Raw genomic sequence first — 54658 nt, 5'->3', positions numbered from 1 at the left:
TGCGCCGTCGCGCCGACCACCCACACCCGGATCTCGCTCGAGGCGTTGCCGCCGAGGACCGGGCGGTTGGTGACGAGGGCGACGCTCGAGCCGAGGCGGGCGGCGGCGACGGCCGCGCTGACACCGGCGAGACCGCCGCCGACGACCACGACGTCGTGGTGCTGTTCACGGGATTGCATGCTCGGAACGGTATCACTCGGTGGCGTGTCTTTCCCACTGTGTGGCAATGTGTGCCCGACGAGTGCTATCGTCAACGAATTCTCGACAACGAAGTGTGAGGCCCACCCATGAGCGACGGAACCCGGACGCAACCCAGCGTCGATGCCGCCACCGCCCCCGACGTCCAGGTGGCCCTGGGCGACGACGCACGCCGCCAGGGCATGCGGAAGGTGATCGTCGCCGCGGGCGTCGGTCACTTCGTCGAGTGGTTCGACTTCGGTCTCTACGGCACGTTGGCGACCGTCATCTCGCTGTACTTCTTCAAGCAGGGCGACCCGCAGGTCGCCCTGCTGTCGGCCTTCGCCGTGTTCGGTGCCGGCTTCGTGATGCGTCCGCTCGGCGGGCTGTTCTGGGGGTCGCTCGGTGACCGGGTCGGCCGGAAGACCACGCTGGCCACGGTCATCCTGATCACGAGCGGCGCGACCGCCGTGATGGGGATCCTGCCGACGTACCAGAGCGTCGGGATGCTCGCGCCGATCCTGCTCGTCGTGGTGCGGCTGGTGCAGGGCTTCGCCGCCGGTGGCGAGGGCGCCGGGGCGACGACGCTCCTGGCCGAGTACGCCCCGTCGAACCGGCGCGGCTTCGTGACGAGCTTCATCGACGTCTTCGGCTTCGCGGCGTTCATCGTCGGTGGTGGCCTGGTCTTCCTGTTCACGGCGATCGCCGGCGACGGGGCCCTCGAGTCGTGGGGGTGGCGTGTCCTGTTCCTCGTCGCGGTGCCGCTCGGTCTGGTCGGGTTGTACTTGCGCACGAAGCTCGAGGACACCCCGGAGTTCCGCGCGCTCAAGGCCAAGGGGGAACTCGCGAAGAACCCGCTCCGCCGCTCGCTCCGGACCGGGTGGAAGGCCCTGCTCTTCTGCGTCGGGTTCGTGGTCCTCAAGGCCGTCGGCCACTGGATCCTGCAGACCTTCATGCCCTCGTACCTGCAGGCGGACCTCGGGTACTCGCCGCTCGTCTCGTACGGGGTCGTCGTCATCGGCTTCCTGGTGATCGCCGGCCTCGTCCCGTTCTTCGGGCTGCTGTCGGACAAGATCGGTCGGAGGCCCGTGATGCTCGCCGGGTGCGCGGGGTTCCTGGTGCTGACCTACCCGACGCTCATGCTCATGGACGCCGGTAACTTCTGGGCCGCCGCAGCCGCGATGGTGCTGCTCGGGCTGTTCATGGCGGCGTTCGACGGGGCGGTGAGCGCCGCGATGGCCGAACTGTTCCCGACCGCCATCCGCTACGGGTCGATGGGCATCGCCTACAACATCAGCGTGGCGCTCTTCGGGGGCATCACCCCGTACTTCGCCACGTGGCTGATCAGCGCGACGGGCAACACGTTCGCGCCGGCCTTCTACGTGATGGCCGCCGCCGCGATCACCGGCGTGACGGTGCTCCGGGCGCGCGAGACGAACAAGCAGGGACTCGTCGCCGAGTGAGCCGAGCGCGGGCCGGTCGCAGGGGCTGTGGAGTGACCTTCCAGGCGGATTCCATGTCCCCTGCGCGCGCTCCGGTTATGGTTTCCCGGTGAGCAACGAACCCGAGCAGACGACGGAGCCCGCGCGCCGCGGTGCCGTGACGCCGCGCCACGGGCGCCAGAAGCGACGAGCGGGTGTGGTGTTCCCGGCGATCGCGGGTGTGCTCACCATGGCCGTCCTGCTGAGCGGTGGCTACGCGGCGTACGCGTACAACCAGCTGTCCGGCGGGGTCACGATCGTCAACGCGATCACCGGCAAGAAGGACACGAAGGACGACGTCGACGGCAAGGCGCAGAACATCCTGCTCGTCGGCGACGACCACCGGCCGGACAACGCCACCCCCGAGCAGATGGCGGAACTCAGCACGACGTCGGACGGCGGTGCGACGAACACCGACACGATGATCGTCCTGCACATCAACGCCGACGGCACGCAGGCGACGATGATCTCGTTCCCCCGTGACTCGTACGTCGACATCCCGGACGTGGGCAAGGGCAAGCTCAACAGCGCCTTCTACTACGGCACGCTCAACGGTGGCGGCGACACCGGTGGTGCGAAGATGCTCATCAAGACCATCGAGAACCTGAGTGGCCTGCAGATCGACCACTACGTGCGCGTCTCGCTGCTCGGCTTCTACCAGGTGGTCAAGGAACTCGGCCCGGTCGAGGTCTGCCTGAACCAGGCGACCAACGACCCGTACTCCGGCGTCGACCTGCCGGCCGGCAAGTCCTCGCTGAACGCGAAGGAGGCGCTGTCCTTCGTGCGGCAGCGCCACGGCCTGCCGAACGGCGACCTGGACCGCAACGTCCGCCAGCAGTACTTCCTGTCGCAGGAGGCCCGGAAGGTCACGTCCGCCGGCACGCTGCTGAACCCGGTCAAGATGGGCAACATCCTCAAGGCCGTCGGTGGATCGATCCAGACCGACACCAACCTGATCGACCTCGCCTCGCAGATGCGGAACCTGCGCCCCGCGAACATCCAGTCGGCCACGATCCCGACCCTCGGCACGCCGACCATCTACGTGAACGGTTCGGCGCTGTCCATCGTCGAGGTCGACACCGTCGGGCTGCCCGCCTTCGTGCAGGGCCTGGTCGGCGAACCGGAGGCCTACGCCAAGGCCGGTCGCGCCCAGCCGGCGAACACCTCGGTCACCGTGCTGAACGGCAGCGGCGTCGAGGGTGCCGCGACCGCAGCAGGGCAGGTCCTGACGAGCCGCGGGTTCCAGGTCGCACCGGCCGGTTCCTCGGACACCACCAAGGCCACGCAGGTGCAGTACCCCGCCGGCCAGGAGTCCCAGGCGAAGGCGATCGCGGCAGCCGTGCCCGGTGCCGTCCCCGTGCGCACCAGCGCGGTCACCGGCGTCACGCTCGTGCTCGGCACCGACGGCAAGACCGCGAAGGCCGCCAGCGAGCCGAGCGCGACCGCGTCGAAGCCCGCGAGCACCGGTTCCGGGTCGAAGCCGAGCAAGCAGGCGTCCAAGGAACCCGCGCCGAAGTCGACCGACGTGCACAACTACGGCACCGAGGGCACCTGCATCAACTGAGGCCGTGGCCGGACCGGGTCGCTAGGTTCGAGGGGTGAGCAGCGCAACGCGTCCGATCGTCCTGATGACCTACAACATCAAGAACCCGGATCCGGAGCACGACTGGCCGGCCCGGCTCCCCGTGCTCCTCGACGTCATCCGCCGGCACGACCCCGACCTGGTGTGCGTGCAGGAGGCCTTCGCGCACCAGCTCGACGACCTGCGCGCCGGGCTGCCGGACCACGCCGACGTCGGACAGGGGCGTGAGGGCGGCACCGCGGGGGAGCACCCGGCGGTGTTCTACCGACGCGACCGGTTCCGACCGACCGACGAGGGGTCGTTCTGGCTGTCGGACACCCCGGACGAACCGGTCTCGAACACGTGGGGCAGCCTGTTCCCGCGCATCGCGAACCACGCCGTGTTCCTGGACACCGACGGGCCGGCGGTCACGGTGCTCACCACGCACCTGGACCACGAACTCGGCGAGCACGGCGAAGAGGTGCGCGGGAAGAGCGCGGCGCTCATCGTCGAACGGCTGGCGCGGGAGACCGGTCCGGTCATCGTCGCCGGGGACTGCAACGAGCCGGCCGGCGCCGGAACCGCGTCACGGGTCTTCGCCGACGCCGGGTTCGACGACACCTGGCTGCTCGCGGGCGACCCGGGGGACCGGACGGCGACGTTCAACGACTGGCAGCCGCCGGTGGACACCGGGGAGCGCATCGACTGGGTGCTGACCCGCGGGGTCGCCGGCGTCGACCGGGTCGTCATCGACCACGACGGGCCGGAGACGTGGTTCGCGAGCGATCACTTCCCGGTGGTCGCGACGATCCGCGTGTGAGTCAGCAGCTCCGCTGGGCGTGCACGGGCATCGGGGAGCCGAGCACCGTGACCGTGGTGTCGTCCGTCAGGGCGGAGACGCCGTTCGTGCCGGCGGAGTCCTGGTCGTCGGAGGAGCCCCAGCCTGCGCGCAGCAGCAACTGCCACGCGCGGAAGTCGTCCGAGCCGAAGGACACCCGTTCGGAGCGCGGGGCGTCCGCGATCTCGTCGGCGATGTCGTCGCCGACCTGGACGCCGCCGGGGCCGGTCAGCTCGATCCGTGCACCGAGCCTGCTGCGGACCTGGTCGCGCAGCACACGGACCTCGACGGCGTTGCCCGCCTGCGCATCGGTGGTCAGGGCCGCGACCCGGATGGCGCCGCCCCACGTGTAGGTGGTGCCGGCCGGGAAGCACGCGCCGCCGTCGCCCTCGGCGGTCTGCGTGCGCGACGGGGTGCCGAGCAGGCGGTCGAGCAGGCTCACGGTCAACCGGGAGTCGCGCATCGACGACTCGACGACGGTCTTCCCGCCGTTGCGGAGCACCAGGGACTCGGCGTCGAGCTCGATGGAGTCGACCCGCCGGAGCTTCGCGTTGGACACGTGCACGGGAGCTGCGTCGTGCGACGTCTCCGCCGCCACGGCGGTGTCCGCACCGAGCCCGGTGGTGCCGTCGAGCGCCAGCGCACCGGCCGAGAAGGCGAGCACGGCAGCGCCGAGCGCCAGCAGGGTCCGAGGGATCACCGTTCGACGGTACGACCCCGATCCGTCCAGAACGACAGGTGTTACCGAATCGGGTCCTGGCCGTCACCGGACCGTGACAAACGAGGAAGACGCAGTTGCGGCCCTGGACCGGTGCGGCCGGCGGACGCTGGCCGCACCGCGCGACGGGGGACAGCCTCCTGGACGGCCCGTGGTGCGCCCCTGCGTACCGTCGGCGGCATGACGGACCAGCAGAACGACCAGGCAGGACTCGACCAGGCAGCGCTCGACCAGGCAGGGCTCGACCAATACGCCATGCAGGACCCGACGAAGATGTACGCCGACAAGAAGCCGGACGAGCAGTACCTCGAGGGCGCCGGCACCGACGCCGAGATGGCGGAGAACGTCCCCGCCGACCACGGCGAGGACACCTACCGCGGCTCCGGACGGCTGACGGGCCGCAAGGCCCTCGTCACCGGTGGCGACTCCGGCATCGGCGCAGCGGTCGCCATCGCCTACGCACGCGAGGGCGCCGACGTCGCGATCTCGTACCTGCCCGAGGAGCAGGAGGACGCCGACCGCATCATCGCGCTCATCGAGGCAGCCGGCCGCAAGGCCGTCGCGCTGCCCGGCGACATCACCTCGCTCGCGGTCTGCGAGCAGATCGTCGCCGACACCGTCGCGCAGCTCGGCGGGATCGACATCCTGGTGAACAACGCGGGCAAGCAGCAGAACGTCTCCTCGATCGAGGACATCTCGGACGAGGAGTTCGACGAGACGTTCAAGACGAACGCCTACGCGACCTTCCGGATCACGAAGGCCGCCGTGCCGCACCTGCAGCCGGGCTCCACGATCATCAACACGACGTCGATCCAGGCCTACGCGCCGTCGCCGCACCTGGTGCACTACGCGGCCACGAAGGCCACCGTGAACAACCTGGCGAAGGGCCTGGCTGCGCAGCTCGCGCCGAAGGGCATCCGCGTCAACGCCGTCGCACCGGGGCCGATCTGGACGCCGCTGCAGCCGGCCGGCGGGCAGCCGCCCGAGGCGCTGCCGTCCGCGGGCGAGCAGACCTACCTGGGCCGCTGGGGCCAGCCGGCCGAGCTCGCGCCGGCCTACGTGTTCCTGGCGAGCGGTGAGTCGTCCTACGTCGTCGGCGAGACGCTGCACGTCGACGGTGGGATGCCGACGCCGTAGGGCGCCGCCGACGGGCTGACGGGAGGCGCGGTGCCGGTGGGTACCGCGCCTCCCGTCGTCCGGGTGGTCCCGTCTGCGGGCCGTGGCGACGTCAGCAGGTGACCGCGCGCGCCATCCGCTCGAGGAGCTCCCGCGCCGACAGTGCTGCCGCGAGCTCGACCTCGACCGGGTTGATGCCGATCGCGTGCTCGAACGCGCGGCGGCGGGCCTGGTCGGCGATCGGCACCTCGGGGCGCTGGGGCAGCACGGCGATCGCCTGGGCCGCCGCCCCGAACGCGCCCGCGGGCCGCCCGAGCTGTTCCCACATCGCGCGGACGTCGTGCGCGACCTGCTCCGGGTCGCCGCCGAACTCGAAGCCGGCCGATGCCATCGTCGCGAGTCCCTGTGCGGTGGGGTCGTTCGGGGTCATGCCCGGCATCGTCACACGGATCCGTGCGAACGCGCTGGGCGTGGTGTCGGTGTCCGTGTCCCCCCATGTGCTGACACCCGTACCGGGGATTCTGTTGTCCCCCGTTCTGCGTTTGGATGGACGTGCCCCGGACTCGGGGAGACCTCGGACAGGACGTCCGTGGAACGACGGAGGGCACGATGCTCGAGAACACCAGCGCCGACACGCAGGCCGCAGCGGCCGCGGCGGCCACCCTGCACCTCCGGATCACGATCGTGGGGGCCACCGTCGACCTGCTCCGTGACGTCCCCTTCCACGAAGCACGCGCCGTGCACGTGGCCGAGCGGATGGGCATCTCCGTCGAGGAGCTCGAACAGCACTTCCCGTCCTGGGACGGCCTGGTGCTCGCAGCCGTCGACCGCTGGAACGGCGGTCGGATGGACGAGGTCACCCGCGAGGTCGGCGACGGCTCGACCGTCGAGCTCTTGCGCGCGATCGTCGCGTCGAACGCCGAGGACCCCGCGCTCATGCGCCTGCTCGTCGCCCTGCTGTCCGTCGCGGGCAACGCCGAGCACCCGATGGCGACCTACCTGCGGTCGCGCTACCAGCTCTTCTACGCCCAGGTGAAGCGCGGCCTCGAGCACGACATCGCCGTCGGTCGCGCCCCGCACACCATGGAACCCCGTCGCGGCGCCGAACAGCTCATCGCGCTGTACGAGGGGCTGCAGCTCCAGGCCCTGCTCCGCTCGGACCTCGACCTGGTGCCGGCGTTCGACCGTGCGGTGGCCCGACTCGAGCGCGGCTGGATGGAGCGCTACGAGCCGCAGGCCGCCCGCCGGCACGCGACGTGGAGCGACGGCGACGACGGCAGCTGGGACATCTGAGCCCGGACCGTCAGCGGCCGTCCGGAGTGCCGGGCCGTCAGCGCCCGTCCGGAGCGCCGCACCGTCAGCGTCCGTCCGGCGCCGACCGTGACCCGCGTGGCACCGAGCCGTCGCCGGGGTCGTACCCGGTGTCGCGGATGACCCGGAGCGCCGTCGTGTCGTTGTGGACCGAGTGCACGACGACCCGACGGGTCCGCCGGAGCGCCCGGCGCGCACCAGGTGTTGCGAACAGGCCGCCGAGCACGAGCCCGGCGCCGATCCCGAGCGCCACGGAGACCGCGGCCACGAAGTCGAGGGCCGCACTCGACGAGCCCGACATGAAGTTCAGCAGTGCGTTCGACACGGCGACCCCGGGCAGCAGCGCTCCGCAGAACGCCGGCACCGCGATCGCCGCGACCGCGGTCCGCATCCGCGCCGCTGCGTAGGTGGAGAGCACGCCGAGCAGGACCGCGGCCAGGAACGTCGCGCCGAGCAGCGGCAGGCCGAGCTGCCGCAGCCCCCACAGCGAGGCCCCCGCCGCCACCGAGAACACCACGGCGACGGGGATCACCCGCGCACTGGCCTGCTGCACGAAGCAGTTCGCCCCGGCCGACACCACCGTGAGCGAGAGTGACGCCCACAACGGCAACGCCTGCGTGACGATGCCCGACGGGTCGACCTCGAGGTGCAGCCACTTCGTCATCGCGATCCCCGCGGGCACCCCCACGACGATGGCGGCGATGACCAAGCCGATGTAGAACGCCCGGGCGACCGCCATCGCGCGGAAGCCGGAGATCGCGTCCTGGGCCCAGGTCACGAGTGAGACGTGCGGCAGGAGCAGCACCACCAGGGCCGCCACCATCGTGGCGGCACCCGCCGGGTGCAGGACGCCCACTCCGATGGCCAGGGTGCCGATCACCGACGCGACCGCTCCCTGCGCGCCGGACACGAAGAACTGCGGGTAGCCACGACCGGTCAGCCAGCGCCCGGACAGGATGATCCCGAACATCAGCACGAAGGCGCCGATGCCCGCTCGCCACCCACCACCGGCCTGCATCGCGATCGAGGTCCCCAGGATCGAGAGCCCGACGTCGGCGAGCCACGTGGGCCAGCGCGGCGGCATCCGCAGCACCGCCACGAGGGCGCTCACGCCCGAGGTCATGTCCCGTTGGTCGTGGATCAGGTCGTCCACGATCTGGTTCGCGCGCGCGAGTCGGTCGAGGTCGGAGCCGTCGGAACTCACTGTCCGGACCTTCACGAGCGGCGGGATGTCGGCCGGCGCGTACTGGATCGTCACCGAGCTGCCGGAGAAGTCGAGGTCGAGCGGGGCCAGGTTCCACTTCGTCGACACCGCGACGACGGCGGTCTCGACGCTGCGGGTGTCGGCGCCGGAGGCGAGCATCACCTCGGCCAGGTCGAGGCAGAAGTCGACGATCTGGGCGGCGGTGTACTGGTCGCGCCCCTTGGCGTCGGGTTCGACGTGCTCGTAGATCGTGCCGCGCAGTCGGGCACGTGCGTCGCGCAGGTCGTGCTGCGCCAGGCTGCGGCGTCGGGGGCGGGGTGGCCGGTGTGGGCGCCCCGGCTTGGGCTCGCCGGGGAAGTGCTGCTCGGCCATCCGACCATGGTGCCAGTCGCGATCTGGACGCGACCAGAGCGGACGGGAGGCCCGGTGCCAGCTGGCACCGGGCCTCCCGTCAGGTGGTCGGTCGCGTCTCGGACGCGACCCGACTACTGCTCGAACGTCGCGTCGAGCGTGATCTCGACGCCGGTGAGCGCCTTGCTGACCGGGCAGGTCGCCTTGGCGTCCTCGGCGGCCTTCAGGAAGGTCGCCTCGTCGATGCCGGTGACCTCACCGTGCACGGTCAGGGCGATGCCGGTGAGCTTGAAGCCGCCAGCCGAGTCCGGGCCGAGCGAGACGTCGGCCTTGACGTCGAGGGCCTCGACCGTGCCGCCGGCCTCGCCGAGGACGGCGGAGAACTGCATGGCGTAGCAGGCCGAGTGTGCGGCGGCGATGAGCTCCTCGGGGCTGGTGCTGCCACCGGCCTCGTCAGCGGCGCGCTTCGGGAACGAGACGTCGTAGGTGCCGACCTTCGAGCTGGAGAGTTCGACCTGGCCGGAACCGTCGTTGAGGCCGCCGTTCCAGGCGGTGCGTGCGGTGCGCGTGGGCATGGCCGCTCCTTTCGTGTGGGGGATCGGACCCGAGCGGGACCGTCGCAGCCGAGTCAAGCGGAGAACGCACGTTCTCGCAACCGGCTCACGGCGAAGACGCAGGCTTCGCCGTTCTGAGCGACAGGTGTTGCCCACAACAACAGGTGTAGCGTGATGGTGTTCAAAGGAGACCCATCATGCGCGCCGTCGTGTTCGAGCAGTACCAGACCTTCCCGTCCCTGACGGAAGTCCCGAAGCCCACCCCGGGTCCGGGGGAGGTGCTCCTCAAGGTCGCAGGTGCCGGCGCGTGCCACTCGGACGTCGCGGTGTACCGCGAGTTCGCCGCCGGTGCTCCGGGGTCGCAGCGACCCCCGTTCGTCCTCGGGCACGAGAACTCCGGCTGGGTCGAGTCCGTCGGCGACGGCGTGACCGGGTTCACCGAGGGCGACGCCTACCTGGTCTACGGGCCGGTCGGCTGCGGGCACTGCTCGTACTGCTCGAAGGGGCAGGACACCTACTGCGAGAACGCCGCGACGAACCCCTACATGGGTATCGGTCTCGGGCGCGACGGCGGCATGGCGGAGTACGTCAGCGTCCCTGCTCGCAACCTCGTGCCGCTCGGCGACGCCGACCCGATCGCTGCCGCACCGCTCAGTGACGCCGCACTCACGCCGTACCACGCGATCAAGAACGCGCTGCCGAACCTGGCGGGTGGCGGTCGCTTCGCACTCGTCGTCGGGCTCGGCGGCCTCGGGCAGATCGCCGTGCAGATCCTCACCGCGCTCACCGGCGCCACGGTCATCGCCACGGACATGAAGCAGGACGCCATGGACCGCGCTGCCGCCCGTGGCGCGATCACGGTGCCCGGCGGGCCGGACCAGGCCGCTGCGATCCGCGAGATCACCGGCGGCCGCGGGGTCGATGCCGCGTTCGACTTCGTCGGAGCGACGCCCACCATCAAGGTCGCTCAGGCGTCGATGGCGGTCGGTGGCCGGTTCACCGTCGTCGGGATCGCCGGCGGTACCACCGAGTGGAACTTCTTCGCGACGCCGTACGAGTCGACGATCACGAACACCTACTGGGGCACGATCGAGGACCTGCACGAGGTCGTCGCGATGTACCGCGCCGGGCAGATCGTCCCCGACGTGGAGCGGTACGCGCTGTCGGACGCGCTCGAGGCCTACCGGAAGCTCGAGGCCGGCGAGCTGTCGGGCCGCGCGGTCGTCGTCCCGACGCTCTGACGCGGGGCGCCTCGCGGCGTAGCTGGCGGAATCGGGCGTACCTGGTCGGAAGTTCTGACCAGGTACGCCCGATTCCGCTTTCCAGCGCAGGTGTTCTGGGAAGGAATCAGCGCAGGTCAGCGGCCGGCGGCGTAGCCCTGGGCGCCGCGGGGGTTCGCGGCGGCACCGAGGACACCGGTGGCCGGGTCCCGCGTCACGCACGTCAGCCGTCCGAGCGACCAGTCGCCGGCGCGGTGGACGACGTGACCACGTGCCTCGAGTTCCGCGATGACGTCGTCGCCGAGGCGGTCCTCGACCACGAGCCCCGCCGGCTCCCACGTGCGCGGCCAGAACGACCCCGGGAACGACGTCGTGTGCAGCGCCGGGGCGTCGATCGCCTGCTGCGGGGTGTACCCGCCGACGATCCACCGCAGCAGGAACAGCAGCTGCCACTGGTCCTGCTGGTCGCCGCCGGGTGAGCCGACCGCGGCCACGGGGACGCCGTCACGGAGCACCAGGGTCGGCGTCAGGGTCGTTCGCGGGCGCTCGCCGGGGCGGAGCGTCGACGCCGTGCCCGGTTCGAGCCAGGTCATCTGCAGCCGGGTGCCCAGGCAGAACCCGAGGTCCGGGATCGTCGGCGACGACTGCAGCCACCCGCCGGACGGCGTCGCGCTGACGATGTTGCCCCAGCGGTCCACGACGTCGATGTGGCAGGTGTCGCCCCGGGTCTCGCCGTCCGGGGTCACGAACGGCTCGCCGCGGTCCTCGACCGGAGCGACCGGAGCGACCTGCACCGTGGGTTCGCCGAGACCAGCGCCGTCGCCGGCGGAGTACGACGTCCGGGCCGGCGGCATCGCCCGCTCGACGCCCGCGATCGCGCCCGGTCGCAGCTCGGCCGAGGCCCGCTCCCCGATCAGCGCGCGCCGCTCGTCGGTGTACGCATCGGACAGCAGCACGTCGAGGGGGACGTCGCCGTCGCCGTAGAACGCCTCGCGGTCGGCCATGGCGAGCTTCTGCGCCTCGACGATGGTGTGTGCGCCGACCGACGTCGACGGGTCGAGCAGTGCGTCGTCGAGCGGTTCGAGCAGCCGCAGGGTCTGCAGGAGCGCCGGACCCTGGCCCCACGGCCCGGTCTTCGCGATCGTGCAGCCGCGGAACTCCGCCGTCGCCGCGGGCTCGTACGACGCTCGGAACGCCGCCAGGTCCGACGCCCGGACGACCCCGGCGTGGTCGGTCCCCGACGCGTGTCGGTGGGGCTCCCGCACGAAGCGGTCGATCGCCTCGGCGACGAAGCCCTCGGCCCACTCGCTCCGTGCGGCGTCGATGCGGGCGGTCCGACTGCCGGAGCCGTCACCGGCGTCGAGGAGCCGGTCGAGCACTGCGGCCAGCGCCTCGTTGCGCACCAGGTCCCCGGGGACCGGCACCGTGCCTCCTGGCAGCCACTGCGTGGCGGACGTGGGCCAGTGGTCACGGAACAGGCCCTGCACGGCGGTGATCGTCCGGACCACTCCGGCTGCGACCGGGTGGCCGTCACGGGCGTAGCCGATCGCCGGCGCGAGGACGTCCACGAGCTCCCACGTGCCGTGGTCGCGGAGCAGCAGCAGCCACGCGTCGACGGCACCCGGGACGGTGGCGGCGAGCGCGCCGGAACCGGGGACGAGGTCGAGGCCCTCGGCGCGGTAGTGCTCGGGCGTCGCACCGGCCGGTGCCGGACCCTGGCCGACGAGCACGACCGGGGTCGGGTCCGACGCCGTCGCGAACACCGCTGTCAGGTCGCCGCCCGGGCCGTTCAGGTGCGGCTCGACCACGTGCAGGACGAACGCGCCCGCGACGGCTGCGTCGAAGGCGTTGCCGCCGCGTTCGAGCACCGACTGCGCGGTGGCGGTCGCGATCCAGTGCGTCGCGGCCGCCATGCCGAACGTGCCCTGCAGGTCCGGACGCGAGGTCTGCGTGGCGGGCGGGACGAAGGCGGGGTTCGGAGTCGGCATGCTCCCATCCTCTCCCCAGGGCTCGCCGCTCAGCCCAGGGCCACGACGATCCCCGCGGCGACGAGCAGTGCGACGTACCCCCAGGCGTGCACGACCTCGGGCGGGTGCGGAGGGCGACGTCGGAGCAGCACGATGACCGGCATCGCGCCGACCAGCAGGGCTGCGGCTGCCCGGACGTCGACGGCGCCGACGAGTCCGGCGGTGTGCGGGACGACCGCCGGCAGCAGCATGGTCACCGCGGCTGCGGGCAGCGTGATCGCCAGCGTGAGGGGGTTCGCCAGCGTTGTCGCCGCGGTCATGGTGGCACCGGACCGGCGCAGCATCGGGACCGTCACCACGCTGCCGCCGACGCCGAGGAACGCCGCGACCGCACCGATCGGGAGGCCCGTGGCAGTCGGCACGCCGGTGCGGGTCGGTCCCTGGTCGCGTCCACCGCCGCGGGTCGCGACTGCGCGATCCGTCGCCGAGCTGCGCAGGAAGCCCGGGCGCAGGAGCAGGTCGGCGACCGTGACCCCGAGGTAGACGACGAAGCCCCAGCGCAGGAGCGCGTCCGGTGCCTCTCGTGCGGCGAGCACCCCGACCGTGCCGCCGACCCCGAGCAGGACGAACAGCGACGAACGGCCCCGGAGTGGTGCGAGGGCGCCGCGCCGGGCCGAGACGGTGGCCACGGCGGCGTTCACGAGCATCACGAGGGCCGAGGTCGCCGTGGCCACCCGGACGGCGTCGCCACCGAGGGCTGCGTCGGCGACGGTGATGATCGGCACGGTGACGAACCCACCGCCGAACCCGAACAGGACGGTGGTGACCCCGACCAGGACCCCGATGACCACGAGCACGATGAACGACATGCCTCCATCCCAGCCGGGATCACCACGGCGGACGATCGGGTGTGCGGCATGTTCCTTCGAGACCTAGCCTCGACGTGTGCGCAACGTCCCGGTCTCCGAGTTCGACCACCAGCCGTTCGACGTCCTGCCGATCGGCACCGACTACCCGCCGGACCACCTGCTCGCCCGGCACGAGCACCGACGGGCGCAGCTGCTCTACGGTGCGAGCGGCGTGATGCTCGTCGAGACCGACGACGGCTCGTGGACGGTGCCGACCGACCGGGCCGTGCTCATCCCGCCCGGGGTGCCCCACGAGGTCCGGATGCTCGACGTCAGCACCTGGAGCCTGTACGTCGAGCCGGACGCCGTGCCCTGGTGGCCGACACGGTGCACCGTCGTCGAGGTCGGGCCCCTGCTGCGCGAGGTGCTTCGCGCCGCCAACGCGCTCGACGTGCCGTACGACGACGGCGGCCGGGCCGGCACCCTCGTCCGGCTCGCCCTGCACGAGCTGCAGCGCGTCGCACCGATCCCGCTGAGCGTCTCGCTGCCGCCACGGGGCGTCCTGCGCGACCTGTGTCGGGCGTACCTGGCCGAGCCCGACGTCCACGTGACGAACACCGACTGGGCACGTGCGGCAGCCGTCTCGGAACGCACCCTCGACCGCCACTTCCGTGCGGCCACGGGGGTGGGTCCCGCGAGCTGGCGCGTGCGTGCGCGACTGTTGGCGAGCCTCCCGGCCCTGCGACGCGGCACCGTGACGGAGGTGGCGGGCCGACTCGGCTACGCGACCCCCGCGGCGTTCACCGCCGCCTTCTCGAATGCGTTCGGGGCCCCGCCGTCCCGGTTCCGGTGAGGTCTTGCGCTCTTCCGGGAGTGGGCGCATACTGAACGCAACGGTTAATTAACCGTCTAGTTCACCGAGAGGCGACGATGGAACCCGACCACACCGACGTCGTCCTGTCGGCGCTCGCCGACCCGATCCGACGGCGCATCGTCGAACGGCTCGGCAAGGGCGAGGCAACCGTCTCCGAGCTGTCGGAGCCGTTCGACGTCAGCGCCCCGGCGATCTCGCGGCACCTCGGCGTGCTCGAACGCGCCGGCCTCATCACGCGCGAGCGGCACGGCACGTGGCGCACGTGCCGTCTCCGGCCCGAGGCCGTCGACGAGCTCGGCGCCTGGCTGGGCCGGTTGCGTCCCGACTGGGACCGCCGGTTCGACCGACTGGAGGCCCTGCTCGCCGCCCAGCGCAGGCCCGCCCCGGTGGGCAGCCCGTCCACCGCCCCACCCGCCAGTTCCACCAGTTCCGCCTTCACCGTCGATCCGCAGGAGCAGTCATGACCGAACAGTTCACCGCCCACGCCACCCACCGCTTCGCCCACCCCGTCGCCGACGTCTACCGAGCGTTCGTCGACCCGGCGCTGCTCGCGCTCTGGTTCGGGCCCCTCGGCTTCCACGTCCCCGTCGCCACCGTCGAGGTCGACGCGCGGGTCGGTGGCGCCTGGAACCTCACGATGGTCAGCAACGACAACGCCGAGTGGTCGTCGCCCGTCACCTCGACCCTCGAGCAGATCGAGGAGAACCGGATCATCGTCGGCACCTCGACGGCGCACGGCATCCCGGGGGTCGAGGACGGCACCGCGCTGTCCCTGACGCTCGAGTTCGCCGAGGACGGCGACGGCACGATCGTCACCCTGACGCAGGGACCCTTCCCCGAGTTCATGCGCGACATGAACATCGCCGGCTGGACGCAGTCGTTCCACAAGCTCGAAGCACTGCTGGCGACACCGAAGGAGTTCTTCCAGCAGCCGTAGCCGCACCCCCCTGTCAAGGGGTTGTGCGCCCCGCGCAGAAAAGCGAACATCGTTCGGTGACTCGTACAGGGCGAGCGCCGAACGACCGCGCAGGGGCGTGGTCGGTTCCGAGTCAGGGGATCCATGACCACCACTCCGTCGACCGTCGCACGTGCGCGCCGACTCCCACGCTTCGCCGGCGCGCTCACGGTGCTGGCCCTGGCCGCCGGTGCCCTCGTCGCGACCGCTGAACCCGCCGCGGCATCGGCGGTGTGGGTCGGATCGGCACCCGCCGGCACCAAGATCAACCCCGGCGACCAGGTGACGTCGCCGAACGGCCAGTTCAAGCTCATCATGCAGGGCGACGGCAACCTGGTCGAGTACGGCATCGGGAACCGCGTGCTGTGGGCCTCGAACACCGCCGGTTCCCCCGGCGCGATCGCGGTCGTCGGCAAGAACCGTGCCCTCGACATCACCAAGAACGGCAAGCGACTGGCGCGCTGGGCCTCGGCCGGCACCGTGAACTCGACGGCGCTGAAGATCCGCGCCGACGGCACCATGGCGCTGCTCGCCGGCAAGTCCGTCGTCGTGAACTGGACCACCTACCAGGACCGGGTCGCCTCGGGGAACACGCTCCTCGGCGGCACCGTGCTGCGCTCCGACGCCACGAACACACGCATCCTCAACATGCGCACCGACGGCAACCTGGTGCAGAAGGTCAGCGGTCGCGTCGTCTGGCAGTCGCGCACCGGCGGGCACCCCGGCGCCTGGGCCGAACTGCAGTCCAAGGGCAACTTCGTCATCTGGACCCGTGACGCATCGCGCAAGAAGGTCGCGCTCTGGACCTCGCGCACCGGCACGGCCGGCTCCGGCAACCTGCTCGTGCAGGTCGACGGCAACGTCGTGCTCTACGGCTCCAAGGACACCCGCGTCTGGTCGAGCCGACCCGTCACCGGACTGGCCTGGCCCGTCAACGGGACGAAGATCACCGGCAAGTACGGCGACGACCGTGGCGCCGGACACGTCCCGCGCTACCACCAGGGCACCGACGCGCCCGTGCCCGTCGGCACCCCGGTGTACGGCTCCGGCACCGGCGAGGTGACCAAGACCGTGGCGAACGACGCCTCGTACGGCAACTACATCGTCGTGACCTACGGCATGACCGCGGTGCTCACCGCCCACCTCAGCAAGATCGAGGTGAAGAAGGGCCAGATCGTGAAGCTCGGTACCGAGATCGCGAAGTCCGGCAACACCGGCCAGTCGACCGGCCCGCACGTGCACGTCGAGACGCGGCGCAACGGCACGCTCGTCGACCCGTTGAAGAACATGCACTTCCGCTGATCCGGGAGCGCTGGCGGCGTACCGCTTCGTGAGCAGAAATGGTCGGGTCGCCTTCGGGCACCCGACCATTCCTGCTCACGAAGTGCGGGCGCCCCGCACCCGGCGAACGCTCACTCCATCGAGTGGAACATCACATGACAGGCTGTCCCGATGGGTGTGGGAGAGATCGACCGCAAACGGCGGGCTGCTGTGTACATCGACGGCTTCAATCTCTACCGACGCGCCCTGGAACACCGGCCGGATTGCCGGTGGCTGGACGTCCGCAAGCTGAGTGAGACGCTCCTCCCGGATTTCGAGGTCATCGTCGTGCGGTACTTCACTGCGCGCGTGCGTTTCGTCGAAGGGGAAGATCCGGCGGCGCCGTCCAGGCAGAGCGCTTACCTGCGCGCCCTCGCGACGCTCCCCGCGGTCACCACGCACTTCGGCACGTTCCGTTCCGATCGGCGATGGATGGCGAAGAGTCCGCTCGAACTGGACGACGACGGTTCCCCGCGCACTGTGCGGGTCCGGAAGATCGAGGAGAAGGGGTCGGACGTGAGTCTGGCTGCGCACTTGGTCTGCGATGCGATGGACGGGTTGGTCGACGCGGCCTTCGTCCTGTTGAACGACTCCGACTTCGTCGACGCACTGCGAATCGTCCGCGAAAGGGGTGGCGTCGAGATCGGGCTCATGTGCCCGAGCCCTTTCCCTGCGCGGAGTCTCCTCGCACTGGAGCCCGACCATGTGCGTCACGTTCGGGCGGCCGCCATGCGCGACTCGCAGCTGCCCGACAGGATCGCGGACGTTCACGGTGTCATCACGCGACCGAAGCGTTGGCGTGCCAGAAGTACAGAAGCCCCGCCAGAGGCGGGGCTTCGCGCCCGGTAGTCGAGACATCCGGGGGTGTGCGGCCAATGTACTGCGTATCACCACGGGGTGCAACCGGACTGCGCAGGACCTGCTCCCTGCCACGAAACGAGGACTCATGACCACGATGTTCACATCGCACGCGCATCGAGAGGGGAAGTGGTGGGTCGTCCAGAACGATCAGGCGCCAGGAGCGATCTCGCAGGTCAGTCGAATCGAGCTGGCCGCCGGAGCGCAGCGGGAAGCGATCGCCTTCGTCGCCGAGACCGTCGTCGACGATGTCGCGGTGGTGATCCGGATGGAGCGACCTTCGTGAGCAGGAATGGTCGGGTCGCCTTCGGGCACCCGACCATTGCTGCTCACGAAGTGCGGGCAGGGCGGCGCGGATACCCTTGACCGGATGACATCGCGCGGCGGGACTGGGGCTGGGAACGGGGCCGACGCGGAGGCCGTGCTCGTCGCCTTCGCGCGCACCAGCGGGGACGTCGCGGCGGCGCGCCGGGTCGCACGGCGGTTCGAGGGCCTCGACGACGGCGAGCGCTCGGCGCTGCTCTGGAGCGACGACGACGGCGCGAAGCTCATCGCCGTGCTGCTGCTGGTGCAGGCGATGCGCGAGCACCCCGATCCGGAGCTGACCGACGAGTACCTGTCGGCAGCGAAGGCCGAGCGCTTCGACGACCCGGCGCTGGTCGACCTGGCAGCCGAGGAGCTCGTCGGTGCGCCGCTCGTGGGCGGCTCGACGGGGCCGCTGTTCGCGCTCGTGAAGTCCGACGTGGCGATGGTGCGCCGGATCGCGGTCGTGGCGACGCTGGCGTTCGCGAAGCAGGGCGACGCCGAGGTGCCACTCGGGATCGCCGGACGCCTGGTGCGGGAGCGGAGCGACACCGTGCAGTCGGCGCTGGGGTGGGTCCTGCGCGAGACGGGCAAGCGCGCGTCGGAGCCGGCGCTCTTTGCGTTCCTCGAGAAGAGCGGACGGTTCCTGACGCCTGCGGCGCGCCACACGGCGACCGAGCACCTACCGCCGGCAGAACGTGACCGCCTGCGGGCCTGAGCGCGAACGACGCTGGCAACCAACTGTGCAGTCGGCTCTACCGACCATGTGGTCGGTTAAGGTCTCCGAGTGACCGAAACCACCCCGAGCACCAGCACCACCCCGATCCACCGCGCCTCCGTCCGTGAATGGGCGTCGCTCGGCGTCCTCACCCTGGCCGTGGTGCTGCTCGCGATCGACGGCACCGTGCTGGCCCTCGCCGTCCCGTCGCTGACCGCCGACCTCGACCCGACCGCGACGCAGGTGCTCTGGATCGGCGACGTCTACTCGTTCGCGCTCGCGGGCCTCCTCGTCACGATGGGCAACGTCGCCGACCGGATCGGCCGGAAGCGCCTGCTGCTCATCGGCGCGGTCGCGTTCGGCCTGGCCTCGGCCGCCGCGGCGTTCGCGCAGACGCCCGAGCTCCTCATCGCCGCGCGGGCACTGCTCGGCATCGCCGGAGCGACCCTGATGCCGTCGACCCTGTCGCTGGTGCGCACGATCTTCCGCGACGCCCGGCAGCGCACCACCGCGATCGCCGTGTGGTCAGCGGGTGCGACGGGTGGTGCCGCCGCCGGACCGCTCGTCGGCGGTGCGCTGCTCGAGCACTTCTGGTGGGGCTCGGTCTTCCTCATCAACATCCCCGTCATCGTCGTGATCGTCATCGCCGGAGCCATCCTCCTGCCCGAGTCGAAGGGCGGCTCGCGCACCCCGATCGACCTGCTCTCCGCCGTCCTCTCGGTGCTGGCGATCGTGCCGCTCGTGTACGCCGTGAAGCACGTCGCCGGGCACGGGTTCGACTGGACGGTGCCCCTGACGGCACTCCTCGGCATCGGCGCCGGCTGGTGGTTCGTCCGCCGCCAGAAGCGCCTCACGACACCGCTCATCGACCTGCAGCTGTTCCGGATCCCGGCGTTCTCGGGCGCCGTCGTCGCGAACTCGTTGTCGGTCTTCGCGCTGAGCGGCCTGCTGTTCTTCTTCTCGCAGTACCTGCAGCTGGTCCGCGGGTTCACGCCGCTGCTCGCCGGAGCGGCCGAGCTGCCGGCGACCCTGGCCTCGATCGCGGTGATCGCGATCATCGGGCTGCTGTCCCGGCGGGTCGGACCCGGCCGGTCGATCGGTCTCGGCCTGGCGGTCGCCGCCGTGGGCATGGCCGGCCTCGCGTTCGCCGAGGGGCTGCCGACGTACTGGGGGATCGCGATCGCCCTCGCCGTGGTTGGCCTGGGCGTCGGGGTCTCGATGACCCTGGCCACCGACGCAGTCGTCGCCGCGGCACCGCGGGAGCGTGCCGGTGCGGCCTCGGCCATCTCCGAGACCGGGTACGAACTGGGCGTCGCGCTCGGCATCGCGGTGCTCGGCTCGCTGCAGACCGCGTTCTACCGGTCGAACCTCGACGTCACGAGCGGCGCGGTCAGCGGCGGTGTCGGCGACCGGATCCGTGAGTCCCTGGCGTCGGCGTCCCAGGTCCTGCAGGACGGCGACCCGATCCTCGAGCACGCTCGGCACGCCTTCACCGGCGGCATGCAGCTCGCCTCGATCTGCGCGGCCGTGGCGCTCGCCGTCGCCGCCGCGGTCGCACTCCGGGTGATCCCGAACCGGCAGGATGGACCGCATGAGCACTGAAGGTCGTCATGAGCACTGACGGCACCCGCGATCGTGAGCGCACTCGCCAGGCGGTCCTCGATGCCGCCGAGCGGCTGCTCGCCGAGCGCGGCACCCGGGTGAGCGTCGCCGAGATCGCGGCGGACGCCGGCGTCTCCAAGAGCGGCCTGCTCCACCACTTCCCGTCGAAGGACGAGCTGCTCCTCGCCGTCGCCGCGCACGGTCTCGCGACGTTCAAGGACGAGGTGCTGCGGCACGTCGACCTGGCCGAGAACCGCCCTGGCAAGGTCCTCCGCGCCTACGTGCGGACCCTGTGCGGCGGCAGCCAACGCGCCATGGAGGTCTTCTCGCCGACCGCGCATTGGACCGGTCTGATGGCGGTGCCGGGGGTCGAGGCGGTCGTCGCGGCGGACGCCGAGGACTGGCGCGCGGTGTTCGCGCGCGACGGCCTGCCCGAGGACCGCACGTTGGTCGTCCGGCACGCGGCCGAGGGGCTCGCAGCAGCTGTCGCCATGCCGCCGTACCTGGACGCACGCGAGCTGACGGTCACCCGTGACGCGCTGCTCGCCCTGGCAGAACCCGCCTGACGACCCGGCCAGGAGGCCCGGTGCCGGCGCGCCCCGCCGGTCACCAGGGCAGGCGGCCGGCCCGACCCCCGTGGTCCGGTCGGCGGTGTCGGCCTACCCTGGGGCCATGCACACCGAAGTGCCCCGGATCGACGCCGCACTCGTGGAACGACTCGTCGCGACGCAGTTCCCCGAGTGGAACGGCCTGCCCGTGCGCGAGGTCGACCACCAGGGCTGGGACAACCGCACGTACCGACTCGGCGACGCGCTGTCCGTCCGGCTGCCGAGTGCCGCCGGCTACGTGCCCGCGGTCGAGAAGGAGCAGGACGTCCTGCCGTACCTGGCACGCCGGTTGGACGTCGCGGTCCCCGAGCCGGTCGGTCTGGGCGAACCGGGCGAGGGGTACCCGTTCCCGTGGTCGGTCCGGCGGTGGCTCGACGGGACGGTGGCGGCGCGTGCGGTCGACCTCGACCACGAGCGCTTCGCCGCCGACGTCGGCGCGGTGCTCCGGCAGCTCCGGAGCCTCCCCGCCACCGGGGGCCCGACCGCCGGCGTGCACTCGTTCCACCGTGGCGAGCACCCCTCGGTGTACGGCGCCGAGGTCGTCGCGGCGCTCGACACCCTGGGCGCGCAGGTCGACCGTGCCGCGTGCGAACGCATCTGGGACGACGCGGTCGCCTCGACCTGGGACCGTCCGGGGGTCTGGTTCCACGGGGACGTGGCGCCGGGCAACCTGCTCGTGGACGACGCGGGACGCCTCGCCGCCCTGATCGACTTCGGCACGTGCGGGGTCGGTGACCCGGCCTGCGACCTCGTGCTCGCGTGGACGTTCCTCGAGCCGGCGGCGCGCCCGGTGTTCCACGAGGCCGTGGGGCTCGACGCCGACGCGTGGGCGCGGGCGCGCGGCTGGGCGCTGTGGAAGGCGCTCATCATGCTCGCGGGTAGTGCCGGTCCGGGCGACCGCGCGGAGCACGAGCGCGTGCTCGCCACGATGCTCGCGGATCCGGTCGTCTGACCGGGCGGCGGAGCCCCGAACCCAGGCGGGGCTGTGAACGCACCACGGGGCGGGCGCGTACCGAGGAGGGAGAAGCGAGCCGCGCCTCCCGGCCGGCCCGAAGCGACCACGAGAGGAACGCGACGTGCGCGCACTGACCTGGCAGGGCACCGAGAAGGTGTCCGTCGAGACCGTCCCCGACCCGACCATCCAGGAACCGACCGACGCGATCGTGCGGATCACGTCCACGGCGATCTGCGGCTCCGACCTGCACCTGTACCGGGTCCTCGGCCCGTACATCGACAAGGGCGACGTCCTCGGCCACGAACCCATGGGCATCGTCGAGGCGGTCGGCAGCGCCGTCACGAACCTGAAGGTCGGCGACCGGGTCGTCGTCCCCTTCAACATCTCGTGCGGTCACTGCTGGATGTGCAAGAACGGCCTGCAGTCGCAGTGCGAGACCACCCAGGTCACCGAGTACGGCTCGGGAGCGGCGCTCTTCGGCTACACGAAGATGTACGGCCAGGTCCCCGGCGGCCAGGCCGAGTACCTCCGGGTCCCGCACGCGGACTACGGCCCCATCGTGATCCCGGACGACGGCACGCCCGACGACCGCTGGCTGTTCCTCAGCGACATCCTGCCCACCGCGTGGCAGGCCGTGCAGTACGCGAACGTGCCGGAGGGTGGCACGCTCGCGGTGCTCGGACTCGGCCCCGTCGGCCAGTTCGCCGCCCGCATCGGCAAGCACCTGGGCTACCGCGTGCTCGCCGTCGACCCCGAACAGGTCCGCCGCGACCTGGGGGCGAAGCACGGCGCCGAGGTGTTCGACCTGACCAAGGACACCGTGCCGGAGCTCGTCGACCTGACCGACGGCCGCGGCCCGGACGGTGTCGTCGACGCCGTCGGTATGGAGGCGCACGGCAACCCCGTCGCCGGCTTCGCGCAGCGAGCGGCCGGGTTGCTGCCCGACGCACTGGCGCAGAAGGCGATCGAGGTCGCCGGCATCGACCGGCTCGCAGCCGTGCACGCCGCGATCGACCTGGTCCGCCGCGGTGGCACCGTCTCCCTGAGCGGCGTCTACGGCGGCATGGCCGACCCGATGCCGATGATGACGCTCTTCGACAAGCAGATCACCATCCGCGAGGGCCAGTGCAACGTGAAGCACTGGATCGACGACATCATGCCGCTCGTGCAGGACCCGTCGGACCCGCTCGGCACGCTCGACCTGACCACGCACCGGGTGTCGCTCGAGGACGCCCCGCACATGTACGAGGTGTTCCAGAAGAAGCAGGACGGCTGCGTCAAGGTCGTGCTCGACCCCGCCCTGGCCGCCGCCTGATGCGGATCGTCGTCGTCGGCGGGACCGGCAACGTCGGGACGGCGGTGCTCCGTCGGCTCGCGGAGGCGCGGGTCGCCGCGCGGGCGGACGGGGCCTCGCCCGGTGCCTCCGACAGCGACGGGCGCGGCGGCAGCGTCGAGATCGTCGGCGTCGCGCGGCGGCTGCCGGACGTGCACGCGGAGCCGTACGGTTCCGCCGTCTGGCACGCCGTCGACATCGGCGCGTCCGACGCGGTCGGCCAGCTCACCGCGGTCTTCACCGGTGCCGACGCCGTGATCCACCTGGCCTGGGCGCTGCAGCCGACGCACGACATCCCGCTGCAGTACCGGACGAACGTCACCGGCACCGCGAACGTGCTGTCGGCCGTGGCGCGAGCAGGGGTGCCACAGGTCGTCGTCGCGTCGTCGGTCGGGACCTACCGAGGCGTCGACGCCGCGGGCAAGCGGACCCCGGTCGACGAGAGCTGGCCGACCGACGGCATCCCCACCGCGACGTACTCGATCCACAAGGCCGAGAACGAAGCGGCGATGGACGCGTTCGAGGCAGACCATCCGTCCGTGGTCGTCACACGGCTGCGCCCGGGGTTGATCTTCCAGCGGGACGCCGCCGCCGAGATCCGCGGGCTGTTCCTCGGACACCTCGTGCCGATGTCGATCGTGCGGTGGATCCGGTGGCTCGTGCTGCCCCTGCCGTACCCGTTCGTGTTCCAGGCGGTGCACGCCGACGACGTCGCGGACGCGTACTGGCGGACCGTCGACCAGCGGGCCGGCGGAGCGTTCAACATCGCTGCGTCGCCCGTGCTCAACCCGCCGCGGTTGGCCCGGGCGTTCGGCATGCTCGGTGCCGTCCGGATCCCGCTCGGACTGCTGCGCGGGATCGTGACGCTGACGTGGCGGCTGCGGTTGCAGCCGACGGACGCCGGCTGGATCGACATCGCGGCCGGCGTGCCGATCATGCGGACCGACCGTGCCCGGTCGGTGCTCGGATGGGAGGCCCGGCACACCTCCGAAGACGCGTTGCGTGCGCTCGTGGCCGGGTTCGCGGACGGGGCGCACGTGGCCGCGTCGGATCCGCTGCGGGGGTAGCTGGGCTGGGCGGGGGCTGGGCGGGGCTGGTGCTGCCGGGGCGTTGCGGGTGCTTTCGGGCGTACCTGGTCGGAAGTTTCGGCCAGGTACGCCCGATTCCGCTTCCCATCGCGGGTGTTCTGGGAAGGAACGGGCGCTCGGGTCGCGCTACGCTTCGCTCGTCGTTGTGAGAAGGGGGAGCGCGATGGTGCTCAGTTGGTCGGCGTTCAGCGAACTCGAGGGACCGGGCGGCTCGGGGATGCCCGACCTGTTCGGCGGTTGGTTCGGCATCGCGTTCGGGGTCGTCGCAGCCCTGACGATCCTCACCACCCTGACGATCGTCGTCCTGACGCTCTACCGGGGCAAGCGGATGGCCGACCGCGGTCAGAACCCGCTCACCATGCAGGAGGACATCGCGTACCAGGCGATGCAGAGCCGGACGCTCGCGCCCGAGAAGCCGCTCGAACAGCGGTTGGCGGAACTCGACGACCTGCACGCTCGCGGTGTGATCTCCGACGAGGAGCACCGGGCGGCGCGAGCCGAGGCCCTGCGCGGATGATCGCCTCCGAGGAGCTGCACAACCCGCTCATCCCGCCGCTGTACGACATCGTGTGGAGCGTGGCGATGGGGCTCATCGTGGTCGCCGTCGTCGTCACCGTGTGGATCGCGGTCGTCCGGAGCCGTCGCTCGAACGGTGCGCCCCGGACGCTCCGCGAGCAGCGGTTGGCGGAACTCGACGACCTGCACGCTCGCGGTGTGATCTCCGACGAGGAGCACCGGGCGGCCCGAGCCGAGGCCCTGCGCGGATAGCCTGGGGCGGTGCTGCTGCCGACGGACCTGCTGGGGGAGTGGGTGCTCCGCCGGACCCTGGACGACCGGCGTGCCGGCGTGCAGGGCATCGTCACCGGCACCACGACGCTGACCGCGGTCGGCGCGGACGAGGTGCGCTGGGACGAAGCGGGCGTGATGACCTTCGACGGCCGGGCCACCCCGGTGTCGCGCACGCTGACCGTCCGGCGCGACGATGACCACGCGTGGACCGTGCACTTCGCCGACGGCCGGGTGTTCCACGACTGGGTGTGGGGCACGAGCGTCGCCCACGCCTGTGCTCCGGACGACTACACCGGGGCACTGGACGGCGACGAGCAGCGGTGGACCGTGCGCTGGGAAGCCCGGGGCCCGGCGAAGGACTACCGGCTCGACAGCGTGCTGGAGCGTCACGGCACGCGCCAGACTGAGTCCATGGCACGTTCCTCCGGCACCGAAGCCCCGCGCATCACCCTGACCGAGCCCGTCGACCTGCAGGACTGGGTCCCCGGACCCGGCGACGTCCTGACCGGCGACCGCATCGAGGGGAAGCGCATCGGCGTGCTCGACCTGGCCGGTGAGCGGCTGCCCGATCTCGAGATCGAGGAGTGCGTCATCGACACGCTCCGGGGCGACGGCGCCGACTTCCGTGGCCTGCGGGTGCACGACTCGATCATCGACACGCTCGACGCCCCGGTGCTGCGGGCGTCGAGCAGTTCGTGGCGCGAGGTCCGGGTGTCCGGCGGGCGCATCGGCTCGGGTGAGCTGTACGACTCCGGGCTGAACGGCGTCGAGTTCGTCGGGATGAAGTTCGGGTTCGTGAACCTGCGCGGGTCGACGCTCACCGACGTGGTGTTCCGCGACTGCGTCATCGACGAGCTCGACATCGCGGACGCGAAGCTGCTGCGGGTGTCGTTCGAGGGCAGCAGCATCCGCGACGCCGAGGGGTCCAACACCCGGATCGACCACGTGGACCTGCGGGGTGCGGACCTCGACCGGGTCGAGCGCCTCGAGGGGTTCCGCGGTGCGACGATCGGCGCCGACCAGCTGTACACGCTCGCCCCGCTGCTGGCGGCGCAGGCGGGCTACCGCGTCGACTGACGGCTGCCCCGAGTCTCGGGGTGGACGACACTCCTCGCGGCTCCGAGCGCGAGAACTGTCGCTCAGGCCGAGACTCGCCCAGAGCCCGCCGCCGCGGCCAACGCCGCCGCGAGGTCCGCCTGCACCAGGTCGCCGTGCGCCGCCGCTCCCGCCTGGACCCCAGCGGCAGCGGACGCGATGACCGTCGCCATCGGGGCCGCCACGTTGCCGGCCGCGTACACACCGCGCACCGAGGTCTGCCCGGCCGGGTCGACCGTCAGCGCACTCGCGTACCGGAAGTCGCCCATGAACTGGTCGGTGGCGACCAGGCCGAGCCCGGACAGGAAGTCCACGCGCGCCTCAGCGGTGCTCGCCGCGGCCAGGGCGTCGAGTTCGACGACCTCGCCGGAGCCGAGCGTGACCCCGGTCAGCGTGCCCTCCGACGAGCGGACCTGCGTGACCGTGTCATCCACGACCTCGATCCCGCGGGCCCGCAAACCGGCCAGGGCGGTGTCGTCGACGAGTGCCGGATCGGTGACGAACGCCGTCACGTGCTCGCTCAACGCCCGGAACATCAGCGCGTGGTGCACGCCGTTCGGTGTCGTCACGAGCACGCCGATGCGCTGGTCGCGGATCTCCCATCCGTGGCAGAACGGGCAGTGCACGACCCCGCGCCCCCACTGCTCGGCCAGGCCCGGTACCTGCGGCAGGACGTCCACGGCGCCGGAGGCGACGACGAGCCTGCGGGCGGTGACGACCGTGCCGGAGTCCAGCGTGACCGAGAAGCCGACCAGGTCGGTGCCGTCGCCCGTCGTCGCGGACGCGGCCACGATCCTCCCGGCCGTCACCTCGACTCCGTAGGCGGCGACCTCGTCGCGACCGATCGCGGACAGCTCGGCGGGGGCGATGCCCTCGCGCCCGAGGTAGTTGTGGGCGCCTGCCGACGGCGCGTTGCGGGGCTCGCCCGCGTCGACGACGAGGACGGAGCGGCGGGAGCGCCCGAGGACGAGGGCGGCGGAGAGGCCGGCGGCTGCTCCGCCGATGACGATGACGTCGTAGTGATCACGCATGCAAGGAGCATGCGGCCGATGGGTCGCGGACAGCAAGGAACCTTGCTGATGTGGCAAGCTGGGCAGCATGTCCCACGGCCCGCAGGAACCAGTCGCCCCCCGCACGACCGCCCAGGTCGTCGACGGCGTGGGTCCCCGGTTGCGCGCGCTCCGTGCCCACCGGGACGTCACGCTTGCCGCCCTGTCCGAGGAGACCGGGGTGTCGGTGAGCACGCTGTCGCGGCTCGAGTCGGGGCAGCGCAAGCCGACGCTCGAGCTTCTGCTCCCACTGGCGCGGGCGTACCAGGTGCCGCTCGACGACCTGGTCGGAGCTCCGCAGACCGGAGACCCCCGGGTGCACATGAAGCCCGAGGTGCACGGCGGCCGGGTCGTCGTGCCGTTGACGAAGCGCACCGGCGGCGTGCGGTCGTTCAAGCAGCTGTTCCCACCGAACACACCAGGCGGCGAACCGTCGCTCAAGACGCACGAGGGCTACGAGTGGCTCTACGTGTTGTCCGGGCGGCTGCGCCTGGTGCTCGGCGAACACGACCTCGACCTCGGGCCGGGTGAGGTCGCCGAGTTCGACACCCACACCCCGCACTGGATGGGCAACGTCACCGACTCGGTGACCGAGGTGCTGTGCCTGTACGGGCCCCAGGGAGAGCGAGCGCACGTGCGGTCGCGACCGACGCGCTGACCCGCTGGCCCGCTGGCCCGCTGGCCCGCTGGCCCGCTCGGTCTACGACGTGAAGACGTGGTCCATGACGTCGTCGAGGAGCCCCGAGGTCTCGATGTTCGACTGCTGGATGTGGATGCCGATGTCACCACGCGTGAAGTAGGTGTCGCCGTCGGTCACGGGGTACTGCTCGTTCTTCGACACCTTCTGGCACTGGTAGCCCTCGGCCTCGTTGCCGCAGTCGTAGCCGTCGTCCGGCAGCTTCTGCAGCGCTGCGCTCGCCGTTGCCGAGTCCACGACGTCGACTGCGATCGACAGGTACGAGATGTCGGCCTGCGGTTCCCGCCACACGCAGTACAGACGCTTGCCGTCGGCCTGCAGGACGGGGGTGAAGGCACTCTTCGGGATCGCGATCGGGTCGCCGACGACCGAGGGGTCGTTCAGCGGAGTGGAGGCGAACGCGTCGTCCCACTTGCCGGGGGTGATGAGATCGGTGCAGCTCGCCGGCACCGTGCCGCCGTCGTAGTCGACCCCGGGGACCTGCGTGATCGTCGATGTCGGCTCCGGAGTACTGCTCGGGCTGGCGCTCGGTGTGCCGGTGCTCTCCGCCGTCGTCGCGGACGGCGTACCCGGTCCCGCTGGAGCGCTCTGGGCGCAGCCCGACAGGGCGAGTCCGATCGCCAGTGCCGCCGTCAGCGTCGCCGTGATCCCGGATGTCGTCGTGCGCGCTGATCGCCGCATCGTTCCCCCTCGTTCGTCGTGCGGACGTGCCCGCACGATCGAACGTAGGCGGACGTGCTGGTGGCGTCCGCAAGCGTCACCGTTCCGTGACCCCGTCAGCGCGTGCGCCACCCGCGCCGCACCCGCAACCCGGCGCGCACCCGCCGCGCCCACCGACGCACCGGGTTCGCCCGCCGGCCGTTCACGCGGAACGTGTGGAAGGCGCGTCGCGTCCGCAACAGTGCGGACGGGAGGCCCGACAACGGTCGCGCGGACACCTGCACCGTGAGCACGGGGTCGGCCACCACCCGCCAGGCCGGGTCGAGCTGCATGCTCAGGTCGACGTCGTCGTGCACCTCGGGGTCCTCGCGGTGCGCTCGGCTGTGGACCGCGTCCCAGGTCCAGCGCCGCATCGCCATCGCGGAACCGAACAGCGGTGGGCGGCCGAGCGCGGCCCACATGAGCGCGAAGTACGGCCGCATGTAGACGGCGTCCCACAGTCGGCCGATCAGCGGTCCGCCGTCGTGCGGGCATCCGGGCCCGGTCACCGCGACCACCGACGGATCGGCCAACAGCCGCACCGCGTCGGCGATCCACCCCGGCGGCGGGACGGAGTCGGCGTCGAGTCGGACGAGGACGTCCCCGGAGGCCCGGTCATAGCCGCGCGCCGAGGCCCGGGCGATGCCACGGATGCGTTCGGTGAGCACGATCGCCCCCGCTGCCTGGGCGACCTCGGCACTGTCGTCCCGGCTGCCGTTGTCGACCACGACGACCTCGTCGGCGAGCAGTGTCTGCACCGCGAGGGCGTCGAGGCAGCGTCGCAGGTGCGCAGCGTCGTCGCGCACGGGGATGACGACGGAGACGCGGACCATCCTCCGATCCAACCGGAGGTCCGCTGTGCGACCACGCGGTAGCGTTCCGGGCATGGACCGGACCGACGAACTCGCCGTGGAGCTCCGGCACGCGATCGGTCGCGTCGTGCGCGCTGCGAAGCGCGAGGCGGACTCGCTGCCCACCGCCCACGCGACGACCCTCGGGTTCCTCGAGCGCGAGGGGCCGATGCCGATCGCCGAGCTGGCACGTCGCCGGGCGGTGAAGCACCAGGGGCAGTCGCGCACGGTGGGGGAGCTCGCCGACCTCGGGTACGTCGAGCGGACGGCGTCGGACGCCGACCGTCGCGTGTCGGTCATCCGCATCTCCGACACCGGCAGCGAGGTCCTCCGCCGGGACATGCTCGCGCGGGCCGACTGGTTGGCGACGGCGATCCGCGAGGAGCTCGACGACGAGGAACGCGCGGCCCTCGAACGCCTGCCCGGCATCTTCGAACGGTTGGCCCGGCGCGCCGACTGAGTGCTCCCTCACCCGGATCGGCCACCAGAAGTACAACACAGTTGTAGTGTTGTCGGCATGGAGCTGACGAAGTACAACCACGCCACCGTCGTCCTCGAGCAGGACGGCACCACCCTCGTCATCGACCCGGGTACCTTCACGCCCGAGGCTGCTGATCTTGCCGGCGCTGCCGCCGCGGTCCTCATCACCCACGAGCACGCCGACCACTTCGACGTCGACGCCGTCCGTGCCGGGCTCGACGCGAACCCGTCGCTCGTGGTCCGCGGGCCGGCGGCGATCGTCGAGCAGCTGGGTGACCACGACGGCCGCGTCGCTGCGGTCCGTGCCGGTGACGCGTTCGAGGTCGGGCCGTTCTCCGTGCAGGTCTTCGGCGAGCACCACGCCGTCATCCACCGTGACATCCCGACGATCGCGAACGTCGGGTACCTGGTGAACGGCACCGTCTTCCACCCGGGTGACGCGTACCTCGAGCCGGGTGTCCCCGTGCAGACGCTGCTCCTGCCGACCAGCGGTCCGTGGACGAGTACCGCCGCCGCGGTCGACTACGTCCGATCGGTGGCGCCGGAGCGTGCCGTGCAGATCCACGAGGCGATGCTGAGCGATCTCGGCCAGCAGTCCACCGCGCGGTTCCTCGGGTCCGACGGTCTCGGACCGGTGCCGGTCCTGATCCTGTCCGCGGGGGGATCGATCGCCGTCTGACGGACGCGACCGTGCTCCTGGGAGGCGAGCCGCGCCTCCCGGGCAGCATGGAGGGATGTCCGACGCTCCCTCGACCGCAGTCCTCTTCGACATCGACGGCACGCTCGTCGACTCGAACTACGCCCACATCGACGCCTGGTGGCGAGCTGCCCGCGCAGCGGGCGAGTCCGTGGACGCCTGGCGGATCCACCGCGCGATCGGCATGGACTCCGCGAAGCTGCTCGAGACGCTGCTGCCGGACGCCTCCGACGAGACGCGCGACACCGTCAAGCAGTTCAACACCGCCTACTTCGCCGAGCACATGCCCCAGCTGCGGCTGCTGCCGGGCGCCCGTGAGCTGCTCCGTGCGGTCGCCGAGGCCGGGCACGCCGTCGTCCTGGCGACGAGTGCGCCGGAGCACGAACTGACGCGGCTGCGCGAACTGCTCGACGCCGAGGAGTGGCTCACCGCGGTGACGAGTTCCGAGGACGTCGAACAGGCGAAGCCGGACCCCGGGATCATCCAGGTGGCGCTCGACCGGGCCGGTGTGCGTACCGATGCTGCCGTGATGGTCGGCGACGCGATGTGGGACGTCGAATCGGCCGGACGCGTCGGCGTGACCTGCGTCGCGGTGATGACCGGCGGCATCGGCGGCGACGAACTCCGCGGCGCCGGCGCCGCCGAGGTCCACGACGACGCCGCTGCCGTGCTCGCCGCGCTGCGGTCCGGGGACGGCGCGATCGCCGCGCTGGGTGGGCGCGCGTGAGCGTGCACCGCTGCCGGCATCCGTGACAGGATCGTCGACCGTGATCACGATCGAACGCGTGTCCTGGGGCGACCCCCGATCCGTGGCGCTCCGCGCCCGCATGGACGACGAGATGCACGAACGCTACGGTTCGTCGAACGGCGACGAGGACCCGGCGATCACGGCTGAGCGGAGCCGCGCGCTGTCCGTTGATCCGTCGACCGTCGTCGCCTCGGTCCTGGCGCTCGACGAGTCCGGTGACGCCGTCGGGCACATCGCGATCCGCCGTCTCGGCGACGAGGTCGAGCTGAAGCGACTGATCGTGCTGACGTCGGCTCGCGGCAAGGGCGCCGCCACCGCACTGCTCGACGAGTGCGAGCGCATCGGCCGCGAGCTCGGCGCACCCCGGCTCATCCTGCAGACCGGTGACAAGCAGCCCGACGCGGTCGCCCTGTACGAGAAGACCGGGTGGAGCCCGATCCCGGTCTACGCGCCGTACGCGGCGACGATGCCGTGGTCGTTCTGCTTCGAGAAGGCGCTCTGAGGCTTCCCGCCCGTATTGCACTCTCAGGGAGATAGTGCAATTCTTGCTCGGTGAGCACCACCGAACGCACCCGCGCACTGCGCCGACGCATGATCGTCGAAGCGCGTCGGGCGACCGTCGAGCACGGGTTGAGCGGTTTCACGATCGAGCAGCTCTGCGAGACCGTCGGGGTGTCACGGCGCACGTTCTTCAACCACTTCGCGTCGAAGGACGACGCCGTGCTCGGCATCGAGCTGCACGCCGACGTCGAGGTGATCGAGGCCTACGCCGCCGGCGGGGCCGTGCCTGCAGGCCTCGGTCCACTCGACTCGATCGTCGCCCTGGCGATCGACCAGGTCCACCGCTACGGCATCGACCGGTCGGACGAGGTCCTGGTGCGCCGGGTCTTCGAGCGGGAGCCGGCACTCGTCGCGCGGTTCCTGTCGGCGACCGACGTGCAGCTCGCCCGCATCACCGCGGCGCTGCGACAGCGGTTCGGCTGGTCGGATCCGTCCGACCGCCGTGCGCGCCTGGTCACCGAAGCGGCCGCGGCGCTGGCGAAGGTCACCGCCGAGACCTACTTCGACGACGCCTTCGACGAGGCCACCGGCCCGCCGTTCGACGAGCTGCTCACCCAGAACCTCCGCCTGATGAGGGCGGCCATCACCACCGGACAGGACTCCACACCATGAGCGCAACCGCGCCGGGCACCACCAAGCGTGCCCGCCCCGGCACCGACGGACCGCTGCTGCTGACACAGCGCCGGATCTGGATCATCTTCTCCGCGCTCATCGCGGGGATGCTGCTCTCCAGCCTCGACCAGACCATCGTCTCGACGGCGATGCCCACCATCGTCGGCGAGCTCGGCGGCGTCGCGCACCAGGCGTGGCTGACGACCGGGTACCTGCTCGCCTCGACCATCGTGATGCCCGTCTACGGCAAGTTCGGTGACGTCCTCGGCCGCCGCAACCTGTTCCTCATCGCGATCGCCCTGTTCACCATCGCCTCGGCCGGGTGCGCCTTCGCCGGCGACTTCACGCAGCTCGTGGTGTTCCGAGCCATGCAGGGGCTCGGCGGCGGCGGTCTGATGATCCTGTCGCAGGCGATCATCGCCGACATCGTGCCCGCCTCGCAGCGCGGCAAGTACCTCGGCCCGCTCGGGGCGATCTTCGGCCTGTCCGCGATCGGCGGCCCGCTCCTCGGTGGCTTCTTCGTCGACCACCTCACCTGGAACTGGGCGTTCTACATCAACATCCCGGTCGGCATCGCGGCGTTCTTCGTGGCGTGGTTCGCGCTGACCCTGCCGAACAAGAAGGCGACGAAGCGCATCGACGTGCTCGGCGTGCTCTTCATGTCCGCCGCGACCACGTGCCTGGTGTTCTTCTCGGAGTTCGGCGGCAGCAAGGACCACGGCTGGGACGCCCCCGAGACCTGGGCCTGGTTCGCCGGGCTCGTCGTCTCCGCCGCGCTCCTCGTGCTCGTCGAGTCGCGTGCGCAGGACCCGGTCCTGCCGCTGTCGTTCTTCAAGAACCGCACCTTCCTGCTCGCGACCGGCATCGGCCTGGTGCTCGGCATCGGCATGTTCGCGGCGATCGGCTTCGTCCCGACGTTCCTGCAGATGGCATCAGGCACCTCGGCCGCGGTGTCGGGTCTGCTGATGCTGCCGATGATGGTCGGCCTGATCGGCACCTCGATCGCGTCCGGCAACCTGATCACCAAGACCGGCCGCTACCGGATGTTCCCGATCATCGGCACGGTCCTGGTCGCCATCGCGATGCTCGCGATGACCCAGCTCGCCGCGGCCACCCCGATCTGGCTGATCTGCGCGTACCTGTTCGTCTTCGGCGCCGGGCTCGGACTGATCATGCAGGTGGTCGTCCTGGTCGCGCAGAACGCCGTGCCGGCCGAGCAGGTGGGCACCGCGACCTCGACGAACAACTACTTCCGCGAGGTCGGCGCCTCCCTCGGGACCGCCGTGTTCGGTGCGCTGTTCACGGCCCGGCTCACGACGTCGCTCACCGACGTGTTCACCGGTGCCGGCGGCTCGGCGACCGATGCGGCGTCGTCGGCGGGCAGCATCGACCCCGCGACCGTGGCGAAGCTGCCCGAGGCAGTGCAGGACGGCATCGTGAACGCGTACGCCGACTCGCTGGCGCCCGTGTTCTGGTACCTGCTGCCCTTCATCGCGGTGGCGTTCCTGCTCGCCCTGTTCCTGCCGCAGATCACGCTCTCCGACACGGCCGGCATGGTCGCCCGTGGTGAGGCCGTCGGTGGCGACGAGGCCGACGAGCTCGAGCGTGCGCAGCGCAAGGGCCGGGCGGAGTCCGTTTCGGCGGAACCCGGGTCGTCCGGTGGTGAGACGCCGGACCGCGCGCAGCAGTAGTCCGGTCCCGGCAAAGCGACAGATCTCCGTGGAACATCCGTGGAGATCTGTCGCTTTCGCGGGATGGACGGTGGCGCGTCGGCGCGGTCTGACGCTTTCGCGGGGTGGTCGCGACCGCGTGCTGACGGGAGGCGCGGTGCCAGCTGGTGCCGCGCCTCCCGTCCGTCGTCCGGTCGGGTCCACTGCCGCTGCCCGCATTCGACGCGACCCTGCTCGCGAAAGCGACAGTGTGCCGCCGACCATCGGCGGCACACTGTCGCTTTCGCGGGGGTGAGGGGGCTGCCTCAGCGAGGAATGTCGCTTCCGCGGGAAGGAGCGGCGCTACGCGCCGGTGCTCGCGCGCCGGACCAGGCGGGTGGGGAGCGCTGCCGGCTCGGCCGCGGTGCCGTCGAGCGTCGCGAGCAGCCGTTCTGCGGCCGCGCGCCCGAGGTCGGCGCCGGGCAGGGCGACGCTCGTCAGCGCGGGGGCCGTCACCGACGACGACGGCAGGTCGTCGAAGCCGGCGACCGCGAGCTCCCCGGGAACCGCGATGCCCAGTGACCCGGCGACGCGCAGGACGCCGTAGGCCAGGGTGTCCGCCGCGGCGACGACCGCGGTGACGTCGTCGTCCTGCCAGGCCTCGATGACGTGCTCGGTGGCCGAGGCTGCGGCGTCCACGGTGAGGTCGGCGCGCGCGGTGACCTCGGACACGGTGATGCCAGCGGCGGCGCACTCCTGCTCGAAGAGGTCGCGCCGGACCCCGAACGTCGTCGCGCGGGAGGTCCCGTCGAGGTACCCGACGCGGCGGTGCCCCTGTTCGTGCAGGTGCGCGACGAGGTCGTGGACGCCGGGGGAGAGGTCGTAGTTGACCGCTTCGGAACCACCGGGGGCGTCGAGGAGCACCACGGGCACGCTCGCCGACATCGACTCGCCCGCGGCCGGGGCGTCGACGAGGATGCCCGCCGGCCGGAGGCGTTCGAAGCGCCGGACGTCGGCTGCCAGGGGCTGCGCGCCGCGCTCGGTGACCGACAGCACGAGCTGGAACCGGTCGCCGATGGTGTCGCGCACGCCGCGGATGACCTCGGCGAAGAAGGGGTTCGACAGGTCGGGGGCGATGAGGACGACCAGGTCGCCGCTGCCGCGCGCCAGGGAGCTCGCGGCGTGGTCGACGACGTAGCCGAGCTCGTCGACGGCGTCGCGCACCCGCGTGGCGATGGGGACGGACACCCGGCCGCGGTCCTTGCCGTTGACGACCAGGGAGACCGTGGCGATGCTCGTTCCGGCGCGCTCGGCCACCATGGCAGCGGTCACACGGCGGCCCGGAGCGACGGATGAAGGCACGGGTCGATGCTACCGAGGGTGCCTCGACGACTTGACGTCAAACGCTTGACGTGTTTCGATGTCAAACGCTTGACGCGCTGCGCGACGACGCTCTGTCGGACCGCGGACCCCCACCGCGTCGAGCACAGACCCCTCGATTCCCCGAAGAAGTGGAGCGCCCAGCGTGCCCAGTGTGACCCAGACCGCTGCGACCCAGCCCGCGAAGATCATCCTCGACTGCGACCCCGGCCACGACGACGCCGTCGCCATCCTGCTGGCCCACGGCAACCCGGACATCGAGCTCCTGGCCGTCACCACCGTCGTCGGCAACCAGACGCTGCCGAAGGTCACCCGCAACGCCCTCGCCGTCGCGCGCATCGCCGGCATCACCGGGGTGCCGTTCGCCGCGGGTGCCGACCGCCCGCTCCTGCGCCAGATCGAGGTCGCGCCGGACATCCACGGCGAGAGCGGCCTCGACGGGCCGATGCTGCCCGAGCCCTCGTTCGAGCTCGACCAGCGGCACGCCGTCGACCTGATCATCGAGACGGTCATGGCGCACGAGCCCGGCACCGTCACGCTGGTGCCGACCGGCGGCCTGACGAACATCGCCCTCGCGGCCCGCAAGGAACCCCGCATCGTCGAGCGCGTCAAGCAGGTCGTGCTCATGGGCGGTGGCGTGCACGTCGGCAACTGGAGCCCCGTCGCCGAGTTCAACATCGTCATCGACCCCGAGGCCGCGTCGATCGTCTTCGACGCCGGCTGGGACGTCGTCATGGTCGGACTCGACCTGACGCACCAGGCCCTCGCCACTCCGGAGGTCGCCGCACGCATCGCCGCCGTCGGCACCGCCCCCGCCGCGTTCGTCGGCGAGCTGCTCGACTTCTTCGGCCAGACCTACAAGGACGCGCAGGGCTTCGACTCCCCGCCGGTGCACGACCCCTGCGCCGTCGCGTACGTCATCGACCCGACCATCGTCCGCGCCGTGAAGGTCCCGATCCACATCGAGACCCAGGGCACCCTGACGCTGGGCATGACCGTCGCCGACTTCCGTGCGCCCGCGCCGGAGGACTGCCGGACGAGCGCGGCCATGGAGCTCGACCACGAACGGTTCTGGGACCTGGTCGTCGACGCCCTCGAGCGCATCGGCGAGACCCCTGACACCGGCTGGACCCCGCGCGCCGCCACGACCACCACCACGACCTCGGAGATCTGAGCACCATGACCACCACATCGACGAAGAAGTCGATCGGCGCCCTCACCGCGGCGCTCCTCGCAGCGTGCATCGCGTTCCAGCTCAACGCGAGCATGCTCAGCCCCGCGCTGGTCACGATGGCGCGCGAGCTCAAGACCGACGACGCCACGATCGGTCTCTCGCAGACCCTGTACTTCACGCTCGCGGCGCTGTTCTCGCTGTTCCTGCCGCGCCTGTCCGACATCGTCGGCCGTAAGCGCGTCCTGATCGGCATGCTCGCCGTGATGCTCGTCGGCAGCATCGTCGCCGCACTCGCCGTGAACGTGCCGATGCTGTTCGCCGGCCGGATCATCCAGGGTGTGACCGGTCCGGTCGTCCCGATCTGCCTGCTCGTCCTGCGCAACGAGATCGCCGACCCGAAGCGCTACGGCGCCGCGCTCGGTCTGCTCACCGCCGTGAACGGCGGCATCGCCGGGGTCGATGCCCTGGCCGGTGGCTGGATCGCCACGAACTTCGGGTTCCGCGGGATCTTCTGGGTCATCGCCGTCGTCACCGTCATCGCGCTGGCGCTCGTCGCCGTGTGGGGTGTGGAGTCGAAGCCGTCCGCCGGTACCCGGATGGACTGGATCGGCGTCGTGTCCCTCGTCGTCTCGGTCGGGGCGCTGCTCACCGCGTTCAACGAGGCCGGCAAGCTCGGTGCCGCCAACCCGGCACTGGTGATCGGCGGTGTCGTCGTCGCGCTCGCCGCCTTCGCGGTGTTCTGGGCGGTCGAGTCACGCGTGAAGGAGCCGCTCGTCGAGACCCGGTTCCTCAAGCGCCGTGCCACGTGGGCGCTCCTCGCGACGACGTTCCTGACCATGACGGGCGTCTTCGCGGTCGTCAACGGTCTCGTCACGTCGCTCGCGCAGAACGGCGACGCCGGCTTCGGCATGGAACCCGACCTCGCCTCGCTGGTGTTCCTCACCCCGTACGCGCTGGTCGGCTGGATCGTCGGTCCGTTCGCCGGACGCCTCGCGCCGACCATCGGCTACCGCGCCGTGCTCCGCTTCGGCCTGATCGGCAGCATCGTCTCGACGGTCCTGATGGCACTGGTGGGCGTGCACTCGCTGCCGGTCCTGGTCACCGCGACCGTCCTGATCGGCATCACGTACGCCGGCATCGCGAACATCATCCTGAACGGCCTGGGCATCGTGCTCTCGCCGGAGTCGAACCCCGGCTTCCTGCCCGGTCTGAACGCCGGTGCGTTCAACCTCGGTGCCGGGGTCAGCTTCGCCGTCCTGCCGGCGCTGCAGATCGCGCTCGGGGTCGGCGGGTCCGCGGGCACCGCCGGGTACTCGGGTGGCATGCTGCTCGGTGCCGTGATCACGACCGCCGCGCTCGCGATCTCGTTCCTCATCCCCCGCCCGGAGAACGCCGAGACCACGTCCGTCGCGCCGCCGAAGGAGACCGTCCGTTGACCCAGACCATCGTGATCGTCGGATCGCTCAATGCGGACCTGGTGGTCCGGACCGAGCGGTTCCCGAAGCCCGGTGAGACCCTGCACGGGTCCGACCTGGCGATCCTGCCGGGTGGCAAGTCCGCCAACCAGGCGGTGGCTGCCGGGAGGCTCGGGGGCACGGTCCGCATGATCGGTGCGGTCGGTGACGACGGGAACGGTGCGCTGCTCCGCGACTCCGTCGCGGCTGCGGGTGCGGACACGACGCACGTCGCCGTCCGGGAGGGCGTGGCCACCGGCACCGCCGTCATCACGGTCGACGGCGCCGGGGAGAACACCATCGTGATCTCCGCCGGCGCCAACGGCACGCTGACGCCGGACGACGTGCCCGCCGACGCCTTCGACGACGCCGGCGTGCTCGGCCTCTGCCTCGAGGTCTCGATCGACGTCGTCCTCGCCGCAGCCCGGGCAGCGCACGCCGCCGGGGTCACGGTGCTGACGAACCTGTCGCCCTTCGGCGACGTCCCTGCCGAGATGCTCGAGCTGACCGACGTCCTGCTCGTCAACGAGCACGAGGCCGAGTCGCTCGGCGAGCACGGTGTCGCCCGCTCGATCGTCACCCGCGGCGGCTCGGGCTGCGTCGTGCACGACGGTGAGGCGGACCCGGTGTCGATCGACGCCGTCCGGGTCGAGCCGGTGGACACGACGGGCTGCGGCGACGCCTTCATGGGTTCGGTGGCCCTGCGGCTGGCGGCGGGGGACTCCCTCGTCGACGCCGCACGGTTCGCGGTGGGGGTCGGGGCGTACGCCGCGACGAAGGCGGGCGCGCAGGCCTCGTACCCGACCACGGCGGAACTCGAGGCGTTCCTGCGGGCGTAGGGCGGGCCTCCAGGCAGCTAGCGTTGTGGCATGCGCGTGGGAGTCCTCGACATCGGGTCCAACACCGGCCACCTGCTCGTGGTGGACGCCCACGGCGGCGCCGCGCCGCTGCCGGCGTCCTCGTTCAAGCAGCCACTGCGGTTGGCCGAGCACCTCGACGACGCCGGGGCGGTGACGCCCGAGGGCGTCGACGCGCTGACGCGGTTCGTCGCGGATGCCGTGCGCGTTGCCGAGGAACGCGGCTGCGAGGACATGCTCGCCTTCGCGACCTCGGCCGTGCGCGACGCGGTGAACTCCGACGAGGTGCTCGCCCACGTCGAGGCCTCGACCGGGGTCGAACTGGCCGTCCTGTCCGGTGGGGACGAGGCGCGACTGACGTTCCTGGCGGTCCGGCGGTGGTTCGGGTGGTCGGCCGGACGTCTCGCGGTGTTCGACATCGGCGGTGGGTCACTCGAGATCGCCGGGGGCGCCGACGAGGCGCCGGACGTCGCGTGGTCGATGCCGATCGGTGCTGCACGGCTCGCCCGCTCGTACTTCGCCGCGGGCACCCCGACGGAGGACGACGTCCGCCGCATCCGGCACGAGATCCGCGTGGAGATCGCCCGCGACGCCGGCAAGTTGCTCCGCGCCGGTCGGCCGGACCGTGCCGTGGCGACCTCGAAGACCTTCCGGTCGATCGCGCGGATCTGCGGGGCGGCGCCATCGGGTGCCGGTCCGCTCGTGCCGCGGGTGCTCGACGGTGACGTGCTCCGGTCGAAGCTGCCGGCGCTGCTGACGATGTCGGTCGACGAACTCGCGACGCTGCCCGGGGTGTCGGCGAGCCGTGCGCACCAGGTGGTGCCGGGAGCGCTCGTGGCCGAGGCCTGCCTCGACATCTTCGACCTGCCGGCGCTGGAGATCTGCCCGTGGGCGCTCCGCGAGGGCGTGATCCTCGAGCGGCTCGACCAGCTGTCGGTGCTGGGCAACTCCCAGTAGTGACCATTATGGTCAGTACATGACCAAAACGGACACACCCCGTGCGCTCGTCCCCGGCGCACTCTGGACGGTCGCGGGAGTCGGATGGCTCGTCGGCGAAGCCGTCTCGGCGTCGGCGTTCCCCGGCTACAGCTACGCGACGAACTACATCTCCGACCTCGGGGTCCCCGACGTCGGCGCGTTCCAGGGGCGGGGGATCGACTCACCGCTGCACGCGCTCATGAACACGACGTTCATCGGGCAGGGCGTCCTGTTCGGGATCGCAGCGGTGCTCGCCGTCGCGGTGTTCCGTGCCGCGTCCCGCCGTGCGCGGGTGGCGACCGCGGTCCTCGCCGTGGTCCACCTGGTCGGGATGGTCCTGGTCGGCTCGTTCCACGGCAGCCAGACGAGCACCGACGGCGGCACCATCGTGTTCCACGTGCTCGGCGCGGCGGCAGCGATCACGACCGGCAACCTCGTGGCGATCACCGCCGGCATCGGGTCCCGGGCGCTGCGGGCGCCGGCGGCCTACCGGATCGCGAGCGTCGTGCTCGGGATCGTCGGCCTCGTCTCCCTCGTGATGCTCGTCGTGGACTCGTCGTCGACGGTGATCGACGTGCTCCCCGACGGCGTGTGGGAGCGTGCATCCGTGTACACGATCGTCGCGTGGGAGCTCATGACCGGGATCACCCTGCTGGTCGCGGGGACGCGGCGCCAGCGGGCGGCACGAGCCACGGTGGTCCGCGCATGATCCGCCCCGCGCGCCGTGCTCGGCCCTCTGCCGAGGAGATCAACGGGGACGTCCTGGACATCACCGCCGGACTCATCGCCCGCCGCGGCATCAAGGACACCGCCGTGCAGGCCGTCGCCGACCAGGCCGGCTACTCGAAGGCGGGCATCCTCGCCCGGTTCACGAGCAAGGAGCTGCTCGTCGAGGCCGCGCTCGCGCAGTGCGCCGTGCAGACCGAGGCGATCCGGGCAGCTGCCTCCGACGTCCCCGCGGGGGAGTCCCGCGACGCCGCGGCGCTCGCGGGGATCGCCGACCTCGCACTCGCCCGGCCGGGGTGGGCGGAACTCGCCCTCGCGGCGTTCACCCTGCGGCGCGGGGACGACGTCGGCGTCCGGCTCGAACCGGTCGCCGCGACGCTCCTCGACGTGTTCGGCATCGACATGGCCGACGCCACGGCCACCCCGCTGGACCGGCGGGCGCGGGTCTCCGGGGCGTTCGGTGCGATCGTGATGCTCGCGCTGACGTACGAGACCGAGGCCTCCGCCGCCGAGGCCCGGCCGCACATGCTGCAGGTCGGGTGGGACGCCCTCGGCCACGACGGGTTCGTGCCGCTCGGGGTCGTCGGCTAGGGCCGCTCGGACCTCGGTGGAGCCAGCAGCCACGGACGGATCAGCTTGGTCACGAAGGGCAGCACCCAGAACGTCATGATCGGTGTGAGCACGAGCGTCGTGATGAGCACCCGCGGCAGCGCTGCGAGTCCCGCGAACGACGGCACGAGCAGCCCGACGACGATCGTGAACGCCAGGTTCACCGGGAAGAAGCCGAGCCAGATGCTCACCGCCTGCTTCCACCGCGGGGGAGCGCTCGATGCAGGGGCGTCCTGCGGGACGTCGAACCAGCCCTCGATGCCGGTGCGTTTCTCGACGCGGGACTCCACGACCAGGTCGCGCCCGAGGTCGAGCCAGCGGAGCCTGTCGTCGGAGTTCTCCCACGTGGCCAGTGAATCGTGGTCGGCGAAGCGGTAGAGCATGTGCCACTCGCGGGACTGCGCCCGGGACCGCACCCACCCGGAGCCGAGGAACCCCGGGTACCGGTTGGCGAGGTTCACGCCGGACTGCACCCAGTGGGTGACCTCGGGGATGCGGTCGGGTTCGACCAGGCGGGTGATGGACACAGTGACGGGCGGGCCGGCGGTCTCGGGTGACGACTGCAGGCTCCCAGGCTCTTGTGGAGTCATGGGTCCAGTGTCGCGGACGCGTGTTACCGGCTCGTGTCGTCGAGGAGGTCAGTCCTCTGCTGACAGGCCGTGGAGCTGCATCGCCGCGATCACTGCAGGATCGTGCGTTCGGAGCGGTTCCGCTGTGACCTCGTGGAGCAACCGGCTCCGGTCCCCGTCGTCCGATCGCTCGAACACCGTCCAGAGCTCGAGGTCGGACCCGTGCCGGGAAAGGAACCGCACTCCGTCGAACACCGGGTTCACTCCGCGAGCCCCAGCCGCTGCGCGGACTCGAGGAACTCCGGACGGAGCTGTGCCACGGTCGCAGCTGCGCCGACGTCGCAGAACACTCCGGAAAGCGCCGCGCGGGCGAGGAGCCGCTCTCGGAACCACGTCGACGGTACGACACCGGCTTGGCCCGTCGGGTAGAGCGCATCGACTTCGTCTTCGATGATCTCCGCCATTGCGTCGATGACCTGAGGGTCCGGGCGGAACTGTGCGAGTACCTCGACGAGGGACGCGAACGGCGAGGAACCCGCGTAACTCGTCCGGTAGGTTCCGTTCGGCGAATCCCATCGGCCAGGGAACACTCCACCGTCTGCCCACTTCCAATCGGACCAACCCCACGGCGTCGGCTTCCGACCGACGCGCCACACCGGTCCGTCGGGGCGGCAGGCGACGAGGTCGCCCTCGAGCTTCATCAGCCGTTCGCCACGAACGCTCGGGCCGCGTCCAAGACCCTCGGGCCGACTTCGTCCAGGTCGCCCTCGCGCAGGGTCCGCGCCGGGGAAGCGTCGTCGAGTCGCGGATTGAGTCCCTGGAACCAGGCTTGGGCAACGCGTTCTCCGTCGACCCCGGCGATGAACTCGGCCACGCGGAACGTGAGCTTCAGCCGCTGCTCGACGACGCTTGATGGCCGTCGGCCCCCGGCTTCGGACCATTGCTGCACCGCTCGGGTCTCGTTCACCCCCGCGATGTACGCGACCAGCTTGGAGCCGAGAACCGAGCGGAGGTCCCCCACGATCTCCGGGAGGTCAGCGCGGATCGAGCGTTCGAATGCCTGGAGCTCAGTGGTGCGCATGCTTGCAACTTACCACTCACACCCCAGATCACACCCCGGATCACATCACACCGCGCAGCAGTGAAGACGCCTAGCTCGCCTGCTTCTTCTCGGCGGGGGCCTTCTTGGCCACGGGCTTCTTCGCAGGTGCCTTCTTTGCCGGGGTCTTCTTCGTGGGGGCCTTCTCGGTGGCCTTCGCGGGCGCAGTCTTCTCGGCAGACGCCTTCTTCGCCGGCGCCTTCTTCGTCGAGCCGGACGTGCTCGAGTCGGAACCCGACGACGAACGCGAGCTGGACGACGAACGCGACCCCGAGCCTCCTGTCCGCTTCTTGTCCACGGACGCACGCAGGGCGGCCATCAGGTCGAGGACGTCACCGCCCTCGCCCTCGTCGTCCTCGTCCTCCTTCGCGCCGAACGTCTTCTCGGTGTCGATGTCGTCACCGGCGTCGAGCTTGGCGTCGATGAGCTGCTGCAGTTCCTCTTGGTAGGAATCGGTGTAGCGGTCGGGATCGAAGTCCGTCGACATGCTCTCGACGAGCGACGAGGACATCTTCAGCTCGTTCGTGCTGACCTTCACCGACGAGTCCAGCGCCGTGAAGTCGGCGGCTCGGACCTCGTCGCCCCACAGCAGCCCCTGCAGCAGGATGACGTCGTCGTGGACGCGCAGCACGCCGAGCCGGGTCTTCTGGCGCAGCGTGAACTGCACGATCGCGAGCCGGTCGGTCTTCGCCAGGGTCTCGCGCAGCAGCACGTAGGCCTTCGGCGAGCGCGAGTCCGGCTCGAGGTAGTACGTCTTCTCGAACATCATCGGGTCGACCTGATCGACGGGGACGAACTCGAGCACCTCGACCTCGTGCGACTGCTCCTCGGGGAGCTGCTTGAAGTCGTCCGCGGTCAGCACCACGGTCTTGTCGCCGTCGTCGTAGGCACGCTGGATGTCGGCGTACTCGACCTCGTGGCCGAACTCGCAGACGCGCTTGTAGCGGATGCGGCCCTTGTCCTCGTCGTGGACCTGGTGCAGGGACACGTCGTGGGTCTCGGTGGCCGCGTACACCTTGATGGGCACGTTGACGAGCCCGAACGCGATGGAACCCTTCCAGATCGACCTCATGCGCACATGATGCCCGTGTCCGCACGGGAGTGCCCGCAGCCGACGGGTTCTCCACAGATCCGGGTTCGCTGGACCGTCGACCGGTCGACGCGAGCACGATGGGCGCATGAGCCAGCTCGACAAGCAGGACCCGCGCTCGCAGTTCCCCAGACCGCCGTTCCCCGCGCAGACGCAGCAGGGGTCCGGGCTGGCCAGTGCGATGGACCCGCCGCCCGACCACGGCGAGGTCTCCTACCTCGGCACGGGACGCATGCGGGGGTACCGCGTGCTCGTCACGGGTGCCGACTCCGGCATCGGCCGAGCCGCGGCGATCGCGATGGCGAAGGAAGGGGCAGACGTCGCACTGAACTCCCTGCCCGAGGAGATCGACGACCTGACCGAGGTCCGTGACGTCATCGCCGACCTCGGTCGCAACGTCGTGATGCTGCCCGGTGACCTGACGGACGAGGGCTTCTGCGACGAACTCGTCCGGACGGCGGTGCGCGACCTCGGCGGGCTGGACGCCCTCGTCCTGGTCGCCGGACACCAGCTGGTGCACGAGGACGTCACCGAGCAGTCGACCGAGGACTTCGACCGCACGATGAAGGTCAACCTGTACTCGCTGTTCTGGCTGGTCCGGGCAGCCGTGCCGCACATGGCGCCGGGCAGCGCGATCGTGACGACGAGTTCGGTGTCCGCGTACCAACCGCAGGACCGCATGATCGACTACGCGGCGACGAAGGCCGCGATCACCACCTACACCAACGGCCTCGCGCGGCAGCTCGCGGCGAAGGGCATCCGGGCGAACACCGTGGTACCCGGGCCGGTGTGGACGCCGTTGCAGCCGATCAGCTACCCGGGCGACGAGATCGCACGGTACGGCCAGGACACCCCCTTCGGCCGGCCGGCGCAGCCCGTCGAGCTCGGCAGCGCCTACGTGTACCTGGCGGGGCCGGAGTCGTCGTACACCTCGGGCACGACCCTGACGGTGGCGGGAGCGACCGGGGTGGCGCTGTGAGTCCGGCGGCCCGCAAGACCGTCGTCCTGGTCGGCGATCGGCGACTGGCGCTGACGAACACGGACAAGGTGCTCTACCCCGAGACCGGCACGACCAAGGGGCGGGTGATCGAGTACTACGAGCGTGTGGCGCCGTGGATGATCCCGCACGTCAAGGACCGTCCAGTGACCCGGAAGCGGTGGGCGAACGGCGTCGACGGCAAGGTCTTCTTCGAGAAGAACCTGCCGGACTCCGCGCCCGACTGGGTCCGCCACCACACCATCCACCACTCCGAGCACGACAACGAGTACCCGATCGTCGACGACCTGCCGACCCTCGTGTGGATGGCGCAGCAGGCCGCGCTGGAACTGCACGTGCCGCAGTGGCGGTTCGGCCCGCGCGGTGGGCAGCAGAACCCGGACCGGCTCGTGCTCGACCTGGACCCCGGCGAGGGCGTCGGCCTGCCCGAGTGCGTCGAGGTGGCGGTCGCGGCACGCGAGATCCTGCACGGCATGGGGCTCGACCCGTACCCGGTGACCTCCGGTTCGAAGGGGATCCACCTCTACGCCGCCCTCGACGGCCGGTCGACCACGGCGAACGTCTCCGACGTCGCGCACGAACTCGCGAAGGCGCTCGAGCACGACCTGCCCGACCTGGTGCTGTCGTCGATGAGCCGGGCCGAGCGGACGGGCAAGGTGTTCGTCGACTGGTCGCAGAACAACGGCAACAAGACGACGATCGCGCCGTACTCGCTGCGCGGCCGCGAGCGGCCGACGGTCGCAGCACCCCGCACCTGGAAGGAGCTCGAGGAACGCGGGCTCGCGCAGCTCACGTTGGACGAGGTCCTCGAACGCCTGCAGGCGCACGGGGACCACCTGCACCCGGTCGCCTCCGCCTCGCTGGCCGTCGGGCGCGACGACCACGGTCACTGGGACAGCGACCGGACCGAGCGTGCGAACGAGGCCGAGCAGCCGGCTCGCGACCGGCTCACTGCCTACCGCGCGAAGCGCGACGCCTCGAAGACGCCGGAACCGGTGCCCGAAGGAGCCCCCACGGTCCGGAAGGACGGCACCCCGACGTTCGTGATCCAGGAGCACCACGCCACCCGCGACCACTACGACTTCCGGCTCGAGCACGACGGCGTGCTCGTGAGCTGGGCATTGCCCAAGGGCGAACCGAACGACCCGGGCAAGAACCACCTGGCCGTGCAGACCGAGGACCACCCGCTCGAGTACGGCGCGTTCGAGGGCACGATCCCGAAGGACGAGTACGGCGGCGGCACGGTCACGCTCTGGGACGACGGCACCTACGAGCTCGAGAAGTGGCGCGAGGGCGAAGAGGTCATCGTCACCCTGCACGGTCGGACCGGCGGCGCTCGCCGACTGGCGCTCCTGCACACCCGCGGCCGGGGCGGAGCGGGCGACGAGAAGAACTGGCTCATCCACCGCACGAAGGAGCAACCCGACAAGCTGGCGGACGCCGGCGGCGCGACGGACGCGGGGCGGGCCTCCCGTCCCTCTGCCGCGCACCGAGACGGACAGCGGCGCATCAGCGGAGCCAGCCCTGCGGACACCCCTCCGGTGGACCGACGGACCATGCAGGCCACCCTGGCGAAGGACGCACCCCGGCTGGACCCGGCCGACTGGGCGTTCGAGATGAAGTGGGACGGCGTCCGTGCGCTCGCCACCGTCCGGGACGGCTCGGTCACGCTGCGGAGCCGGAACGACAACGACCTGACGGAGCAGTACCCGGAACTGCAGGAACTCGGCGACCGTGCCGGGGTCGACGGCGTCTTCGACGGCGAGATCGTCGCGTTCGACGACCGGGGGCGCCCGAGCTTCCAGCTCCTGCAGAACCGGATGGGCCTGACGAAGGCGCGTGAGGTGCGGGCGGCGCAGCAGGCGACCCCCGTGCGGTTCCTGCTCTTCGACGTGCTCGAGGCCGACGGGCACGAACTCACCCGCCTGGCGTACGACGCCCGGCGGCAAGCGCTCGAGACGGTCGTCGAGCCCGGCGGGGCGATCGACGTGCCGCCAGCCTCGCAGGGTGACCTCGACGGCGTGATGGCGTCGTCGCAGGATCAGGGCCTCGAGGGGGTCGTCGCGAAGAAGCGCAGCTCGAAGTACGCCGAGGGCAGGCGGTCCGAGGCCTGGCTGAAGCTGAAGCACCACGCCACGCAGGAAGTCGTGGTCGGTGGGTGGAAGCCGGGCAGCGGTCGTCGAGCGGGTGGGATCGGCTCGTTGCTGCTCGGCGTGCCCGGTCCGGACGGTCTCGAGTACGTCGGCAAGGTCGGTACCGGGTTCCGTGACCGCGACCTCGACGAGATCGCCGCAGCGCTGCGACCGCTCGACCGGAAGACCTCGCCGTTCGTCGACGTGCCCCGGATCGACGCACGGGACGCGCACTGGGTGACGCCGAAGCGGGTGGGCGAGGTCGAGTTCGCCGAGTGGACCGGTGACGGACGCCTCCGGCAGCCGTCCTGGCGGGGCTGGCGGCCGGACAAGGACCCCGAGGACGTGGTGCGCGAGCACTGACCTGCTCGCCGGACCGGCCGCCCTGTGCCAGCTCGCGAACGCGCTGATGCGTGCGCATGGGGTCCGCCCGTGGCGAAATTCCGTCCCCCGTCCGGCGCCCGGGCGGGGGACGTTTCCACCCGTCCGGCCGCCGGTCCGCCGCCGACTGTTACGTTCGCCGGGACGAAAGGGCCTGGGGATGAGCTCGAGCAAGTACCTGCCGCCGTACACGGCCGAGGAACGCGTCGCGATCAACGGGGATCGTGCCGCACGGATCCCGGTCGATCCGGGGGCCGTGGTGACCGACACCGAAGCGACCTACGCGGACTTCCTCGCCGACGAGACCGACGAGTAGCCGCCGGGGCGGGGGAGAGGACGGCCCGTGCACCGGATCAGGGAGCGCACGGGCCGCCGTCGAAGCACCGTGACCGACCCTTCAGGGATGGCCGGCCACGGCGCGCTCGCACCAGGCGCGCGGAGGCGTACCTGGTAGGCACGTACTAAGGACGTGACGAACACCCGATTCGTCACACGAGAATCCGAGATCCGCGAAGAGGAGCTGCTCCTGTCCAGCGACGAAGCCCTCGCGGCGTTGTCCGACGCCTCGCTCGTCGAGCGCAGCGCCGACGGCGACACGGCCGCGTTCGGGGTGCTGATCCGTCGGTACGGACCGCACATGCGGGCCTACGCGGCTCGGATCCTCGGGTACGGCGACGGCGAGGCCGACGACGCCGTCCAGGAAGCCGCACTGCAGGCCTGGCAGCGCATCGACCGGGTCGAGGACCCGGAGCGGGTGCGCAACTGGCTCTTCCGGATCGCGGCCAACAAGGCCCTCGACCGGCTCCGCGGGCGGCACCCGCACGCCGACCTCGAAGCGATGGTCGACGCCCCGGACGAACGACCCGTCGACGAGGTGGTCGCCACCCGGATGCAAGTGCGGGAACTCGCGCGTATCGTGCAGGCACTCCCGGATGCACAGCGCGCCGTCTGGGTGATGCGCGAGGTGGGTGGGGCGCCCTACGCCGAGATCGCCGAGGCGACCGGGTTGCCCGCGCCGACCGTCCGCGGGCTGCTCGCACGTGCGCGGCGACGAGTGCTCGAACAGATGGAGGGGTGGCGATGACCGACGACGTCGACGACCGTCACGGTGCCTTCACGCTGGACGAACTCTCCGACTACCTCGACGCCGACCGGACTCCTGTCCGGGCGGACATCGAGGGTGACCCCGAAGCCGTCGCCGCACTCGAGCGGCTGCAGGCCCTGCGGGTGGCATCACGGGACCTGCTCGACACCGAGGCATCGGCGGACGGCGACGAGCGCTGGATCAGCTCGGTGCTCGCGTCCATCCGGACGACCGCCCACGCCGGACGGGACATCCCCGTCCCCGACGACGATCCGGCCGCGCACCTGGTCGTGACCGAGGGGGCTCTGCGCGGACTCGTCCGCACCCTCGGTGACGACGTGCCCGGTGTCGTCGTCCGGCGGACCCGGTTCAGCGGGGACGTCGGGGTCCCCGGCGGCGCCGTGGACGTCGACGTCACCATCGTGGCCACGCTCGAGGCATCGGTGTCGGACCGTGCCGAGGCGCTCCGGGCGCACATCACGTCGGTGCTCGGCGCGCACGCACCGTTCCGGATCCGCAGTGTCGTCGTCCGCGTCGCCGACGTCGTGGTCGGGGGCACACCGTGACCGCGGACGTCCGGGTGCTCTCCCGCGAACTCACCTCCGTCGTCCTCGCGGTGCCGGGCGTCCGGTCGGTCCTGCCGCCCGGACCCGGGCTCGCCACGCTCGTCCGCGACGTCCGCTCCGTGCTCGAGATCCCGCGGGACGGTGGGGCCGTGCTCGTGCAGGACCGCCCGGACGGGGCGCGGATCCGCGTGGTCGTCACGACCGACCGGGCCGTGCCGACGATCACGGTCATCCGGGCCGTGCGTGACGCCGTCGTGACCGCAGCGCGCCACTCCCTCGGGGCATCGCCCTCCGACGTCACGGTCCGCGTCGTCGAGATCGACTGAGCGTCAGGCGGCCGGTGCCGGTCCGTCCGACGGCTCGGCGTCGTCCGCGACGGGGAGGTCCTCGTCGACGAGCTCGTCCTCGCCGGGCTCGGACACCTCGGCCGCAGCGGCCTTGGCCTCGTCGATGGACTCCTGCGAGCGGCGGAGGAGGTCGTCGTCGTGTGCAGTCTGGTCGCTCATGCTCCAGGAGGCTACGCGGGCGTGCCTGTGTCGGCGTCCCGGCGTCCGGCCGGGCGGTGCGATCCCCAGTGCGTCCTGCCCCGCGGATCGGTCCTCGGGTGGGGCGGTTCGAAGTCGACCGCTGAGGTCGGAGCCGGTGACGAGGGCATCGCCGGCGCGGCCGGTGCGCCGTACGCGTCCGCCGCATCGAGCACGGCGCGCGTCGCCGCCGCGGCCGTCCGCAGGGCGTCGCCGATCGGCATCGCCCGGTGGCCGGGGGTCCGGACCTCGACACCCCACGGCTCGTCGAAGCCGAGCTCCCGGACGGTGCGCACGAGCCCCGGCAGGTCCCACGCGCCCGCTCCGGGCAGGTACCGTGCCTCGCGGGCTTCTTCGGACAGGGTCATGCCGGCCGGGGTGTGCAGGAGCCCGTCGCTCAGTTCGACCGCCGCGAGCGTCGCGGGCGCGACCGCCTGGCGGATCGACGCCAACGTGGACCCGCCCCGCAGGGTGTGCATCGCGTCGAGCAGCAGCCCGCCGTTCGGGTGACCCGCCGCTGCGACGAACCGCGAGGCCCGTTCGATCGTCGGCAGGTTCGACCACGGCTCGGGTTCGAGGACGAGCTGCGCGCCGACGGCCGCGGCCTGGTCGGCCAGGACGGTCCAGTCGTCGGCCATCGTGAGCGGTGAAGCGCCGGGCAACGTCGTGTCGGCACGAGCGATCACCTGCCAGGCACGGAGCGCCGCGGCGGCCTCGAGGACCACCCCGCGGTCGGCGGCGTCGTCGTCGGTCCGGCTCGTGCACGTCCACCAGCGGTCGAGCGGCCCCAACTGGACCCAGACGATCCCCGCCCCGTCGAGCATGCGACGGAGTTCGGCGAAGCCCGTCGTCGCACGCACCTCGTGCAGGTCGTCGAGTGACAACGAGAGCCCGGCGAACCCAGCGGCACCGACCGCGTGGACCCGTTCGCTGATGGGCTCGTCGCCCGCCCACGTCCACGACGTCGCCAGCAGATCGTGTTCCATCACGGCCGTACCTCCGTCATCCCGGAGCAGCTGCAGACGCCCGTCGCGATGGTCCTGCCCCGTGTGTGCGACGCCGCGATCCCCACCTGGCGTCGAACCAGGGATACCCGGCGTGTCTGCGAGCCCTCCCAGCGGCGCGTCACACTGCGGAAACGCCGGTCAGACGATGCGGGTGCGGACCGTGCCGATGCCGGCGATCGTGCCGACGACGAGTTGTCCGCGTTGCAGGACCCCGACCCCCTCGGGCGTCCCCGTCATGAGCAGATCCCCTGGGGCGAGCGTCACCGACCGCGACAGCGCCGCGATCGTCTCCGCCACGGACCAGATCTGCTCGGCCAGGTCACCGACCTGCCGTCGTTCGCCGTCGATGACGAGCTCGATCACACCAGCCGTCGGTTCGATGCCCTGCGCCGGAACGATCGCGCCGATCGGTGCCGAGGCGTCGAACCCCTTCGCCGTGTCCCAGGGGCGACCGAGGCGCTTGGCCTCGGCCTGGAGATCGCGTCGGGTGAGGTCGATGCCCACCGCGTAGCCCCAGACGTGGCTGAGCGCGTCGTCGACGCCGATGTCCGCGCCGCCGGTGCCGATCGCGACGACCAGTTCGACCTCGTGCTCGAGCTGCGCCGTCTGCGGCGGGTACCGGGTGTCCGCGTCGTCGACGACGACGGCGTCCGCCGGCTTGGTGAAGAAGAACGGCGGCTCGCGATCTGGGTCGTGACCCATCTCGCGTGCGTGCGCCGCGTAGTTCCGACCGACGCAGAAGACGCGTCGGACGGGGAAGCGTGCGCCCGTGGTCGTGGGGACGGTCGGGAGGGTCGGGGCCGGGATGACGAGGTCGGTCACGGTCTCAGCGTGGCAGGCTCGCAGGGCGTCGGTTCAGCTCTCACCGAAGGACGCCTCGTACTTGAGCTTCCGCGCGCGGGCGCGCTCCTGCCGTTCGCGCCACTCGATCCGTGCCTGGCGGAGCTCCTCCTCGGCGCCCTTCGCCCGCATCATGGGGCCGTAGTGCGGATCGGCGAGCAGCGCTGGCGTGGTGAGCTCACGTCCGTCCAGCCAGTACTTGAAGTCCCGGTCACTGAGCTTCGAGATCATCGTTCATCCCTTCGTTCGTCGCTGTCTTCAGGTCATCGAGTGCCTGGCGGACCCAGCGGTCGTCAGCGGTCGTCCAGTCGCGGGTGGTCAGGGCGACCGACATGACAGCCGCGGCCTCTCGCTGCCGCACGTCGTCCGAGGTCGCGCGGTCGGCGACCCACGACCAACGCTGCCACCAGAGATCCCGGTGCCCCAAGAACTCGGTATTTCGCCGCCCGGCCCGCCCGTCGACGACCGACACGACCAACGCGCCGACGGCCACGAGAGCCCCGACCACCGACACGACCGCACTCGTCAACGCGACATCCATGTGGACCACCCTGACGCCACATGACCGGCCACGCGGCGGGCGTGACCGGTCCTGTGGACGGTGATCCGGGCCTCCCGGCCTGTGCAGGAGGGATCAGGCAGACGGGTCCTGCGGCCACCCCGAGAACTCCCACCCGTCGACGGACGGGTGGTCCTCGCCCCGTGAGTAGGCGTACTCGCGGGCCGCGTCCCGTGCGGCGGACAGCCGGTCGAGCAACTCGGCGTGTGCGCCCGCGTCGACCCGCGTCAGGGCGTCGTGCGCCAGCGCGAAGCGGTCCATCTCGTTCCGCATGAGCATGTCGAACGGCGACGTCGTCGTGCCCTGCTCCAGGAAGCCATGCACGTGCAGGTCGTCGTGCCCGTTGCGACGGTACGTCAGCTGGTGCACGAGCGACGGGTACCCGTGGAACGCGAACACCGTCGGGGTCCCGGGCAGGAAGAGCTCGTCGTACCGCTCGTCGGGGATCGGGTGCTCGTGCTTCCGCGGGTCACCGAGGGCGAGCAGGTCGACGACGTTGACGACCCGGACGCCGACCCCGGGAGCGTGCTGCCGGATGATGTCCGCGGCGGCGATCGCCTCGACCGTGGGGACGTCCCCGGCGCAGGCGAGGACGACGTCGACGCGACCGACGGACTGCTCGGTGCCGGCCCAGTCCCAGACCCCGAGACCTGCGTCCGCGTGGGCGACGGCGTCCTCGAGGGACAGGAAGACGGGCTCGGGGTGCTTCCCGGCGACGATCACCTCGATGCGGTCGGTGGTCTCGAAGGCGTGTGCCGCGACGGCGAGCAGCGTGTTGGCGTCGGCGGGCAGCTTGATCCGGACCAGGTCCTGCTGTTTGGACGCGACGACGTCGAGGAACCCGGGGTCCTGGTGGGAGAACCCGTTGTGGTCCTGCCGCCAGACGTGCGACGACAGCAGGATCGACAGGTTCGACACGGGCGCCCGCCAGTCGATGTCGGTCGAGGACTCGAGCCACTTGGCGTACTGCCCGACCATCGAGTCGATGATGTGGGCGAACGCCTCGTAGGTGTTCAGGAGCCCGTGCCGGCCGGAGAGGACGTAGCCCTCGAGCATGCCCTCCAGCAGGTGCTCGGACAGCACCTCGGTCACGCGTCCACGGGCAGCGAGGTGCTCGTCGCCGACCGCGCGTTGTGCCCGCCACACGCGCGAGGTGACGTCGAAGACGGCGTCGAGCTTGTTCGAGATCGTCTCGTCCGGGCCGAAGAGCCGGAACGACGACGGGTTCTTCGTGATCAGCGCTGCGAGCCACGGGCCGAGCGTGCCGGTGGCCGAGGCCGTCGAGCCGGCGGGGACCCCGTACGCGTCGAGCGCTGGTCGGTCGAGGGCCGTCCGGATGCGCCCGCCGTTGGCGTGGGGAGTGGCGCTCATCCGGTCGTCGCCGGTGGGACGGATCGTCGTCATGATCCCGACGGGGTTCCCGTCCGCGTCGAAGAGCTCCTCGGGTCGGTACGACCGCATCCACTCCTCGAGCTGGGCGCGGTGTGCGGAGTTCTCGCGGACCTCGGACAGCGGCACCTGGTGGGCGCGGAACGTCCCCTCGATCTGCTGGCCGTCGACCTCCTTCGGCCCGGTCCACCCCTTCGGACTGCGGAGGATGATCATCGGCCAGCGCGGGCGCAGGTCGGCGGCGCCGGCGGGTTGCCCGGCAGCCGCACGTTCGGCCTGCGCCCGAGCTGCCGCCTGGATGTCGTCGATCGATGCGAGCGCTCGACGCAGAGCACCGTCGAACAGCGCGTGCACGGCGTACGGGTCGTCGTCGACCCGCTTCGAGTCCACCACGATCGGGTCGTACCCGAGGCCACGGAAGTAGGCGGTCAGGTCCTCACCGGGGATCCGGGCGAGGACGGTGGGGTTCGCGATCTTCCACCCGTTGAGGTTGAGGATCGGGAGCACGGCACCGTCGGACACCGGGTCGAGGAAGGTGTGTGCCTGCCACGACCCCGCGAGCGGGCCGGTCTCCGCCTCGCCGTCGCCGACGACGCACGCGACCACCAGGTCGGGGTTGTCCAGGGCCGCTCCGTACGCGTGGGCGAGGGAGTAGCCGAGTTCGCCGCCCTCGTTGATGGACCCGGGTGTCTCCGGTGCCGCGTGCGACGGGATCCCGCCGGGGAACGAGAACTGCCGGAAGAAGCGCTGCAGGTCGGCGTCCGCGTACAGCTCGCCCCACGTGCCGTCGAGCCAGGCGTTCGCGTTCATCGCCGGGCCGCCGTGGCCCGGGCCGCAGACGTACAGGAACTCGCGTCCGGTCTCGGCGATCAGCGCGTTGCAGTGCGCGTACACGAGGTTGAGGGCGGGCGAGGTGCCCCAGTGTCCGAGCAGCCGGGGCTTGATGTCGTCGGGCTCGATCGGCCGCCCCAACAGCGGGTTGTCCAGCAGGTAGATCTGCCCGACCGTCAGGTAGTTGGCGGCACGCCACCAGGCGTCGACCGCCCGGAGTCGGTCGGTGATGGAGAGCTGTGCAGGAGCCATGCCCCCACGCTACGAAATGCCGGCCCCGTGAACCTCAGGAAACCCGTTCCAAACCGATCGCGGGGGTGCACCGAATGAGTTGCACAGGGCAAAAGCCCAGGGCGCTCTCCGGTCAGACATGGCCGTTGTTCAGCGTACGCACAGGAGCATACGTCGGCCGTCGGCCGGGGTGCCCACACAGCAAAGGAAACGATCACCATGCGCAAGAGCCTGAAAACCTCCATCACCCTCGCCACGACCGGCGCCCTCGTGCTCGGCGGTGCCGCGTTCGGC

Annotated in this window: 61 protein-coding genes (1 of these 61 cut by a window edge); 40 read left to right on the top strand and 21 right to left on the bottom strand. The window is 71.3% G+C overall.

All coding sequences use genetic code 11. The features are described 5' to 3' along the window. Positions 1 to 179: the start of an FAD-dependent oxidoreductase gene (locus tag ACIPV1_RS16190; RefSeq protein WP_402726813.1), read on the bottom strand. 2068 nt of this gene lie to the left of the window's left edge; 179 of the gene's 2247 nt are visible here — the first part of the coding sequence; the start codon lies at positions 177 to 179; its stop codon lies beyond the left edge, outside the window. A 108-nt stretch (positions 180 to 287) separates the two neighbouring features. Between ACIPV1_RS16190 and ACIPV1_RS16185 the strand changes: the two genes are divergently transcribed. The 3 genes from ACIPV1_RS16185 to ACIPV1_RS16175 all read left to right on the top strand — a co-directional run bounded on the left by ACIPV1_RS16185 (position 288) and on the right by ACIPV1_RS16175 (position 4039). After that, the gene (locus tag ACIPV1_RS16185) at positions 288 to 1640 is read left to right on the top strand and encodes an MFS transporter (protein WP_402726812.1); all 1353 of its coding nucleotides are present in this window, start codon (positions 288 to 290) and stop codon (positions 1638 to 1640) included. A gap of 88 nt (positions 1641 to 1728) precedes the next feature. Further along, positions 1729 to 3222 carry an LCP family protein gene (locus ACIPV1_RS16180; RefSeq protein ID WP_402726811.1) on the top strand — a complete coding sequence of 498 codons (1494 nt, stop codon included), beginning with the start codon at positions 1729 to 1731 and terminating at the stop codon, positions 3220 to 3222. Between the two features lie 34 nt (positions 3223 to 3256). Continuing rightward, positions 3257 to 4039, top strand: a complete 783-nt coding sequence (locus tag ACIPV1_RS16175; RefSeq protein WP_402726810.1) for an endonuclease/exonuclease/phosphatase family protein — start codon at positions 3257 to 3259, stop codon at positions 4037 to 4039. A gap of 1 nt (position 4040) precedes the next feature. Here ACIPV1_RS16175 and ACIPV1_RS16170 read toward each other — a convergent pair whose 3' ends face one another. Next, the gene (locus tag ACIPV1_RS16170) at positions 4041 to 4757 is read right to left on the bottom strand and encodes a hypothetical protein (RefSeq protein ID WP_402726809.1); all 717 of its coding nucleotides are present in this window, start codon (positions 4755 to 4757) and stop codon (positions 4041 to 4043) included. A 273-nt stretch (positions 4758 to 5030) separates the two neighbouring features. Here ACIPV1_RS16170 and ACIPV1_RS16165 point away from each other — a divergent pair, with 273 nt between their 5' ends. Then, positions 5031 to 5912, top strand: coding sequence for an SDR family oxidoreductase (locus tag ACIPV1_RS16165; RefSeq protein ID WP_123937633.1), 882 nt, complete (start codon positions 5031 to 5033; stop codon positions 5910 to 5912). 91 nt (positions 5913 to 6003) lie between these two features. Here the strand turns inward: ACIPV1_RS16165 and ACIPV1_RS16160 are convergent, their stop codons facing one another. Then, complete coding sequence (locus tag ACIPV1_RS16160; RefSeq protein ID WP_123937293.1) at positions 6004 to 6321, bottom strand: hypothetical protein; 318 nt, start codon at positions 6319 to 6321, stop codon at positions 6004 to 6006. 179 nt (positions 6322 to 6500) lie between these two features. Between ACIPV1_RS16160 and ACIPV1_RS16155 the strand changes: the two genes are divergently transcribed. Further along, positions 6501 to 7184: a TetR/AcrR family transcriptional regulator gene (locus ACIPV1_RS16155; RefSeq protein ID WP_123937294.1), complete on the top strand. Its 684-nt coding sequence runs from the start codon at positions 6501 to 6503 to the stop codon at positions 7182 to 7184. 64 nt (positions 7185 to 7248) lie between these two features. On the opposite strand, the gene ACIPV1_RS16150 is transcribed toward ACIPV1_RS16155, so the two are convergent. Together ACIPV1_RS16150 and ACIPV1_RS16145 are read right to left on the bottom strand one after the other, a co-directional pair. After that, entirely contained in the window at positions 7249 to 8778 is a 1530-nt protein-coding gene (locus ACIPV1_RS16150) for a threonine/serine exporter ThrE family protein (protein ID WP_123937295.1), read from the bottom strand. A 113-nt stretch (positions 8779 to 8891) separates the two neighbouring features. Beyond that, positions 8892 to 9332, bottom strand: a complete 441-nt coding sequence (locus ACIPV1_RS16145; RefSeq protein ID WP_123339114.1) for an OsmC family protein — start codon at positions 9330 to 9332, stop codon at positions 8892 to 8894. Between the two features lie 176 nt (positions 9333 to 9508). On the opposite strand from ACIPV1_RS16145, the gene ACIPV1_RS16140 reads away from it, so the two are divergent. After that, positions 9509 to 10552, top strand: coding sequence for an NAD(P)-dependent alcohol dehydrogenase (locus tag ACIPV1_RS16140; RefSeq protein ID WP_402726808.1), 1044 nt, complete (start codon positions 9509 to 9511; stop codon positions 10550 to 10552). A gap of 116 nt (positions 10553 to 10668) precedes the next feature. Here ACIPV1_RS16140 and ACIPV1_RS16135 read toward each other — a convergent pair whose 3' ends face one another. Further along, complete coding sequence (locus ACIPV1_RS16135; protein WP_402726807.1) at positions 10669 to 12519, bottom strand: gamma-glutamyltransferase family protein; 1851 nt, start codon at positions 12517 to 12519, stop codon at positions 10669 to 10671. Between the two features lie 29 nt (positions 12520 to 12548). Then, entirely contained in the window at positions 12549 to 13367 is an 819-nt protein-coding gene (locus tag ACIPV1_RS16130; protein WP_402726806.1) for a TSUP family transporter, read from the bottom strand. Positions 13368 to 13443: 76 nt separating this feature from the next. Here ACIPV1_RS16130 and ACIPV1_RS16125 point away from each other — a divergent pair, with 76 nt between their 5' ends. From ACIPV1_RS16125 to ACIPV1_RS16055, 15 genes are all read left to right on the top strand, one after another. Then, positions 13444 to 14199, top strand: a complete 756-nt coding sequence (locus tag ACIPV1_RS16125) for an AraC family transcriptional regulator (protein ID WP_402726805.1) — start codon at positions 13444 to 13446, stop codon at positions 14197 to 14199. A 77-nt stretch (positions 14200 to 14276) separates the two neighbouring features. Continuing rightward, a complete protein-coding gene (locus ACIPV1_RS16120) occupies positions 14277 to 14684 on the top strand; it encodes an ArsR/SmtB family transcription factor (RefSeq protein WP_402726804.1) in 408 nt (135 codons plus the stop codon). Then, positions 14681 to 15157 (top strand): SRPBCC domain-containing protein, encoded by a 477-nt coding sequence (locus tag ACIPV1_RS16115; protein WP_111085859.1) that lies wholly within the window; start codon positions 14681 to 14683, stop codon positions 15155 to 15157. The genes ACIPV1_RS16120 and ACIPV1_RS16115 overlap by 4 nt, the downstream gene beginning before the upstream one ends. A 123-nt stretch (positions 15158 to 15280) precedes the next feature. Then, positions 15281 to 16477, top strand: a complete 1197-nt coding sequence (locus ACIPV1_RS16110; RefSeq protein ID WP_402726803.1) for a peptidoglycan DD-metalloendopeptidase family protein — start codon at positions 15281 to 15283, stop codon at positions 16475 to 16477. 150 nt (positions 16478 to 16627) lie between these two features. Then, positions 16628 to 17344 carry an NYN domain-containing protein gene (locus tag ACIPV1_RS16105; RefSeq protein WP_402726802.1) on the top strand — a complete coding sequence of 239 codons (717 nt, stop codon included), beginning with the start codon at positions 16628 to 16630 and terminating at the stop codon, positions 17342 to 17344. Positions 17345 to 17441: 97 nt separating this feature from the next. Next, on the top strand, positions 17442 to 17639 hold the full coding sequence (locus tag ACIPV1_RS16100) for a hypothetical protein (protein WP_402726801.1): 198 nt from the start codon (positions 17442 to 17444) through the stop codon (positions 17637 to 17639). Between the two features lie 84 nt (positions 17640 to 17723). Further along, entirely contained in the window at positions 17724 to 18374 is a 651-nt protein-coding gene (locus ACIPV1_RS16095) for a DNA alkylation repair protein (protein WP_402726800.1), read from the top strand. Between the two features lie 69 nt (positions 18375 to 18443). Then, on the top strand, positions 18444 to 19976 hold the full coding sequence (locus ACIPV1_RS16090; RefSeq protein WP_402726799.1) for an MFS transporter: 1533 nt from the start codon (positions 18444 to 18446) through the stop codon (positions 19974 to 19976). An 8-nt stretch (positions 19977 to 19984) separates the two neighbouring features. After that, entirely contained in the window at positions 19985 to 20542 is a 558-nt protein-coding gene (locus tag ACIPV1_RS16085) for a TetR/AcrR family transcriptional regulator (RefSeq protein WP_402726798.1), read from the top strand. 106 nt (positions 20543 to 20648) lie between these two features. Continuing rightward, the gene (locus tag ACIPV1_RS16080) at positions 20649 to 21536 is read left to right on the top strand and encodes an aminoglycoside phosphotransferase family protein (protein ID WP_402726797.1); all 888 of its coding nucleotides are present in this window, start codon (positions 20649 to 20651) and stop codon (positions 21534 to 21536) included. A gap of 124 nt (positions 21537 to 21660) precedes the next feature. After that, positions 21661 to 22854, top strand: coding sequence for a zinc-dependent alcohol dehydrogenase (locus ACIPV1_RS16075; protein ID WP_131881876.1), 1194 nt, complete (start codon positions 21661 to 21663; stop codon positions 22852 to 22854). Next, positions 22854 to 23939 (top strand): NAD-dependent epimerase/dehydratase family protein, encoded by a 1086-nt coding sequence (locus ACIPV1_RS16070; protein WP_402726796.1) that lies wholly within the window; start codon positions 22854 to 22856, stop codon positions 23937 to 23939. The genes ACIPV1_RS16075 and ACIPV1_RS16070 overlap by 1 nt, the downstream gene beginning before the upstream one ends. 184 nt (positions 23940 to 24123) lie before the next feature. After that, positions 24124 to 24477: an SHOCT domain-containing protein gene (locus ACIPV1_RS16065; protein WP_131844819.1), complete on the top strand. Its 354-nt coding sequence runs from the start codon at positions 24124 to 24126 to the stop codon at positions 24475 to 24477. Continuing rightward, complete coding sequence (ccmI, locus tag ACIPV1_RS16060; RefSeq protein ID WP_123294874.1) at positions 24474 to 24728, top strand: c-type cytochrome biogenesis protein CcmI; 255 nt, start codon at positions 24474 to 24476, stop codon at positions 24726 to 24728. Before ACIPV1_RS16065 ends, ccmI begins: the two co-directional genes overlap by 4 nt. 9 nt (positions 24729 to 24737) lie before the next feature. Next, entirely contained in the window at positions 24738 to 25826 is a 1089-nt protein-coding gene (locus ACIPV1_RS16055) for a DUF6314 family protein (protein WP_402726795.1), read from the top strand. Between the two features lie 62 nt (positions 25827 to 25888). Here ACIPV1_RS16055 and ACIPV1_RS16050 read toward each other — a convergent pair whose 3' ends face one another. Further along, positions 25889 to 26875, bottom strand: a complete 987-nt coding sequence (locus tag ACIPV1_RS16050) for an NAD(P)/FAD-dependent oxidoreductase (RefSeq protein ID WP_402726794.1) — start codon at positions 26873 to 26875, stop codon at positions 25889 to 25891. A 67-nt stretch (positions 26876 to 26942) separates the two neighbouring features. Between ACIPV1_RS16050 and ACIPV1_RS16045 the strand changes: the two genes are divergently transcribed. Further along, a complete protein-coding gene (locus ACIPV1_RS16045) occupies positions 26943 to 27551 on the top strand; it encodes a helix-turn-helix domain-containing protein (protein ID WP_123339097.1) in 609 nt (202 codons plus the stop codon). 42 nt (positions 27552 to 27593) lie between these two features. Here the strand turns inward: ACIPV1_RS16045 and ACIPV1_RS16040 are convergent, their stop codons facing one another. Continuing rightward, positions 27594 to 28271, bottom strand: coding sequence for a hypothetical protein (locus tag ACIPV1_RS16040; protein ID WP_402726793.1), 678 nt, complete (start codon positions 28269 to 28271; stop codon positions 27594 to 27596). A gap of 95 nt (positions 28272 to 28366) precedes the next feature. Next, on the bottom strand, positions 28367 to 29122 hold the full coding sequence (locus ACIPV1_RS16035; RefSeq protein ID WP_402726792.1) for a glycosyltransferase family 2 protein: 756 nt from the start codon (positions 29120 to 29122) through the stop codon (positions 28367 to 28369). A 52-nt stretch (positions 29123 to 29174) separates the two neighbouring features. Between ACIPV1_RS16035 and ACIPV1_RS16030 the strand changes: the two genes are divergently transcribed. Genes ACIPV1_RS16030 through ACIPV1_RS16005 form a run of 6 tightly spaced genes read left to right on the top strand, consistent with a single transcriptional unit; the run spans position 29175 to position 33929 of the window. Further along, complete coding sequence (locus tag ACIPV1_RS16030; RefSeq protein WP_402726791.1) at positions 29175 to 29600, top strand: MarR family winged helix-turn-helix transcriptional regulator; 426 nt, start codon at positions 29175 to 29177, stop codon at positions 29598 to 29600. A 57-nt stretch (positions 29601 to 29657) separates the two neighbouring features. Beyond that, positions 29658 to 30299, top strand: a complete 642-nt coding sequence (locus ACIPV1_RS16025) for an MBL fold metallo-hydrolase (RefSeq protein WP_402726790.1) — start codon at positions 29658 to 29660, stop codon at positions 30297 to 30299. A gap of 55 nt (positions 30300 to 30354) precedes the next feature. Next, complete coding sequence (locus tag ACIPV1_RS16020) at positions 30355 to 31044, top strand: HAD family hydrolase (RefSeq protein ID WP_402726789.1); 690 nt, start codon at positions 30355 to 30357, stop codon at positions 31042 to 31044. 40 nt (positions 31045 to 31084) lie between these two features. Further along, positions 31085 to 31567, top strand: a complete 483-nt coding sequence (locus ACIPV1_RS16015) for a GNAT family N-acetyltransferase (protein WP_235035794.1) — start codon at positions 31085 to 31087, stop codon at positions 31565 to 31567. 50 nt (positions 31568 to 31617) lie between these two features. After that, positions 31618 to 32238 carry a TetR/AcrR family transcriptional regulator gene (locus ACIPV1_RS16010; protein WP_243648990.1) on the top strand — a complete coding sequence of 207 codons (621 nt, stop codon included), beginning with the start codon at positions 31618 to 31620 and terminating at the stop codon, positions 32236 to 32238. Further along, a complete protein-coding gene (locus ACIPV1_RS16005) occupies positions 32235 to 33929 on the top strand; it encodes an MDR family MFS transporter (RefSeq protein ID WP_402726788.1) in 1695 nt (564 codons plus the stop codon). The genes ACIPV1_RS16010 and ACIPV1_RS16005 overlap by 4 nt, the downstream gene beginning before the upstream one ends. A 321-nt stretch (positions 33930 to 34250) precedes the next feature. Here ACIPV1_RS16005 and ACIPV1_RS16000 read toward each other — a convergent pair whose 3' ends face one another. Beyond that, positions 34251 to 35249 (bottom strand): LacI family DNA-binding transcriptional regulator, encoded by a 999-nt coding sequence (locus ACIPV1_RS16000; protein WP_402726787.1) that lies wholly within the window; start codon positions 35247 to 35249, stop codon positions 34251 to 34253. A 172-nt stretch (positions 35250 to 35421) separates the two neighbouring features. Here ACIPV1_RS16000 and ACIPV1_RS15995 point away from each other — a divergent pair, with 172 nt between their 5' ends. From ACIPV1_RS15995 to ACIPV1_RS15970, 6 genes are read left to right on the top strand one after another with little or no spacing between them, the layout of a single operon-like run. Then, complete coding sequence (locus tag ACIPV1_RS15995; protein ID WP_402726786.1) at positions 35422 to 36441, top strand: nucleoside hydrolase; 1020 nt, start codon at positions 35422 to 35424, stop codon at positions 36439 to 36441. Positions 36442 to 36446: 5 nt separating this feature from the next. Continuing rightward, positions 36447 to 37877: an MFS transporter gene (locus ACIPV1_RS15990; RefSeq protein WP_402726785.1), complete on the top strand. Its 1431-nt coding sequence runs from the start codon at positions 36447 to 36449 to the stop codon at positions 37875 to 37877. Then, positions 37874 to 38734 carry a ribokinase gene (locus tag ACIPV1_RS15985; RefSeq protein ID WP_402726784.1) on the top strand — a complete coding sequence of 287 codons (861 nt, stop codon included), beginning with the start codon at positions 37874 to 37876 and terminating at the stop codon, positions 38732 to 38734. Before ACIPV1_RS15990 ends, ACIPV1_RS15985 begins: the two co-directional genes overlap by 4 nt. A 30-nt stretch (positions 38735 to 38764) precedes the next feature. Further along, complete coding sequence (locus ACIPV1_RS15980; protein ID WP_123294888.1) at positions 38765 to 39709, top strand: Ppx/GppA phosphatase family protein; 945 nt, start codon at positions 38765 to 38767, stop codon at positions 39707 to 39709. A gap of 19 nt (positions 39710 to 39728) precedes the next feature. Further along, the gene (locus tag ACIPV1_RS15975) at positions 39729 to 40439 is read left to right on the top strand and encodes a DUF998 domain-containing protein (protein ID WP_402726783.1); all 711 of its coding nucleotides are present in this window, start codon (positions 39729 to 39731) and stop codon (positions 40437 to 40439) included. After that, the gene (locus ACIPV1_RS15970) at positions 40436 to 41047 is read left to right on the top strand and encodes a TetR/AcrR family transcriptional regulator (RefSeq protein WP_402726782.1); all 612 of its coding nucleotides are present in this window, start codon (positions 40436 to 40438) and stop codon (positions 41045 to 41047) included. The genes ACIPV1_RS15975 and ACIPV1_RS15970 overlap by 4 nt, the downstream gene beginning before the upstream one ends. Here the strand turns inward: ACIPV1_RS15970 and ACIPV1_RS15965 are convergent. The 4 genes from ACIPV1_RS15965 to ACIPV1_RS15950 all read right to left on the bottom strand — a co-directional run bounded on the left by ACIPV1_RS15965 (position 41044) and on the right by ACIPV1_RS15950 (position 43805). After that, positions 41044 to 41655, bottom strand: coding sequence for an antibiotic biosynthesis monooxygenase (locus ACIPV1_RS15965; RefSeq protein WP_123937324.1), 612 nt, complete (start codon positions 41653 to 41655; stop codon positions 41044 to 41046). The genes ACIPV1_RS15970 and ACIPV1_RS15965 overlap by 4 nt on opposite strands. Before the next feature lie 239 nt (positions 41656 to 41894). Beyond that, on the bottom strand, positions 41895 to 42098 hold the full coding sequence (locus tag ACIPV1_RS15960; RefSeq protein WP_123937325.1) for a hypothetical protein: 204 nt from the start codon (positions 42096 to 42098) through the stop codon (positions 41895 to 41897). Between the two features lie 236 nt (positions 42099 to 42334). After that, positions 42335 to 42715, bottom strand: a complete 381-nt coding sequence (locus ACIPV1_RS15955; RefSeq protein ID WP_123937326.1) for a hypothetical protein — start codon at positions 42713 to 42715, stop codon at positions 42335 to 42337. Positions 42716 to 42785: 70 nt separating this feature from the next. After that, the gene (locus tag ACIPV1_RS15950; protein ID WP_402726781.1) at positions 42786 to 43805 is read right to left on the bottom strand and encodes a Ku protein; all 1020 of its coding nucleotides are present in this window, start codon (positions 43803 to 43805) and stop codon (positions 42786 to 42788) included. Between the two features lie 106 nt (positions 43806 to 43911). Here ACIPV1_RS15950 and ACIPV1_RS15945 point away from each other — a divergent pair, with 106 nt between their 5' ends. The 6 genes from ACIPV1_RS15945 (at position 43912) to ACIPV1_RS15920 (ending at position 49309) form a co-directional block, all read left to right on the top strand. Further along, positions 43912 to 44802, top strand: coding sequence for an SDR family oxidoreductase (locus ACIPV1_RS15945; protein WP_402726780.1), 891 nt, complete (start codon positions 43912 to 43914; stop codon positions 44800 to 44802). Beyond that, positions 44799 to 47315 carry an ATP-dependent DNA ligase gene (locus tag ACIPV1_RS15940; RefSeq protein WP_402726779.1) on the top strand — a complete coding sequence of 839 codons (2517 nt, stop codon included), beginning with the start codon at positions 44799 to 44801 and terminating at the stop codon, positions 47313 to 47315. Before ACIPV1_RS15945 ends, ACIPV1_RS15940 begins: the two co-directional genes overlap by 4 nt. A gap of 178 nt (positions 47316 to 47493) precedes the next feature. Continuing rightward, positions 47494 to 47649 (top strand): hypothetical protein, encoded by a 156-nt coding sequence (locus tag ACIPV1_RS15935; protein ID WP_159570798.1) that lies wholly within the window; start codon positions 47494 to 47496, stop codon positions 47647 to 47649. Positions 47650 to 47802: 153 nt separating this feature from the next. Continuing rightward, positions 47803 to 48417: an RNA polymerase sigma factor gene (locus tag ACIPV1_RS15930; RefSeq protein WP_402726778.1), complete on the top strand. Its 615-nt coding sequence runs from the start codon at positions 47803 to 47805 to the stop codon at positions 48415 to 48417. After that, entirely contained in the window at positions 48414 to 48983 is a 570-nt protein-coding gene (locus ACIPV1_RS15925; RefSeq protein ID WP_123937329.1) for a hypothetical protein, read from the top strand. Before ACIPV1_RS15930 ends, ACIPV1_RS15925 begins: the two co-directional genes overlap by 4 nt. Beyond that, positions 48980 to 49309, top strand: coding sequence for a hypothetical protein (locus tag ACIPV1_RS15920; protein WP_123937330.1), 330 nt, complete (start codon positions 48980 to 48982; stop codon positions 49307 to 49309). The genes ACIPV1_RS15925 and ACIPV1_RS15920 overlap by 4 nt, the downstream gene beginning before the upstream one ends. A 3-nt stretch (positions 49310 to 49312) precedes the next feature. Here the strand turns inward: ACIPV1_RS15920 and ACIPV1_RS15915 are convergent, their stop codons facing one another. The 6 genes from ACIPV1_RS15915 to ACIPV1_RS15890 all read right to left on the bottom strand — a co-directional run bounded on the left by ACIPV1_RS15915 (position 49313) and on the right by ACIPV1_RS15890 (position 54385). Beyond that, complete coding sequence (locus tag ACIPV1_RS15915) at positions 49313 to 49489, bottom strand: hypothetical protein (protein ID WP_165901280.1); 177 nt, start codon at positions 49487 to 49489, stop codon at positions 49313 to 49315. An 11-nt stretch (positions 49490 to 49500) separates the two neighbouring features. Next, positions 49501 to 50493, bottom strand: a complete 993-nt coding sequence (locus ACIPV1_RS15910; protein WP_402726777.1) for a sugar phosphate isomerase/epimerase family protein — start codon at positions 50491 to 50493, stop codon at positions 49501 to 49503. 159 nt (positions 50494 to 50652) lie between these two features. Further along, positions 50653 to 51336, bottom strand: coding sequence for a fumarylacetoacetate hydrolase family protein (locus ACIPV1_RS15905; RefSeq protein WP_402726776.1), 684 nt, complete (start codon positions 51334 to 51336; stop codon positions 50653 to 50655). A 33-nt stretch (positions 51337 to 51369) separates the two neighbouring features. After that, positions 51370 to 51585 (bottom strand): hypothetical protein, encoded by a 216-nt coding sequence (locus ACIPV1_RS15900; RefSeq protein ID WP_123294902.1) that lies wholly within the window; start codon positions 51583 to 51585, stop codon positions 51370 to 51372. Beyond that, entirely contained in the window at positions 51566 to 51895 is a 330-nt protein-coding gene (locus ACIPV1_RS15895; RefSeq protein WP_402726775.1) for a hypothetical protein, read from the bottom strand. Before ACIPV1_RS15895 ends, ACIPV1_RS15900 begins: the two co-directional genes overlap by 20 nt. 93 nt (positions 51896 to 51988) lie before the next feature. Beyond that, positions 51989 to 54385 carry a phosphoketolase gene (locus ACIPV1_RS15890; protein WP_402726774.1) on the bottom strand — a complete coding sequence of 799 codons (2397 nt, stop codon included), beginning with the start codon at positions 54383 to 54385 and terminating at the stop codon, positions 51989 to 51991. Positions 54386 to 54658 lie beyond the last annotated feature (273 nt).

Source organism: Curtobacterium sp. NPDC089991 (assembly GCF_044748425.1).
Taxonomy (GTDB): Bacteria; Actinomycetota; Actinomycetes; order Actinomycetales; family Microbacteriaceae; genus Curtobacterium.
The sequence above is the reverse complement of the archived record's forward strand: the minus strand, read 5'-3'. Positions and strand labels throughout refer to the sequence as shown.

What these genes read in the sequence shown, in the direction of transcription:
- ACIPV1_RS16185 (WP_402726812.1), top strand. Translation starts at nt 288, where the DNA reads ATGAGCGACGGAACCCGGACGCAACCCAGCGTCGATGCCGCCACCGCC.
- ACIPV1_RS16165 (WP_123937633.1), top strand. Translation starts at nt 5,031, where the DNA reads ATGCAGGACCCGACGAAGATGTACGCCGACAAGAAGCCGGACGAGCAG.
- ACIPV1_RS16160 (WP_123937293.1), bottom strand. Translation starts at nt 6,321, where the DNA reads ATGACCCCGAACGACCCCACCGCACAGGGACTCGCGACGATGGCATCG.
- ACIPV1_RS16155 (WP_123937294.1), top strand. Translation starts at nt 6,501, where the DNA reads ATGCTCGAGAACACCAGCGCCGACACGCAGGCCGCAGCGGCCGCGGCG.
- ACIPV1_RS16150 (WP_123937295.1), bottom strand. Translation starts at nt 8,778, where the DNA reads ATGGCCGAGCAGCACTTCCCCGGCGAGCCCAAGCCGGGGCGCCCACAC.
- ACIPV1_RS16145 (WP_123339114.1), bottom strand. Translation starts at nt 9,332, where the DNA reads ATGCCCACGCGCACCGCACGCACCGCCTGGAACGGCGGCCTCAACGAC.
- ACIPV1_RS16140 (WP_402726808.1), top strand. Translation starts at nt 9,509, where the DNA reads ATGCGCGCCGTCGTGTTCGAGCAGTACCAGACCTTCCCGTCCCTGACG.
- ACIPV1_RS16135 (WP_402726807.1), bottom strand. Translation starts at nt 12,519, where the DNA reads ATGCCGACTCCGAACCCCGCCTTCGTCCCGCCCGCCACGCAGACCTCG.
- ACIPV1_RS16130 (WP_402726806.1), bottom strand. Translation starts at nt 13,367, where the DNA reads ATGTCGTTCATCGTGCTCGTGGTCATCGGGGTCCTGGTCGGGGTCACC.
- ACIPV1_RS16120 (WP_402726804.1), top strand. Translation starts at nt 14,277, where the DNA reads ATGGAACCCGACCACACCGACGTCGTCCTGTCGGCGCTCGCCGACCCG.
- ACIPV1_RS16115 (WP_111085859.1), top strand. Translation starts at nt 14,681, where the DNA reads ATGACCGAACAGTTCACCGCCCACGCCACCCACCGCTTCGCCCACCCC.
- ACIPV1_RS16110 (WP_402726803.1), top strand. Translation starts at nt 15,281, where the DNA reads ATGACCACCACTCCGTCGACCGTCGCACGTGCGCGCCGACTCCCACGC.
- ACIPV1_RS16105 (WP_402726802.1), top strand. Translation starts at nt 16,628, where the DNA reads ATGGGTGTGGGAGAGATCGACCGCAAACGGCGGGCTGCTGTGTACATC.
- ACIPV1_RS16100 (WP_402726801.1), top strand. Translation starts at nt 17,442, where the DNA reads ATGACCACGATGTTCACATCGCACGCGCATCGAGAGGGGAAGTGGTGG.
- ACIPV1_RS16095 (WP_402726800.1), top strand. Translation starts at nt 17,724, where the DNA reads ATGACATCGCGCGGCGGGACTGGGGCTGGGAACGGGGCCGACGCGGAG.
- ACIPV1_RS16085 (WP_402726798.1), top strand. Translation starts at nt 19,985, where the DNA reads ATGAGCACTGACGGCACCCGCGATCGTGAGCGCACTCGCCAGGCGGTC.
- ACIPV1_RS16080 (WP_402726797.1), top strand. Translation starts at nt 20,649, where the DNA reads ATGCACACCGAAGTGCCCCGGATCGACGCCGCACTCGTGGAACGACTC.
- ACIPV1_RS16070 (WP_402726796.1), top strand. Translation starts at nt 22,854, where the DNA reads ATGCGGATCGTCGTCGTCGGCGGGACCGGCAACGTCGGGACGGCGGTG.
- ACIPV1_RS16065 (WP_131844819.1), top strand. Translation starts at nt 24,124, where the DNA reads ATGGTGCTCAGTTGGTCGGCGTTCAGCGAACTCGAGGGACCGGGCGGC.
- ccmI (WP_123294874.1), top strand. Translation starts at nt 24,474, where the DNA reads ATGATCGCCTCCGAGGAGCTGCACAACCCGCTCATCCCGCCGCTGTAC.
- ACIPV1_RS16050 (WP_402726794.1), bottom strand. Translation starts at nt 26,875, where the DNA reads ATGCGTGATCACTACGACGTCATCGTCATCGGCGGAGCAGCCGCCGGC.
- ACIPV1_RS16045 (WP_123339097.1), top strand. Translation starts at nt 26,943, where the DNA reads ATGTCCCACGGCCCGCAGGAACCAGTCGCCCCCCGCACGACCGCCCAG.
- ACIPV1_RS16040 (WP_402726793.1), bottom strand. Translation starts at nt 28,271, where the DNA reads ATGCGGCGATCAGCGCGCACGACGACATCCGGGATCACGGCGACGCTG.
- ACIPV1_RS16035 (WP_402726792.1), bottom strand. Translation starts at nt 29,122, where the DNA reads ATGGTCCGCGTCTCCGTCGTCATCCCCGTGCGCGACGACGCTGCGCAC.
- ACIPV1_RS16030 (WP_402726791.1), top strand. Translation starts at nt 29,175, where the DNA reads ATGGACCGGACCGACGAACTCGCCGTGGAGCTCCGGCACGCGATCGGT.
- ACIPV1_RS16025 (WP_402726790.1), top strand. Translation starts at nt 29,658, where the DNA reads ATGGAGCTGACGAAGTACAACCACGCCACCGTCGTCCTCGAGCAGGAC.
- ACIPV1_RS16020 (WP_402726789.1), top strand. Translation starts at nt 30,355, where the DNA reads ATGTCCGACGCTCCCTCGACCGCAGTCCTCTTCGACATCGACGGCACG.
- ACIPV1_RS16005 (WP_402726788.1), top strand. Translation starts at nt 32,235, where the DNA reads ATGAGCGCAACCGCGCCGGGCACCACCAAGCGTGCCCGCCCCGGCACC.
- ACIPV1_RS15990 (WP_402726785.1), top strand. Translation starts at nt 36,447, where the DNA reads ATGACCACCACATCGACGAAGAAGTCGATCGGCGCCCTCACCGCGGCG.
- ACIPV1_RS15980 (WP_123294888.1), top strand. Translation starts at nt 38,765, where the DNA reads ATGCGCGTGGGAGTCCTCGACATCGGGTCCAACACCGGCCACCTGCTC.
- ACIPV1_RS15975 (WP_402726783.1), top strand. Translation starts at nt 39,729, where the DNA reads ATGACCAAAACGGACACACCCCGTGCGCTCGTCCCCGGCGCACTCTGG.
- ACIPV1_RS15970 (WP_402726782.1), top strand. Translation starts at nt 40,436, where the DNA reads ATGATCCGCCCCGCGCGCCGTGCTCGGCCCTCTGCCGAGGAGATCAAC.
- ACIPV1_RS15965 (WP_123937324.1), bottom strand. Translation starts at nt 41,655, where the DNA reads ATGACTCCACAAGAGCCTGGGAGCCTGCAGTCGTCACCCGAGACCGCC.
- ACIPV1_RS15960 (WP_123937325.1), bottom strand. Translation starts at nt 42,098, where the DNA reads ATGGCGGAGATCATCGAAGACGAAGTCGATGCGCTCTACCCGACGGGC.
- ACIPV1_RS15955 (WP_123937326.1), bottom strand. Translation starts at nt 42,715, where the DNA reads ATGCGCACCACTGAGCTCCAGGCATTCGAACGCTCGATCCGCGCTGAC.
- ACIPV1_RS15950 (WP_402726781.1), bottom strand. Translation starts at nt 43,805, where the DNA reads ATGAGGTCGATCTGGAAGGGTTCCATCGCGTTCGGGCTCGTCAACGTG.
- ACIPV1_RS15945 (WP_402726780.1), top strand. Translation starts at nt 43,912, where the DNA reads ATGAGCCAGCTCGACAAGCAGGACCCGCGCTCGCAGTTCCCCAGACCG.
- ACIPV1_RS15935 (WP_159570798.1), top strand. Translation starts at nt 47,494, where the DNA reads ATGAGCTCGAGCAAGTACCTGCCGCCGTACACGGCCGAGGAACGCGTC.
- ACIPV1_RS15925 (WP_123937329.1), top strand. Translation starts at nt 48,414, where the DNA reads ATGACCGACGACGTCGACGACCGTCACGGTGCCTTCACGCTGGACGAA.
- ACIPV1_RS15915 (WP_165901280.1), bottom strand. Translation starts at nt 49,489, where the DNA reads ATGAGCGACCAGACTGCACACGACGACGACCTCCTCCGCCGCTCGCAG.
- ACIPV1_RS15910 (WP_402726777.1), bottom strand. Translation starts at nt 50,493, where the DNA reads ATGGAACACGATCTGCTGGCGACGTCGTGGACGTGGGCGGGCGACGAG.
- ACIPV1_RS15900 (WP_123294902.1), bottom strand. Translation starts at nt 51,585, where the DNA reads ATGATCTCGAAGCTCAGTGACCGGGACTTCAAGTACTGGCTGGACGGA.
- ACIPV1_RS15895 (WP_402726775.1), bottom strand. Translation starts at nt 51,895, where the DNA reads ATGGATGTCGCGTTGACGAGTGCGGTCGTGTCGGTGGTCGGGGCTCTC.
- ACIPV1_RS15890 (WP_402726774.1), bottom strand. Translation starts at nt 54,385, where the DNA reads ATGGCTCCTGCACAGCTCTCCATCACCGACCGACTCCGGGCGGTCGAC.